Origin of the sequence: Veillonella agrestimuris (assembly GCF_943193065.1) — a bacterium.
Classification (GTDB): Bacteria; Bacillota; Negativicutes; order Veillonellales; family Veillonellaceae; genus Veillonella; species Veillonella agrestimuris.
This window is the reverse complement of the sequence record NZ_CALPCS010000005.1, coordinates 57,672-115,342: the sequence shown is the minus strand read 5'-3', so window position 1 is coordinate 115,342 and position 57,671 is coordinate 57,672. Positions and strand designations below refer to the sequence as shown.

General features: G+C 40.4%; 47 protein-coding genes and 1 other annotated feature (2 of these 48 cut by a window edge). Of the genes, 37 read left to right on the top strand and 10 right to left on the bottom strand.

Annotated elements, in window-relative coordinates; translation table 11 throughout:
- The 3 genes from NFR29_RS03805 to NFR29_RS03795 form a co-directional block, all read left to right on the top strand.
- On the top strand, positions 1-1,259 hold the 3' portion of the coding sequence (locus tag NFR29_RS03805) for a pyridoxal phosphate-dependent aminotransferase (protein ID WP_251423483.1). 58 nt of this gene lie to the left of the window's left edge; only the last 1,259 of its 1,317 coding nucleotides appear in the window; the start codon falls outside the window, past its left edge; the stop codon is at positions 1,257-1,259.
- A 249-nt stretch (positions 1,260-1,508) separates the two neighbouring features.
- The gene (locus NFR29_RS03800) at positions 1,509-4,994 is read left to right on the top strand and encodes an ESPR-type extended signal peptide-containing protein (RefSeq protein WP_251423480.1); all 3,486 of its coding nucleotides are present in this window, start codon (positions 1,509-1,511) and stop codon (positions 4,992-4,994) included.
- A 579-nt stretch (positions 4,995-5,573) separates the two neighbouring features.
- Positions 5,574-8,717, top strand: coding sequence for an S-layer homology domain-containing protein (locus NFR29_RS03795; RefSeq protein ID WP_251423477.1), 3,144 nt, complete (start codon positions 5,574-5,576; stop codon positions 8,715-8,717).
- Positions 8,718-9,027: 310 nt separating this feature from the next.
- Here the strand turns inward: NFR29_RS03795 and NFR29_RS03790 are convergent, their stop codons facing one another.
- Positions 9,028-9,414 (bottom strand): ArsR/SmtB family transcription factor, encoded by a 387-nt coding sequence (locus NFR29_RS03790; protein WP_251423474.1) that lies wholly within the window; start codon positions 9,412-9,414, stop codon positions 9,028-9,030.
- Between the two features lie 404 nt (positions 9,415-9,818).
- Here NFR29_RS03790 and NFR29_RS03785 point away from each other — a divergent pair, with 404 nt between their 5' ends.
- The 17 genes from NFR29_RS03785 to NFR29_RS03705 all read left to right on the top strand — a co-directional run bounded on the left by NFR29_RS03785 (position 9,819) and on the right by NFR29_RS03705 (position 34,562).
- Complete coding sequence (locus NFR29_RS03785) at positions 9,819-11,126, top strand: FAD-dependent oxidoreductase (protein WP_251423472.1); 1,308 nt, start codon at positions 9,819-9,821, stop codon at positions 11,124-11,126.
- Positions 11,123-11,404, top strand: a complete 282-nt coding sequence (locus tag NFR29_RS03780; protein ID WP_251423470.1) for a ferredoxin family protein — start codon at positions 11,123-11,125, stop codon at positions 11,402-11,404. Before NFR29_RS03785 ends, NFR29_RS03780 begins: the two co-directional genes overlap by 4 nt.
- A gap of 4 nt (positions 11,405-11,408) precedes the next feature.
- Positions 11,409-12,284 carry an electron transfer flavoprotein subunit beta/FixA family protein gene (locus NFR29_RS03775; protein ID WP_251423468.1) on the top strand — a complete coding sequence of 292 codons (876 nt, stop codon included), beginning with the start codon at positions 11,409-11,411 and terminating at the stop codon, positions 12,282-12,284.
- Positions 12,284-13,285 carry an electron transfer flavoprotein subunit alpha/FixB family protein gene (locus NFR29_RS03770; RefSeq protein ID WP_251423465.1) on the top strand — a complete coding sequence of 334 codons (1,002 nt, stop codon included), beginning with the start codon at positions 12,284-12,286 and terminating at the stop codon, positions 13,283-13,285. Before NFR29_RS03775 ends, NFR29_RS03770 begins: the two co-directional genes overlap by 1 nt.
- Before the next feature lie 17 nt (positions 13,286-13,302).
- Complete coding sequence (locus NFR29_RS03765) at positions 13,303-13,476, top strand: hypothetical protein (RefSeq protein WP_251423462.1); 174 nt, start codon at positions 13,303-13,305, stop codon at positions 13,474-13,476.
- 744 nt (positions 13,477-14,220) lie between these two features.
- Positions 14,221-14,403, top strand: a complete 183-nt coding sequence (locus NFR29_RS03760) for an ESPR domain-containing protein (protein WP_251423458.1) — start codon at positions 14,221-14,223, stop codon at positions 14,401-14,403.
- Entirely contained in the window at positions 14,400-24,686 is a 10,287-nt protein-coding gene (locus NFR29_RS03755; RefSeq protein WP_251423456.1) for a YadA-like family protein, read from the top strand. Before NFR29_RS03760 ends, NFR29_RS03755 begins: the two co-directional genes overlap by 4 nt.
- Positions 24,687-24,819: 133 nt before the next feature.
- Entirely contained in the window at positions 24,820-25,575 is a 756-nt protein-coding gene (locus NFR29_RS03750; RefSeq protein ID WP_251423453.1) for a hypothetical protein, read from the top strand.
- Between the two features lie 350 nt (positions 25,576-25,925).
- The gene (locus NFR29_RS03745) at positions 25,926-26,171 is read left to right on the top strand and encodes a hypothetical protein (protein ID WP_251423451.1); all 246 of its coding nucleotides are present in this window, start codon (positions 25,926-25,928) and stop codon (positions 26,169-26,171) included.
- 205 nt (positions 26,172-26,376) lie between these two features.
- A complete protein-coding gene (locus NFR29_RS03740; protein ID WP_251423448.1) occupies positions 26,377-27,393 on the top strand; it encodes a RodZ family helix-turn-helix domain-containing protein in 1,017 nt (338 codons plus the stop codon).
- Between the two features lie 193 nt (positions 27,394-27,586).
- The gene (locus tag NFR29_RS03735; protein WP_251423445.1) at positions 27,587-27,790 is read left to right on the top strand and encodes a hypothetical protein; all 204 of its coding nucleotides are present in this window, start codon (positions 27,587-27,589) and stop codon (positions 27,788-27,790) included.
- 430 nt (positions 27,791-28,220) lie between these two features.
- Positions 28,221-28,422: a binding site (T-box leader), on the top strand.
- 80 nt (positions 28,423-28,502) lie between these two features.
- The gene (locus tag NFR29_RS03730) at positions 28,503-30,038 is read left to right on the top strand and encodes a 2-isopropylmalate synthase (RefSeq protein ID WP_251423442.1); all 1,536 of its coding nucleotides are present in this window, start codon (positions 28,503-28,505) and stop codon (positions 30,036-30,038) included.
- Positions 30,038-31,297 (top strand): 3-isopropylmalate dehydratase large subunit, encoded by a 1,260-nt coding sequence (gene leuC, locus NFR29_RS03725; protein ID WP_251423439.1) that lies wholly within the window; start codon positions 30,038-30,040, stop codon positions 31,295-31,297. The genes NFR29_RS03730 and leuC overlap by 1 nt, the downstream gene beginning before the upstream one ends.
- Position 31,298: 1 nt before the next feature.
- Positions 31,299-31,790, top strand: a complete 492-nt coding sequence (locus tag NFR29_RS03720) for a 3-isopropylmalate dehydratase small subunit (protein ID WP_251423436.1) — start codon at positions 31,299-31,301, stop codon at positions 31,788-31,790.
- Between the two features lie 513 nt (positions 31,791-32,303).
- Entirely contained in the window at positions 32,304-33,374 is a 1,071-nt protein-coding gene (leuB, locus tag NFR29_RS03715) for a 3-isopropylmalate dehydrogenase (protein WP_251423434.1), read from the top strand.
- Between the two features lie 163 nt (positions 33,375-33,537).
- A complete protein-coding gene (locus tag NFR29_RS03710) occupies positions 33,538-33,867 on the top strand; it encodes a DMT family transporter (protein ID WP_251423430.1) in 330 nt (109 codons plus the stop codon).
- 212 nt (positions 33,868-34,079) lie between these two features.
- Complete coding sequence (locus NFR29_RS03705) at positions 34,080-34,562, top strand: GNAT family N-acetyltransferase (protein ID WP_251423429.1); 483 nt, start codon at positions 34,080-34,082, stop codon at positions 34,560-34,562.
- An 81-nt stretch (positions 34,563-34,643) separates the two neighbouring features.
- Here the strand turns inward: NFR29_RS03705 and rbsB are convergent, their stop codons facing one another.
- The 7 genes from rbsB to NFR29_RS03670 form a co-directional block, all read right to left on the bottom strand.
- Positions 34,644-35,543: a ribose ABC transporter substrate-binding protein RbsB gene (gene rbsB / locus NFR29_RS03700; protein ID WP_251423426.1), complete on the bottom strand. Its 900-nt coding sequence runs from the start codon at positions 35,541-35,543 to the stop codon at positions 34,644-34,646.
- Between the two features lie 9 nt (positions 35,544-35,552).
- On the bottom strand, positions 35,553-36,488 hold the full coding sequence (locus NFR29_RS03695; RefSeq protein WP_251423423.1) for an ABC transporter permease: 936 nt from the start codon (positions 36,486-36,488) through the stop codon (positions 35,553-35,555).
- Positions 36,488-37,969, bottom strand: a complete 1,482-nt coding sequence (locus tag NFR29_RS03690) for a sugar ABC transporter ATP-binding protein (protein WP_251423420.1) — start codon at positions 37,967-37,969, stop codon at positions 36,488-36,490. Before NFR29_RS03690 ends, NFR29_RS03695 begins: the two co-directional genes overlap by 1 nt.
- Positions 37,970-37,981: 12 nt before the next feature.
- A complete protein-coding gene (gene rbsD / locus NFR29_RS03685; protein ID WP_251423417.1) occupies positions 37,982-38,395 on the bottom strand; it encodes a D-ribose pyranase in 414 nt (137 codons plus the stop codon).
- Between the two features lie 91 nt (positions 38,396-38,486).
- Positions 38,487-39,377: a ribokinase gene (gene rbsK / locus NFR29_RS03680; protein ID WP_251423415.1), complete on the bottom strand. Its 891-nt coding sequence runs from the start codon at positions 39,375-39,377 to the stop codon at positions 38,487-38,489.
- A gap of 197 nt (positions 39,378-39,574) precedes the next feature.
- Positions 39,575-39,895 carry a type II toxin-antitoxin system RelE/ParE family toxin gene (locus NFR29_RS03675; RefSeq protein WP_251423412.1) on the bottom strand — a complete coding sequence of 107 codons (321 nt, stop codon included), beginning with the start codon at positions 39,893-39,895 and terminating at the stop codon, positions 39,575-39,577.
- Positions 39,896-39,899: 4 nt separating this feature from the next.
- Positions 39,900-40,175, bottom strand: coding sequence for a type II toxin-antitoxin system Phd/YefM family antitoxin (locus NFR29_RS03670; RefSeq protein ID WP_251423410.1), 276 nt, complete (start codon positions 40,173-40,175; stop codon positions 39,900-39,902).
- Positions 40,176-40,329: 154 nt separating this feature from the next.
- Between NFR29_RS03670 and NFR29_RS03665 the strand changes: the two genes are divergently transcribed.
- Positions 40,330-40,872, top strand: coding sequence for a TetR/AcrR family transcriptional regulator (locus NFR29_RS03665; RefSeq protein WP_251423407.1), 543 nt, complete (start codon positions 40,330-40,332; stop codon positions 40,870-40,872).
- 43 nt (positions 40,873-40,915) lie between these two features.
- Here NFR29_RS03665 and NFR29_RS03660 read toward each other — a convergent pair whose 3' ends face one another.
- The gene (locus tag NFR29_RS03660) at positions 40,916-41,809 is read right to left on the bottom strand and encodes a radical SAM protein (protein WP_251423404.1); all 894 of its coding nucleotides are present in this window, start codon (positions 41,807-41,809) and stop codon (positions 40,916-40,918) included.
- A 263-nt stretch (positions 41,810-42,072) separates the two neighbouring features.
- On the opposite strand from NFR29_RS03660, the gene hchA reads away from it, so the two are divergent.
- The 15 genes from hchA to hisH all read left to right on the top strand — a co-directional run bounded on the left by hchA (position 42,073) and on the right by hisH (position 55,761).
- On the top strand, positions 42,073-42,921 hold the full coding sequence (gene hchA / locus NFR29_RS03655) for a glyoxalase III HchA (RefSeq protein ID WP_251423401.1): 849 nt from the start codon (positions 42,073-42,075) through the stop codon (positions 42,919-42,921).
- A 395-nt stretch (positions 42,922-43,316) separates the two neighbouring features.
- Complete coding sequence (locus NFR29_RS03650) at positions 43,317-44,924, top strand: energy-coupling factor ABC transporter ATP-binding protein (protein ID WP_251423398.1); 1,608 nt, start codon at positions 43,317-43,319, stop codon at positions 44,922-44,924.
- Positions 44,917-45,726, top strand: a complete 810-nt coding sequence (locus NFR29_RS03645) for an energy-coupling factor ABC transporter ATP-binding protein (RefSeq protein ID WP_251423395.1) — start codon at positions 44,917-44,919, stop codon at positions 45,724-45,726. The genes NFR29_RS03650 and NFR29_RS03645 overlap by 8 nt, the downstream gene beginning before the upstream one ends.
- Before the next feature lie 9 nt (positions 45,727-45,735).
- On the top strand, positions 45,736-46,398 hold the full coding sequence (locus NFR29_RS03640; protein WP_251423392.1) for an energy-coupling factor transporter transmembrane component T family protein: 663 nt from the start codon (positions 45,736-45,738) through the stop codon (positions 46,396-46,398).
- A 61-nt stretch (positions 46,399-46,459) separates the two neighbouring features.
- On the top strand, positions 46,460-46,960 hold the full coding sequence (locus NFR29_RS03635; RefSeq protein WP_251423389.1) for a GNAT family N-acetyltransferase: 501 nt from the start codon (positions 46,460-46,462) through the stop codon (positions 46,958-46,960).
- Positions 46,961-47,044: 84 nt separating this feature from the next.
- Positions 47,045-47,911 carry a histidinol-phosphatase HisJ gene (gene hisJ, locus NFR29_RS03630; protein WP_251423386.1) on the top strand — a complete coding sequence of 289 codons (867 nt, stop codon included), beginning with the start codon at positions 47,045-47,047 and terminating at the stop codon, positions 47,909-47,911.
- Positions 47,912-48,157: 246 nt separating this feature from the next.
- A complete protein-coding gene (gene hisG / locus NFR29_RS03625; protein ID WP_251423384.1) occupies positions 48,158-49,756 on the top strand; it encodes an ATP phosphoribosyltransferase in 1,599 nt (532 codons plus the stop codon).
- A 25-nt stretch (positions 49,757-49,781) separates the two neighbouring features.
- Entirely contained in the window at positions 49,782-51,056 is a 1,275-nt protein-coding gene (gene hisD, locus NFR29_RS03620) for a histidinol dehydrogenase (protein WP_251423381.1), read from the top strand.
- A 24-nt stretch (positions 51,057-51,080) separates the two neighbouring features.
- The gene (gene hisB / locus NFR29_RS03615; RefSeq protein ID WP_251423378.1) at positions 51,081-51,677 is read left to right on the top strand and encodes an imidazoleglycerol-phosphate dehydratase HisB; all 597 of its coding nucleotides are present in this window, start codon (positions 51,081-51,083) and stop codon (positions 51,675-51,677) included.
- A 9-nt stretch (positions 51,678-51,686) separates the two neighbouring features.
- Positions 51,687-52,412, top strand: coding sequence for a 1-(5-phosphoribosyl)-5-[(5-phosphoribosylamino)methylideneamino]imidazole-4-carboxamide isomerase (gene hisA / locus NFR29_RS03610; RefSeq protein ID WP_251423375.1), 726 nt, complete (start codon positions 51,687-51,689; stop codon positions 52,410-52,412).
- A gap of 56 nt (positions 52,413-52,468) precedes the next feature.
- Complete coding sequence (gene hisF, locus NFR29_RS03605) at positions 52,469-53,227, top strand: imidazole glycerol phosphate synthase subunit HisF (RefSeq protein ID WP_251423372.1); 759 nt, start codon at positions 52,469-52,471, stop codon at positions 53,225-53,227.
- Between the two features lie 69 nt (positions 53,228-53,296).
- Positions 53,297-53,608 carry a phosphoribosyl-AMP cyclohydrolase gene (hisI, locus tag NFR29_RS03600; RefSeq protein WP_251423369.1) on the top strand — a complete coding sequence of 104 codons (312 nt, stop codon included), beginning with the start codon at positions 53,297-53,299 and terminating at the stop codon, positions 53,606-53,608.
- Between the two features lie 11 nt (positions 53,609-53,619).
- Positions 53,620-53,946, top strand: coding sequence for a phosphoribosyl-ATP diphosphatase (gene hisE, locus NFR29_RS03595; protein WP_251423366.1), 327 nt, complete (start codon positions 53,620-53,622; stop codon positions 53,944-53,946).
- A 12-nt stretch (positions 53,947-53,958) separates the two neighbouring features.
- Positions 53,959-55,041 (top strand): histidinol-phosphate transaminase, encoded by a 1,083-nt coding sequence (gene hisC / locus NFR29_RS03590; protein WP_251423363.1) that lies wholly within the window; start codon positions 53,959-53,961, stop codon positions 55,039-55,041.
- Positions 55,042-55,140: 99 nt separating this feature from the next.
- The gene (gene hisH / locus NFR29_RS03585) at positions 55,141-55,761 is read left to right on the top strand and encodes an imidazole glycerol phosphate synthase subunit HisH (protein WP_251423525.1); all 621 of its coding nucleotides are present in this window, start codon (positions 55,141-55,143) and stop codon (positions 55,759-55,761) included.
- Positions 55,762-55,947: 186 nt separating this feature from the next.
- Here the strand turns inward: hisH and NFR29_RS03580 are convergent, their stop codons facing one another.
- Positions 55,948-56,586, bottom strand: a complete 639-nt coding sequence (locus tag NFR29_RS03580) for a DUF3298 and DUF4163 domain-containing protein (RefSeq protein ID WP_251423360.1) — start codon at positions 56,584-56,586, stop codon at positions 55,948-55,950.
- 179 nt (positions 56,587-56,765) lie between these two features.
- Between NFR29_RS03580 and NFR29_RS03575 the strand changes: the two genes are divergently transcribed.
- Positions 56,766-57,671 carry the 5' portion of a translocation/assembly module TamB domain-containing protein gene (locus tag NFR29_RS03575; RefSeq protein ID WP_251423357.1) on the top strand. 717 nt of this gene lie beyond the right edge of the window, so only the first 906 of its 1,623 coding nucleotides appear in the window; the start codon lies at positions 56,766-56,768; the stop codon falls past the right edge of the window.

Sequence of the window (57,671 nt, the reverse complement as noted above, 5' to 3'; positions counted from 1 at the left end):
TGGGACAAATTAAATTTTTAGAACGAGAGAACCCACCTATTTTGGTGAATGGTTCTATTGGTAATGTAATGCGTCCTATGCATCCGGCCATGCAGAGACGACTCTTCAATTTGGGCAGTGCCAATAGTCCTTTCCATAACGGCATTGTGCCTTATGTACCGACTACGGGGACAGACGAGTGCCAAGAGGCATTCCTACATATTTTGCGGAGCCAAGGGTTTGATACAACAAATTTGAACGTCCTCGTTACAGATGGTGCGTCTATGGCCATGGAAATTATCATGCTCGGCGTATGTGGCGGTGCTGGTGAAGAGGAACGTCCTTTATTGATGTTCAACCCGTCTTATACGAATTACGATGCGGTAGGTCAACGCATTGGCCGTAAAACAGTAGCTGTTGAGCGACGCCTTAATGAACATGGTGAATTTGAGTTGCCATCCGTAGAAGCGGTAGAAAAACGCATTATAGAAACAAAACCAGGAGCTTTGTTAATCATCCCTTATGATAATCCTACGGGCCAATTATTTAGTAAAGAAACGTTAATTGAGTATGCTACATTGTGTGTGAAACATAATTTGTGGATTATTTCCGATGAAGCGTACCGCGAATTGGCTTACGAAAAAGGAAAAGAAACATCCAGTATTTGGGGATTAACAAATCAAGATGTACCAGGTATTGAAGGTCGTCGCATCAGCCTAGAAACTGCTTCTAAAGTATGGAATGCTTGTGGTTTGCGCATTGGTGCTATCATTACAGATAATACATTATGCTATGAAAAATCTGTTGCTGAATATACGGCGAATTTGAGTGCCAATACATTGGGACAATATATTTTTGGTGCCCTCGCACATGAGTCCTATGCGGAGCTACATTCTTGGTACGAACAACAGCGGGATTACTACCGACAAATGATCTTTGATTTACATCAAGATTTTAAAACATTAGAACCAGAATTTATCGTATCGAAACCAGAAGCGTCCATTTATTTTGTTATTGACGTGCGCAACGTAGCAAAACCGGGATTTGATGGTGTAGACTTTGCCATGTGGTGTGCAGAACATGGTAGAGTAACCTTGGATGATGGCAATGATTATACCCTTCTTATGGCTCCGTTAAATGGATTCTATAGCGGTGCTTCTAAAGAAGACAACCCAGGGAAAACGCAATTGCGCATTTCCTTCTGTGAAAGCCCAGAATTATTAAAGTTGGCGCCTGTACTCCTGTCTAAGTTATTCAGAGCTTATGAGGCACAGCGGTAAACAGAATATTACAATTATAGAGAACACATAGACTAGTCAATACCGATAACAGTAGATTTTATCTATTGGTATCGGTATTTTATTTTGTTTAATTATGAACATGTGATGATTGGACTATTTTAGGTTGTGAATAAAAAATGAAAGAAATGCATAAATTTTGTTGACTGGGGGGGGCATTTGATATTATTTTGTATATAATGTGTGTACATGTGTGTACATAATCCTGTGTAGTGTGATAGGAGGTATAACATGGGGTTAAATCATATATACAAAGTCATTTGGTCTAAAACGAAAAGCGCTTGGGTGGTTGTATCAGAACTAGCTAAACGAGAAGGAAAATCTAGTGTGAAATCGATGATTAGTGCTAATGGTATGCGCAGTGCCGTGGCGTGCATGGTTGTTATGGCATTGGGTTGCGGTACGGCCATGGGGGCTACAGAATATGGTACAGGGGCTAAAGCTTCAGGGACTAATTCTATAGCAATAGGTGTAGATGCAGAAGCAAAGAAAGATGGTGCTGTTGCTATTGGTGCAGATGCTAAAGCTACAGAAGATGGTTCTGTTGCTTTAGGTACATCGGCTAAAGCAGGTTTAGGTGGTATTTCTATTGGCGAAAACGCTAATGGAGAGGGTATATCAATAGGAACTAATGCAAATGCAACTAGTAATACAATAGTTATAGGTGATGACGCCTATTCAAATAGACAAAATGGTGCTATTATTCTAGGACATAATTCATACACTATGGGGGGTGAAGGTGTTATCGCTATAGGAGATACCGTAATTATGCGAGGAGATAAGGCATCTATAGCTATAGGACAGAACTCAATGGTTCACGGAGATCGGATTACACAGATTGGTGGTAATGGTGTAGCTAATGGTGCGGATATTATATCTATAGGACAATCAGCTGTTAGAGGCCAATATGGTGTTTCGAATACGAGTGAGCGAGTTATAAGTATAGGTAATGACAATGCTATAATTGGAAAAGATATTATTGCTATTGGTCAGGATATAGTGCTTAATGAAGAGAATCAGAAGATAATAGCGATAGGATCAGCTTTAGATATTACAATGACTGGGAGAGATGGTAGTGTTGTTTTAGGTTATGGGAGTAACAATGATGATGGGGCAATAGCACCTATGAATGTGAATATTGCTGGAGTTATGTTGGATGCCACGAAGTATGCAGGTAATCCTAATGGGACTCAATTTGGTACAGGTGGTATCGTATCAATAGGTAAGGTTGGCAATGAGCGACAAATTAAACATGTAGCTGCAGGTGTTATTTCTCCTACTTCTACTGATGCTGTGAATGGCTCTCAGCTGTATCATGTGACAGAGTCTATACTCAATAATATTGCAACGGGTACTGCTTCTACGGAGAAAGTAATCGCTGCTACGCCAACAACAGGTGATACAAATCTTGTTACAGTAATACCTCAGAATGGTACCGCACCAGGTGAAACGTATCAAGTAGCTGTATCTGGTAATGCCGTAAAACAAGTAGCTCAAACAGCAGCAAAAGATGCTATTGATATTATTGGTAATGGGGATATATTAGTTACTAATAATACAGATACAACTGGCAAGAAAACATATACTGTAAGCTCTAATACTGGAACTCTTGTTGTTGATGGTACAACTGGTAAAGTAGGAGCTACTGGTGCTACAGGAGCTGCTGGTACTGTAGGTAAAGATGGTCTTGCTACAACACAGAATGTAGCTGATGTAATTAATGATACTATTTCTAAGGTATCTGCTAATGCTACACACGACTTCGGTGGCGATACAGGCACAAAAGTAACTCGTAAACATGGGGAACAACTCGACATTAAAGGCGGTGTAACGAATACAGCTGATTTAACAACTGGTAACATCGGTGTTGTTACAGATCCGATTAATGGTGCTCTTAATGTTCGTTTGGCTAAAGTGTTAAACGGCTTAACATCTGCTAACTTTGTAGATACTACTGGTAATACTACCGTTGTTAATGGTAGCGGTATTACCGTTACTCCAATTGGCGGGGGCAATGCCATTTCCGTAACAACTGGCGGTATTAATGCAGGTGGTAAAGAAATTAAAGGTATTGCCACTGGTACAACAACTGATGCTGCTGTTAATAAAGGTCAATTAGATGCTGCTATTACTACTGCTCTTAGCAATATTAGTGGGGGTGCTATTTCCACTGAATCCGTAGTAGCTGCTGCACCAACCGCAGGGGATACTAATTTAGTGACTGTAACGCCGCAAACGGGCACGAAAATTGGTGAAACCTATGCCGTATCTGTATCTGGTAATGCTGTGAAAGCGCTTGCTACACAAGCAGCAAATCAAGCTATTAATGCTACAAACCTAAATATTGCAGGTGATAATACTACCGGTAGTGTGAATGTAGGCATAGGTGTATTGAAAGTAGCTGGTTCCAACGGTGTGGAAACGGTAGCCAATGGTAGTACTATTACCGTAGGTCTTGATGCAGCTACACGTAATAAAATTGATAATGCTGCTACTAATGCTGCCAATGGAGCCAATAAAGATTTAAGTAATATCAGTCCAGCAGGTCAACAAGTCATTAAAGATACGGCTGCATGGAATATGAAAGTAAATGGCAATGCAGCAGAAACGATTAAAGGTGGCGATACTGTTACTTTCAATAATGGCAGTAATATTGAAATCACTCAGGTAGGTAAAGATATTACGGTAGCCACTAAACAAGATGTAACCTTTAATACGATTACTGGCGTTTCCACGATTACTGGTGCTGGTGCAGGTGCACCGAGCATTTCTTTCAATAATCCATCTGGTGGTACTCCTAGTATCAGTGTCAATGCACCTATTGATATGAATGGCAAAACAATTACGAATCTTGCTGATGGTGTGAATCCAACTGATGCAGTTAATAAACAACAATTAGATAATGCCATTATGTCTGTTGGTGGTAACCCAGGATTAAATGACCGAGTAAATAAATTGTCTAATCGAGTAGACAAAGTAGGTGCTGGTGCAGCTGCTTTGGCGGCATTGCATCCATTGGATTTTGACCCAGATGACAAATGGAATTTCGCAGCTGGTTATGGCAATTATGCAGGTCAAAATGCTATGGCATTAGGTGCTTTCTACCGTCCTAATGAAGATACTCTGTTTAGTGTGTCTGGTACTATGGGAACTGGTGAAGACATGGTTAATGCTGGTGTATCCTTTAAACTGGGTCAATCTAGTGGTGTAACTAATAGTCGTGTTGCGATGGCACAAGAAATTAAAAATCTTAAAAATGCAGTGGATATTGTTCTGCAACAAAACCAAACACTTATGAAACAAAATCAAGTGTTAGCGCAGACCGTTAGCGAATTGAGTGGCAAACCAATTGTTTCTGATGGTAATTTCAATGATGTACCAGCCAATCATTGGGCCTATGGTTATGTGAAAGCATTAGCACAACAAGGCATTATCGTAGGTTACGAAGATGGTGAATTCAAAGGCGATCGCACAATGACTCGATATGAGTTAGCTGCTGTTATTTACCGTGCTTTACAATCTGGTGCGAATATTGACGCAGATATGAAACGAGCGATGGATGAATTCGGACCTGAATTAGAAGCACTTCGTTTAGCCGATACGTTCCGTATTGATCGTGTGTCTGGTGATAACAACGACCGTCATAAAATTGATCGTGTTCGTGTAAACAATCAAACAGGCCGTGATGTGTATGGTAACCACGTACAAAGTAAATAATAGTTTATAATCGTTATAGCATATGTATAAAAAAGCCCTTGCGACATAAGTCGCAAGGGCTTTTTATGTTCTATTTTTCTTAAGTTGATTCTCAATAAGATGCGAATTTTATGAAGAAAACGAAATAAAAAAAGATGTTGGATTCATGAAGAGAACTTAGTGAATTGCTGGATTTTCTCACGGTTTTATCATGACCGAGTAGTGAAAGATTTTTTTTCATTTAGATGTCATGAGAACATGGTTAAGTATATATTGATAATGGGCTCATCATAACGACAGAGATTTTGCTTTCACAATTGAGTTTTATAAAATCCATATATGCACAATAAGGAATAGTATCTTCGTATATCCTATGTGTCTTAACATGTATATCGTTTATGATGAGCCATTATCCGATACTTACTATATACAACATAGTATAGTAATCGCCCCTTGGTATTGATACTTTCGCTCATACTATGTTTGTAGCTGTAGTAAGTATCTGCAACTAGTTAATTGTTTATAGTATATGTTTATAGTTTTGTTTACAGTGTAATTATTTATGATTTGGGTGTGTAATGTAAAGGAGAATGTCATTAAATGAAGATGTTAAACAAGGGGTCTTTATCGATTGCTGTAGCGTTGGCTATATCGTTATCTAGTAGCGTATATATGGCAGGCGCTGCTGGGCCGGTTTTTCTCAATGCGTCATCGGATCCAACGTATCGCAACGAGGTTTCTAATTCCTCTGTTAATGGACCTGGGAACGTAGCAGTAGGGCAGCAAAATATGGTAACTAGCCAATATGGTAGTTCCAGTGCCTTTGGTAACCAGAATTATGTGAATGGCAAAGATTCCATCGCCTTTGGCGAGGGAAATGATGTATATGGATCATTAAGCTCTATTGATACATCTGGCCAGAATCCAGCAGTTACCAAGGATGGTGATGGCATGGCAACGGCTTTTGGTGATAACAATGCTGTATATGGTGCTCAGACGAGCGGATATGGTAGTTCTAATAGGGTAGGCGAATTTAGCCGACATCCTATTAATGGACAGTATGATGTAGAAGATAAGCTACCAGTAAAGCCAGCAGATTATTCTAGCGCTTTTGGTACTAATAATACCATAACTAGTGACCGCAGTTTGGCCGCAGGCTTTAATAATACAGTGTCTGGTTCTAACTCTGCAGCCATTGGTAGCAACTCTAAGGCTAGCGCTAGCAATAGCATTGCTGTAGGCAATAATGCAAAATCTAGTGCTGAATATGGCATCGCCATGGGTTATGATACTATAACCTCTGGCACATCTGGAACGGCTGTAGGTACACAAGCACAGTCTACAGGAATTCAGTCTAGTGCTTATGGCTGGGGCGCTAATGCATCAGGGGAACAATCTAGTGCATTAGGGACATCAGCGCGGGCTAGTGCTACTAATACTACGGCTATAGGTAATTCGGCAAATGCGAGTGCAGAATCGAGTACCGCGGTAGGGGGGAACTCCATTGCTAGTGGTAGATATTCTGTCGCAACAGGTAATGGTGCAGGAGCTCTTGGGGATCGCTCCATTGCATCCGGTTATTCTGCTCGTGCTCGTGAAGGTAGTGCTATTGCTATAGGTAATAATGCTAATGCTACCAGAAGTAATGCTATCGCTATAGGTACAGAGGCTACTGCTAGTCATCGTGATACTATTGCGGTAGGTCGTTCTGCTATAGCAAGTGGCGAAAACTCTACAGCTATTGGGCATGAGACGAAAGCGACTGGTGAACGTTCTGTGGCACTTGGTAACTATGCGGAATCTTCTGGTTATTCTAGCGCTGCTATTGGCGGTAGTGCCAATGCAAGTGGAGATTATTCAATTGCTACTGGTAATCGAGCTAATGCATCAGGGATTAGATCCATTGCAACAGGTTTTTCTGCAACAGCTGCAGGTGATAGTAGTATTGCTAATGGTCATAATGCCAATGCTTCTGAAAGAAATGCTATCGCTACAGGAACGGATGCTATTGCAAGTGATGAAAATACAATTGCTATGGGGCGTTCTGCTGAGGCTAGTAATGAGAGTGCAGTAGCTATTGGTCATAATACGAAAGCCGCTGGCGAAAACAGTACAGCCTTGGGCAATAATTCTCAAGCCAGTGCTTTCAGTAGCGTTGCTCTTGGGAATACTAATAATGTATCTGGTGAAAGTTCTGGCGCATTAGGTTCTAACAATACGGTGTCTACTAATAATTCTTTTGCTATAGGCAATCAAATTACCATGAGTCAAGAAAATAGCGTTGTCCTTGGTAATGCATCTACCGATCGTGCAGCCACCGCTGAAAGCACAGCCACTGTGAATGGGTTAACTTACTCTGGTTTTGCCGGAGCAGGTAAAGTAGAAAATGGCGTACTTTCTATTGGCGCTACAGGGGCAGAAAGACAACTTATCAACGTAGCTGCTGGCAAAGTAGCGGCTGATAGTACAGATGCGATTAATGGCAGTCAATTATATGCTGTTGCTAATACGGTAGGCAATGTAGCGAATTCTACAGTCCATGTGTTAGGTGGCAATACCAGTGTTGACAAAAACGGCAATATTACGATGAATAATATTGGTGGTACTGGAAAAAATACGATAGATGATGCTATTAGGGCCTCTCAAACAGAAGTGCAAGCTGGTAAAAATGTAGATGTCACTAAGTCTACTGGTACTAATGGTCAACCGGTATACACAGTCGGTATTAAAGACGATTTGTCGTTGAATAGCGTTACAACTGGTAATACGGTGATGAACAATAATGGCATTACTACAGGAAATACTACCATTAATAATAATGGTGTTTCCGTAGGTGGTAATACTTATGTATCTAGTGAGGGCTTGAATGCGAATGGTCAAAAAATTACGAATGTTGCTAATGGCGATGTATCGGCTACGTCTACAGATGCTGTTAATGGAAGCCAATTATACCAAGCTACCAACCAAGTAGGGGGAAGAATTAACAGTTTAGATAATCGGATGAATAAGGTCGGTGCTGGTGCTGCTGCGTTAGCTGCATTACATCCATTGGATTTTGACCCTGATGATAAATGGAACGTTGCCCTTGGTTATGGTAACTACCGTAATGCCAATGCTATGGCGATAGGTGCTTTCTATAGACCAAACGAAGATACTATGTTCAGTGTAGCTGGTTCTATGGGGAATGGTGAAAATATGATCAATGCTGGTGTTTCTTTGAAACTAGGACAACGCAGCAATGTGACTAACTCTAAAGTAGCTATGGCAAAAGAGATTCAAGAACTAAAATTGCAATTAGCGGCACAAGATGAAAAAATCAACCAGCTTATGAGCGGTAGAACAGCAGCCAGTCTCAATTTAGATGTGAATTTCCCAGATATTGATGAAAATCATTGGGCTTATGGCTATGTGAAATCATTAGCAGATAGGGGATTATTAGTCGGTTATCCAGATGGCAATTTCCATGGCGACCGGACGATGACGCGTTATGAGTTTGCTGCCATTATTTACCGAGCTTTAGAAAATGGCGCGACTATGGATGCTAATATGACGCGCGCCATCGATGAGTTTGGACCTGAGTTAGAACGAATTCAAAAAGCCTCTCGCTTTAGAGTGGATCGCGTGTCTGGTGGCGACAATGATCGCCATAAAATTGAACGGGTTCGCGTTAATAATGACAATGATAAAGCCAATGATGAGTATCGTGACGTCTATGGCGGACTCATTGCTCCAAATAACAAGTAATTGTAGTTCGCTAGTACCACCTATAGGGGATTTGTTATATTCTGACAATAGGTGATGTATAGTTTATTACATTGTGTATGCACAAATTATGAGATTCAATATGTATTATTTTGCAACATCCTATACATTAGCTCATACGGATATAATTAATTACAATACCGATGGTCGGAGATAGGCTATGCATATGTTGTATAGCTAATAATTCCTCCAGCTATATAGTATGGCTTATCTCCATATATAAGAAAACCCCGCGGTTCATACCGTGGGGTTTTCTTATGGATCATGCATATGTAATTGTTGAATTACATTCTTACTTCGGCTCATCTTTAATAACTGAATCGATTGTAACCGTTTCCAATAATTGTTCGATTTTGTCATTTTGGATTGCCACTTCCTTGTTATACCAATCACCAAATTCACGAATCACTTCTTCATTGCGTCGATAATACGTGTATTGGTCAATTTTTCTGGATTTAACAAGTTCTGCGTTTTCTAAAATGCTCATAAATGTAGATACGGAGGATTGAGATACGCCGCAACGTTTCTGAATGCTCTTTACATTTACGCTGTGTGGGAAGTCGATGAGAGCTTTAGTATGCTCTTGTACACCGAACTCCCTTTCAGGATGCTTTAACCACAATATAATAGATAACCGATGGGGATTTGATAATGCTTTCAAGATTCTTAGCGGGTCCATAGGGCCTCCTATTGATAAATACCAAAATAATGAGTGCCTTGCTTTGACCGTAGACTTGCATTTGAGCGGTCGTATTATACGCGTCTTGCTCCGTATATAAGGTTTTATATCTTTATCATACGCTTATTTTTGCATAAAATCTAGACTTGTCTGTTATATTTTCTCATTTATGTGATATTTATATAACATTATATGCAGGTATTTTGATGGTGGAAGGTGAATATATATATTGTGAACGCTTATATAATGGCGTTTGTAGATGATTGCTATCTAGTTATACATAAATGCCGATGAACGCATTTGTGGTATAAAAATTTTTTAAATACCTGCCTATATGTAATAGAAAGTTCTAAATTTTCTTTATCATGATGGACATAAGTATATTTTATGAAAAGGAGTAGCATATGGAACAAGGTGTAAGAGAACGGTTTGATGTTATTGTTGTTGGTGCTGGTCCAGCTGGCACAGCAGCAGCGTATCGACTAGCGCAACAGAGGGTAAAAGTTCTCGTTATTGAACGAGGCATGGCTCCAGGAGCCAAAAATATGATGGGCGGTCGTATATATACGCATTCCCTAGAAACATTGATTCCTGATTTCAGAGAACGAGCGCCATTGGAACGGCAAGTTAGGAAAGAACGTATTTCTATCGGTGCAGGCGGGGATATGACGACCATCGAATATGCTACTAACAACGTAGCTCCTGATGAAGAGTCTTACGTTGTATTGCGCGCTAAATTCGATAAATGGCTGGCTGAAGAAGCGGAGAAACAAGGGGCGCTTATTATTTCTAATGTACAAGTGACAGAACTCATTACTGAAGGTTCTGGTAAGGAACGTCGTGTTATTGGCGTTCGCTGTCACGATGATGAAGTATATGCCAATATGGTTATTATCGCTGAAGGAGCCAACACAGTACTATTAGAAGAAGCAGGCCTTACTGGTCCTACACCACCGCACAGTATGGCAGTTGGTGTGAAAGAGGTGTATACATTAAAACCAGAGGTCATTAATGATCGATTAGGCCTTAATGATAAGGAAGGTATGGCGTGGCTCACATTAGGCGATATGACAGATGGCATATTAGGGGGCGGATTTATTTATACTAATGAAGGCAGCTTGTCTGTTGGTATGGTAGTGGGCCTTGAAGATATTGGTAAAGCGAATCGTAGTATTGATGATATGTTGGGGGCTTTCACCAGTCATCCTAGTATTGCACCGTTATTGAAGAATGCACAATTAAAAGAACACAGTGCTCACCTCGTTCCTGAAGGCGGTTATATGAGTATGCCGAAATTAGGTGGCAAAGGGTATCTCGTTGTAGGTGATGCGGCGCGTATGTGTATGAATTTAGGATATACCATTCGCGGCATGGATTTAGCTATCCAATCCGGGATTTGTGCAGCAGAAGCTATCAATGTTGGCCTGCGAGATAGCAATATGGACGCTGTATCGAAATTATATGAAAAAGAAATCAAAAACAGTTGGTTGGGCAAAGATTTGAAATTATATAAACATATGCCTCAATTCCTTGCTGATACACCAGGGATTTTCCAAACCTATCCAGCATTTGTAAACGATTTGATGCGTGATGTATTTATGGTAAATGGTAAAGGTGCGGAACCGTTGATGAAGAAAATGATGCGTCGAGCAAAATCGGTCGGCTTATCTACATTGATTCGCGATGCTTGGAAAGGGGTTCGTTCTCTATGAAAAAATTAGAAGAGCGTTTAGGCGCTAATAAATATTACGTTGATGAAACATCACCTCATATCATTATTGATGGACAACATGTGAGTAAAGAAGAAGCGATGAAACTCGTCAACGGCTGTCCTGCTGGTTTATATACGCTTCAAGACGATGGCACATTGGCTTTTGATTTTGCCGGTTGCCTTGAGTGCGGTACATGTCGCGTATTGTGTGGCAATAGTATTGTAAAAACATGGAAATATCCGAAAAACGCTAAAGGTGTTGAGTTTAGACAGGGGTGAGGTTATGGAATTATTAGTATGTATTAAACAAGTGCCGGATACATCAGAAATCAAATTGGATCCGGAAACAAATAATTTAATCCGCACAGGCCTGCCTAGTATTGTCAATCCTTTTGATATGCATGCCTTAGAGGCTGCACTCACTGTGAAAGACCAACATCCTGGCAGCCGTGTAACGGTTATTACGATGGGACCGCCGCAGGCAGAAGAGGCATTGCGCCATTGTTTGTCCCTCGGTGCAGATCAAGCGTGGCTCATTACGGATCGAGCTTTTGGTGGTGCTGATACATTGGCAACGAGTTATACTATTGCTGAAGCGATTCGTCATGTAGAACGATTAATTAATAAGCCTTTTGATATGATTTTCTGTGGAAAGCAGGCTATTGATGGTGATACGGCACAAGTAGGTCCACAAATTGCAGAAGAACTCGGTATGGCACAAGCTACCTATGTATGTGAATTGTCTGTACATAAAGATACTGGTAAAGTCATCGTAAAACGAGAACATGAACATGGTTATGAAGTGATGGAAGCGCCATTGCCGTTGTTGGTAACGGCTACGACAGACTTAAATGAACCGCGCATGCCTGGCTTGTGGCATTCTATTGAAGCGAAACGATACGAGATTGGGCATATTACATTACAAGACATACCTACTATTGACCAAAGTCGCATCGGCCTTGGGGGATCGCCTACGAGAGTGCGAAAAGTGTATCAACCACCACTTCGTAGTAAGGTAGAAATGCTTTCATCTGTTGAAGAGGGCATCCAAAAAATACTCGAATTAGCGAATATTGATAATGGGCAAGATTACGCTGGTATAGAACAAGGTAGTGCACCAAATGCTAGCACAGTAGAGCAAGAAGGAGGTAACAACTAATGGCGAACACACAATTTGCTGATTATAAGGACGTTTTCGTCGTAGCTGATACCATTGATGATGTGGTGCATCCTGTTACGATTGAGCTTATTGGTCAAGCGAGAAACATTGCTAAAGAACTAGGGCAATTGGTTCAGGTTATGTTACTAGGAGAACATGTGCAGGCTCAAGCGGAAGAGCTGGTAGCTTACGGGGCCGACATTGTACACGTTTTTGAAAGCCCTTTATTAAAACATTATAGTACTGATGGTTATACTAAGGTATTAGCAGACTTCTTTAGTCATAATAAACCGAATGTTATCCTCATTGGTGCTACCAATAATGGCCGCGATTTAGCGCCGCGCATGTCTGGACGCATGCAAAATGGCGTTGTTGCAGACTGTACGATTTTGACCGTAGATACAGAAGAAGGCCTAGTAGAATGGACACGACCTGCTTTAGGGGGCAATATCTTGGCAGAAATTATTTCTCCTAATCATCGCCCACAAATGGGATCGGTTCGGCCTAATGTATTTAAGAAACCAGAGCGTAATGATGCTACATGGGGGCGTGTGCAAGTAGAACCAGTAAACCTTACAGAAGCAGATATTCGTACGAAACGCCTCGATTTTATTCCTTTCAGTTCTGAAGGTTATAATATTGAAGAAGCGCAAATCATCGTAGCTGGCGGCCGTGGTATTGGCTCTAAAGAAAATTTTGATAAACTCTATGAGCTAGCCGAAGCCCTAGGCGGTGTAGTAGGTGCTACTAGACCGCTCGTTGAAAAAGGTTGGATTGAACTACCATATCAAGTAGGGCAAACAGGAAAGACCGTAAGTCCTAAACTATATTTGGCCTTTGGTATTTCTGGTGCGATCCAACACGTTAGTGGTATTTCTGGATCAGATACGATTATCGCTATTAACAATGACCCAAATGCGGAAATTTTCCAACATGCTAACTATGGCATTGTAGGCGATTGTATGGATGTAGTGAATGCTATGTTAGAGCGGTTGCGGTAAAGTAAGGAGACTCTACTATGAATCAAAATGTTTTAATTACCGATGCTACATTTGGCATTGGATTGTGCGGTGCTTGTTTATTCGCAGAGTGTGGCAGCTATGTTTTCTTAGTGGGGCGGCGTCCCGATCGGTTAATAGAGATACAAAAAGAATTAACAGAAACACAAATCATGAAATGCAAGCGCTGGTGAATTGCTAAATTCACAGGTTGTAGTCACATCACTATGGGATATCGCTCTTTTTTTTATACAGAAAATATATATTGAAATATATAAAAGTAAAATGAAGAAAATGAATATAATCTGTTTAAATCTATAAAAATAGATTATAAATTATAGAGTTGTAATTGACATATAGTATATGGACTATTTTATTTATAAAAATAAACATAAGGAAGAATAGTGAATTCGCTTATTAATAAATTTTACATAGCGGATTCACTATTTTAGTTGTGACATAACTAAATTTTTATAGTTTTTAGATTGATATGTGAGGTAGTTATATAGAGAAATTCAGATTTGTTGATAATAGGATTTGGTTAGGAGTGGTTCGATAAATATCGAATTATAGCTAATTTTATCGATTTGTCCGCTGGAAGATAGTCGCGTTAATGAGAATAAATTATTCGAATTTTGCAACCATAAAATGCTTTTTGAGAATGATGGGGGGGGGTAAAGACGATTTAGAAATAGTTAGTAGCCACCTTGTATATAGCGGATTTATCAATAAGCTAATAATTAATTTTTTAACTCACTATAGTTTGTATAGAATTCGTTTTTGAAAATAAAGTGAAATTAGTGTTGTGATGAAAAATTTTTTATAGTATAGTTATACATATATTAAAGTGGATAAGTTTGGTGCACTTTGATAAGTAATCTATAATAACTATAAAGATGTACTTATTTTGTGTATAGTTTTTTAAGGAGAGAAGAAAAGTGAACAAGATCTTTAAAGTTGTTTGGAGTCGTGTAAAGCATTGTTATGTTGTTACATCTGAAATTGCACGTTCTAATGGTCGTAGTAAATCTAGTAGGGTTGGTACAACTGCTAAAGCCGCAGTGATATGTGTATTTGTTTTGAGTTTACAAGGCGGTTATGCATCGGCGATAGTACGTTGAATGGGCAACAATTAATTATTGATGAACTACAAGTGACAACTGGTGGAGAGAAGAATATTTTGATTGATGGGGATAGAAACAATAATCCTAGTGTTATCAATCATTTTGTTGGTGCTGATGGCAAAAACCTAAATGTCGATAATATTGTCATCGGAAATCACAATACTATTGAAAGAAATAATCCGAAATCAACTGGTTCACCTGTTTTTAGTAGCGTTGTTATTGGGTCTGATAATACGATGTCTGGACAACATAGTCTTGTTATTGGTGAAGAAAGTAGTGCTACAGATGCAGCGACTATCGCACTTGGTTATAAAGCTAATGCAACAGGATCTAACGCATTAGCTTTTGGACAAAATGCTAAATCTCAGAGCACAATGACTGTTGCTTTAGGTGCGGGCTCTAATGTAGAGGGACCTATGGGACTCGGCATTGGCGCTGACTCAAAAGTAGGTGCCAATACCGAAGGAGGCACTGCTATTGGTTATAATGCTGAGGTTGATGCGAATGTAACAGGTGGTGTTGCCATCGGTTATAATGCAAAATCTCGTGTTAATAATTCTACTGCTATTGGGCATAACGCAATTACTCGCTCTGAACAAGGTGTCGCTATTGGTTATAATTCTTGGGCTAATCGTGATGCTGGCGTGGTAGGTTATGATCCACTTACTAATGCTACATATACAACTACTGATGGTAGTGCTGTTACCAGTACTTGGAGTGGTAGTTATGGTGCAGCCTCTATTGGTAGAACTTATGGAACAACGACTCAAACTCGTCAACTTGTGAATGTAGCCGCTGGTAGTCAAGATACAGATGCTGTTAATGTGGCACAGTTAAAATCGTTACGAAACTATGTAGATACAAAAACAAACATAGAAGAACCGAATACATATTTTCACGTAAATGATGGTACGAACACCGGTACTGGCAATGCTACAACAAACTACGGTAAAGTTACTAATGCTGCTGGTGCTACTGCTACAGGAGCTGTTACAGGCGGTGTTAATGCAAAAGGGCAAGGTTTGACGAGTGTTGCTATCGGTCAAGATTCTCATGCCGTTACAAATGAATCCATTGCGATTGGTCATAATGCAGTAGCAGGTCGTGAAGATATGCCTGGTATTACAGACCCTAATGACCGTACTAAAGTTGGTAAAAATTCCAATATTGCTATCGGTAATGGCGCACAAGCGACTGGGGGCCGTAATATTTCTATCGGTGAATTTGCTGGTCAAGATGTACCAGATAACTGGAATATTCACAATGTCAATATCGGTAGTGAAGCCGGAACAGCCTCTAAAAAAGATTACAGCGTAGCTATTGGTTACCAAGCAGGCGCGTTAACAGATGCTACTGTACAAGCAGCACAAGCTGGTGTGGTAGATGGTAACCGTGCGCCAAGCGTTCTTCTTGGTAAAGAAGCCGGTAAAAATACAGCATCCTATGGCAATATCGCTTTCGGTACTGGTGCAGCATCTAACATTATTGATACACGTGCTAGTCAAACTATTGCTATTGGTAATGGTGCTGGTTCTGGTATTACTAGCGATAATGGTCGAAATAACACTTTCTCGACTTTTGATAGCGGTGCTAATATTGCCATAGGTGCGGCAGCAGGTCAAAAATTATCTGGCGACGGTACTGTAGCTATCGGGAATTTGGCTGGTCGCAACAGTAAAGGTGACAACAATATTTTAATGGGGCACTTAGCTGGTGAAAGCGCTACCAGCGATCGTTCCATTATCATGGGGCCGCAATCTGGTATTGGTGCGAATGTAACGAATGATAGAGCGGTTTTAATTGGTAACTTTGCTAATGGCGCTGTAGGTACCGAAACATTAAGTACTCGTAATGTAATTGGTATTGGCTCTTCTGTTATTGCCACTGGCAATGAATCGATTGCAGTGGGTCGACTAGCTCGTGCTAGAGCGACCAATGCGGTTGCTATCGGTACAAAGGCTAATGTAAGCGGCACAAATTCTGTAGCTGTGGGGAATGATATCAGTGTTACTACTGATAATTCTGTAGTCTTAGGGGCTAGTTCTAGCGGTTCTGAAACAGCTACAAAAGAAACGACAGGTACTATTACAGGTAAAGGGGCTGTTATTACATATGGTGACTATGTAGGTGCTCCTCCGACAGATGTTAATGGAAACCTTCAAACTGGTTACTATGTAAGCGTAGGTAAATCTGGCGCTGAACGCCAAATTAAACATGTAGCTGCAGGTAAAGTATCTCAGGATTCCACAGATGCGATTAATGGTTCTCAATTATATGCTACTAATCAAGTGGTTGGCAATGTAGCCGGTTCTGTTACGAATATTCTTGGTGGAAATGCTACGTTAGGTAAAGATGGCAATATCACTATGACTAATATTGGTGATACTGGTGAAAATACAATTCATGATGCTATAAAAAAAGTATCGAAAGAACCTAATATATACTTCCACGTAAATGATGGTACGAATACAGGTACTGGCAATGCCGCAACAAATTACGGCAAAATTTCTGATGCTGCTGGTGCAACGCATGCTAATAGTATTGCTGCCGGTGTTAATGCACAAGCGCATTCTGCTGGTTCTATTGCTGTTGGTGCCAATACAGTGGCTACCAATGCCTTATCCAATGACGCCAATCGCGGTTCTGTTGTTATCGGTAATAACGCTGTTGTTGCTGGTGGTATGGTTAATGGAGAACAATATGGTAATTCTTCTGTAGCTATCGGTGCCAATGCATTAGCTGGTCGCGTTATTGAAAATGGTGTTGTAAGTGAAACCTCTGCTAAATATACTACTAATACTGGTGGGTTAACTGCCACTAATGCTAATAAGAATGGTAATGTCATGTATTTGTCAGGTCTTTCTGGAGACCTACAAAAAACAAATGATGCTACAGCGGTCGGAAAAGATTCTCGTGCTGTAGGCGATCAAGCTGTTGCTATTGGTGCACAAGTCGTAGCAGGTCATGCATCCGTTGCTATTGGTGGCAATGATTTAGAAACTATTGCTAGCGATATTGCTAATGTAACTGCTTATAAAACTATTACTGGTGTGGATTTAGCGACTAATATACAAGCTGATGGTGTTTATCCTACTACATCGGCTATGAAAGGCTCTGTAGCGATTGGTCAAAAAGCAACATCTCGTACATTAATGGGGACAGCTCTTGGTACGACGGCTTCTGTTTTTGAAGGGGGAACGTTAGGTACAGCGATTGGTACAGGTGCTCGTGTTGGTGCTACAGATGGTTCTGGCTCCGCTCAAGGTGGTCTTGCCGCTGGTGCTGGTGCTGTTGTAGAAGGAGACTACTCTACAGCGTTAGGTAATCGATCTTCTGCAACAGGTACTGAGTCTGCTTCGGTAGGTTACAAAAATACTGTAGCAGGCAATAGTTCCGTGGCTTTAGGTAGCAATATCAATGTGACAACAGATAATTCTGTAGTTCTCGGTGCTAATTCTGATGGCAGCGCTAATGCAACAACTGAAACAGAAGGTAAAATTACAACGACTAATGGCAATGAAGTTGTATTTGGTACGTATGTAGGTGCACCTGTTGATGGTGGTCACTATGTAAGCGTAGGTGCTAAGGACGCAGAACGTCAAATTAAACACGTAGCAGCAGGTAAAGTATCTGCTGATTCTACAGATGCTATTAACGGATCTCAATTATATGCTACCAATAAAGTAGTAGCAGAGCTTGTTGATAACTCCATGTCTTCTTTCAATGTGAAGTCTACAGCTACAGATGGTAACGTTGCTACTGGATCTGCTACAGATGCGCAAGCTATTAAAAACGGCAAAACTGTAGAAATGCAAGCTGGTAAAAATTTGACTATTAAGCAAACCAACACAACTGACGGCAATGCACAAGTAGAATACTCCTTGGCAGATAACATCCAAGTTGGTCAAAAAGGTGAACCTGGTAAAGATGGTGTTGATGGCAAAATCGGCGTAAATGGCCAAGACGGTTCCGCTGTTGTTATTAACGGTAAAGATGGTTCTATCGGCCTCAATGGTAAAGACGGTACAAATGGTCTCACTATTAAAGGCGGACAAGGTCCTGCAGGTGTAGATGGTAAAGATGGAGAAATAAAAACTCGTATCGTATACGAACGTCCAGATCCAAATGATACGACTAAAACGATTACAGAAGAAGTAGCCACATTAAATGACGGTCTGAAATTCGGCGGTGACATGGGTAATGTTCAAGCCGTGAAATTGAATAAACAAGTAGACGTTAAAGGTGGTATTACTGATGCCACTAAATTAGCAACAGGCGATAACATTGGTGTAACAGCTGTTGCTGGTACAAATGGTAACGCAGTTTTGAATGTTCAATTAGCAAAAGACATCACTGGTCTTAATAGCGTTACTACAAACGAAGTTCGCTTAGGCGATACCAACAATTACACAACCGTTAAAAAAGATGGCGATCGTATTACCTATACGACTCCAGATGGTAACGGTGGCACAACAGTTAATAAAATTGCTAACTTAAGTGATGAGATTCATATTACAGATACGACATACACAGTTGGCGACAAAACTAAGCGTGCTAATGCTAAAGATGATGAAATTACATTGACATACACAGATGGCAATGGTAAGGAAGTAGCTAATAAATTTGCTATTATCCAAGGCGTGGCTAAGTCCGATTTGTCTAACATCACAGATGAAGGTAAGAAAAACATCACTAAGCTAGGTACCATCGTAAAAGCTGGTGACAATGTAACAGTTACATCTTCTAGTGATAAGACAACAGGTCAAACAACATACACAGTAAATGCCATTACTCCAGCTATCTATACAGATAAAAATGGGAATAAAGTATATCCTATTACAGATGCTACTGGTAATACGACTTGGAATACACAACCAAATGGTAGTGGTACAACTATTGATGCTGGCGATGTGATTACATCTTTCACAACACCTACTGGTGATACTAAAGGCGGTACAATGATTGTAAAAAACGTTGGTTCCGCGATTAATACACCAGGTTCTACCGGTGATTTCTTGACTAAATTAGATACGGCTAACACGGCAACACCAAATGCAGTGGTTAACGTATCTGATTTGAAAAATACATCTGACGCATTACGTGCTAATGAGTTACATATTGCACCAACAGTAACAAATCGTACTGGTGAAACAGTAGGAGGTACTGCAAGCGGTAATACTGCTACAGGTGCGGCAGCACAAGCCTATAAATATGACCCAACTACTAAACAAGTAGTTATGACGTACAATGATGGTACTGGTAAAACAGTATCTGATACTAAAGCAGTTATCGACTTGTCCAACTTGCCAACAGGCGGTAGCATGGATTCCTTCAATGTGAAATCCTCTGCAACTGACGGTACAGTAGCTGCAGGCTCTCAAGGCGCGCAAGCTATTACAGATGGTAAAACTGTAGAAATGCAAGCTGGCAAAAACTTGACCATCAAGCAAACGAATGAAAATGGCAATGCTAAAGTAGAATACTCTTTAGCAGATGACATTGTTATCGGTAAAGATGGTAAAGACGGCGTTGATGGCAAAATTGGCGTAAACGGTAAAGACGGTGCATCCGTAGTCGTTAACGGTAAAGATGGTTCCATCGGTCTTACTGGTCCTAAAGGGGCTGACGGCAAAGATGGCGCATCTGCTACTATTAAAGCTGAAAAAGGTAAAGATGGCTTAGATGGTACAAACGGTGTAAATGGTATTACTCGTATCGTATACGAACGTCAACAACCAGATCCAACAGATCCATCTAAAACTATTACTGTAAAAGAAGAAGTAGCCACATTAAATGACGGTTTAAAATTTACTGGTAACAATGATAAAGTTAATAAAAACAAATTAAATACAATTGTTACTGTTCAAGGTGAACGTACTGATACTAAGAAAGAGTATGCAGCTAGCGAAAGTGCAGCTAACAACATCATTGTAGAAGCTAATGGTAAAGACGGTGATGAAAGCACATTAACTGTTAAGTTGAATAAAGACCTTCAAAACATTAGCTCCATTAATAATGGCAATTCTTCCATTACAATTAATGAAAACCCTGGTACAAACAACGGAATTACAACTCCAGCTGTGAAAATTGATGGTGGCAGCCTCGATATGAGCAATAACCAAATCATCAACCAAGGTAGCGGTGCTACAGGTAAAGATGCCAATAACAACCCTATTTATAACAATGACACAAATGGCGCTAACATTGGTGACGTGAAAAATATTGTTAATGAATCTGGTTGGATGATAAAATCCTCTGCTGATACAGTCAACGGCGGTGTGCATGCAGGTGATAAATCTCAAGACATCAAAAACGGTAAATCCGTAGATTTCCAAGCAGGTAAAAATATTACTGTTACCCAAACAAATGATGGTAATGGTAATGCAACTATCAACGTAGCGGTGAACAAAAATCTTACTGGTTTAGATTCTGTCGGCATTAATGGTAAAGACGGAAAAGATGGTCTTACTATTAAAGGTGGCGATGGTAAAAATGGTGTAGATGGCACGTCCATTACTCGCATTGTATACGAACGTCCAGATCCAAATGATACGACTAAAACGATTACAGAAGAAGTAGCCACATTAAATGACGGCCTTAAATTCGGCGGTGACATGGGTAATGTCCAAGCCGTGAAATTGAACAAACAAGTAGACGTTAAAGGTGGTATTACTGATGCCACTAAATTAGCAACAGGTGATAACATTGGTGTAACAGCTGTTGCTGGTACAAATGGTAACGCAGTTTTGAATGTTCAATTAGCAAAAGACATCACTGGTCTTAATAGCGTTACTACAAACGAAGTTCGCTTAGGCGATACCAACAATTACACAACCGTTAAAAAAGATGGCGATCGTATTACCTATACGACTCCAGATGGTAACGGTGGCACAATGGTTAATAAAATTGCTAACTTAAGTGATGAGATTCATATTACAGATACGACATACACAGTTGGCGACAAAACTAAGCGTGCTAATGCTAAAGATGATGAAATTACATTGACATACACAGATGGCAATGGTCAGGAAGTAGCTAATAAATTTGCTATTATCCAAGGCGTGGCTAAGTCTGACTTGTCCAATATCACAAATGAAGGTGCTAAAAATATTACTAAGCTAGGTACCATCGTAAAAGCTGGTGATAATGTAACAGTTGATGAATCTAAAGACCAAACAACAGGTCAAACAACATACACTGTTAATGCAAAAGCTCAAGATTTGGGTAAAGCACTATTAACATATAAAGCAAATGGTAGCAATAGCCAAACAGTAACATTAAACAAAGGCTTGAATTTTACAGATGGTAATTACACAATAGCTTCCGTTGGTGCTGATGGTGTAGTAAAATACGACGTAATATTAGGTGATACGCCAACAATCAAAGATGGTAAAGCCGGCGTTCCGGGTAAAGATGGTAACCCAGGTAAAGATGGTATCGCTACAATCGGCGAAGTCGTTAACATTGTTAACAACACTGGTTGGAAAGCGAATGCTAAAGGTAATATAACAGGTACAACTCCTATAGCAACCGTAGTAAAACCTGGTGATACTGTAAACTACGCAGCGGGTAGTAATTTAGTAGTATCTCAAACATTAGGTACTAATGAACAAACATATACTTTCAGACTCTCTGATAACATTACAGCTGGTAGAAATGGTAAAGACGGTAAAGATGGATCCATCGGTGCTACTGGTAAAGACGGTAATTCCGTTGTATTGAATGGTAAAGATGGTTCTATCGGTTTAACTGGTAAAGATGGCCGAGATGGTGTAAATGGTCGAGATGGTGCTAGCATCGACATTACAACAGCCAAAGGGGAACAAGTTCTTGTGAATCGTGATCCTAATCATGCTGGTGATACTGATCAAGCAGAACGCATCGTATATATGCCAAAAGATAAAGACGGTAATTATATTAAAGGTGAAGATGGTAAAAATATTGTTCGTGAAGTAGCCACTATGGATGACGGTCTAATCTTTACTGGTAATAATAAAACATTAAATAAACATGAGTTAAATTCCACTGTAAAAATAATCGGGGAACGTACAGATAATAAAACATCTTATACAGCAGCAGAAAGTGCAGCTAATAACTTAATCGTAGAAGCTGATGGTGGTTCTACATTAACTGTAAAAATGGCTAAAGATTTGATTAATCTTAATTCTGTAACTGCTGGTACTGCTAAATTGGGTAATCAGACAACTACAACTGTTGGTGGTAACGCTGGAGGAACAGGTAGCTATGTAACAGGTTTAGACAACAAAACTTGGAACATTGATAATCCTGATATCGTTTCCGGCCGTGCAGCAACAGAAGACCAATTAAAAGTTGTATCTGACAAAATCAAAACAACAGAAACAGATATTATCAACAAAGGCTTTGGCTTAAAAGCAGATGATGGTAATAGTGCTAAAGAAATTTTAGGCAATACGATTTCCGTAGTTGGCAAAGAAACAACTGGTAGCGATGGTACAGGACATAAAAACATCACCACTTCTGTGGAAAACAATGAAGTAAAAATTGCCTTGAATAAAGAGCTTGATCTTGGTAAAGATGGCTCTGTAACAACAGGTGATACAACTATCAACAATGATGGTGTAACTATCAATGATGGTAAAGGTAATGTAACAACTGTTAATAAAGGTGGTTTAACTATTACTAATAAAGATGGTAATCGTGTAACTGTAGATGGTTCTGGTTTAACAATTGAGAATGGTCCATCTGTTACAAAAGATGGTATCGATGCTGGTAATAAACAAATCACTAACCAAGCTAGCGGTGCAAGTGGTAAGGATGCTAATGGCAACTCTATTTACAATGTTGATACAAATGGTGCTAATATCGGTGACGTGAAACAGATTGCCAAAAATACAGCTGAAGATGTTGTTAATAAATCTGGGTGGACAGCAAATGCTACAGGTAATGTAGTTGGTAGTGCTACAGCAACAAAAGTAACACCAAATACGACTGTTAACTTTGATGCTGGTGATAACTTAGAAATTACGCAAACTGTGAATGGAAATACTCAAACATACAGCTACCGCTTGAAAGATGACCTCGTATTAGGTGGTAAAGATGGTGTGGATGGTAAAGCAGGTAAAGACGGTTCTATCGGTATCAACGGTAAAGATGGTTCTGCAGTTGTTATCAATGGTAAAGATGGTTCTATCGGCTTAAATGGTAAAGACGGTGCAAACGGCTTGACTATTAAAGGCGACCAAGGCCCTGCTGGTGTAAACGGTAAAGATGGAGAAACGATTACTCGTATTGAGTACGAACGTACAAATCCAGATGGTTCCAAAACAACAGAACAAGTAGCTACGTTGAACGACGGCTTGAAATTCACTGGTAACAATACAGATACTGTAAACAAACATCAGTTGAATACCCTTGTAAAAGTACAAGGTGAAGGTGTAAGCCCAGCACAATCTGCTAACTTCCAATCTGCTGCAGGTAACATCAACGTAGTGGCTAATGGCTCTGATACATTAGAAGTACGCTTGAACAAAGACCTTACAAATATTAGCTCCATTTCTAATACAACGAATGGTCCTAAAATTAGCTTTGGTGATAATTCTGTTAATATTACTAATGGTGATCTCAACATGGGTGGTAATAAAATCACAAATGTTGCGCCTGGTAAAGATAAAACAGACGTAGCTACAGTGGGTCAAATGACACAAGTTACATCCAAAGATGAAAGCGTTCTTGTTAGCGAATCCACTAATGCAGATGGTGCTAAAGTATACGATTTATCTGTACAATCTGTAGATGGTCGTGTGGCTAGAGAATTGTCCGCTGAAATTGGTCGCGTTGGTGCACAAGGTGCCGCTTTGGCTGCATTGAAACCAATTCAATACGATCCATTAGAGCCAACACAAATCATGGCTGGTTATGGTAACTACCGTGGTAACTCCGCTCTTGCATTGGGTGTGGCACACTACAAAAACGAATCCACTATGATTCACGGTGGTGTATCCTGGGCTGCTGGTGACGGCAACCACATGATGGCTAATGCTGGTATTACTTGGAAAGTAGGTAGCCGCGATTCCGAAGCTGCTATTGCAGATCGTTACCGCAAAGGTCCTATCAGTTCTGCTTACGCATTACAAAATGAAATGGCTGCTATGAAAGCTGAAAACACTGGCCTCAAAGGTGAAGTGGCAGGCTTAAAAGCTCAAAATGACCAAATTATTGCAGAAAATGCAGAAATGAAAGCTGAAAACCAAGAAATGAAAGCTCAAATTGCAATGTTAATGCAACGTTTAGGTCTATAATTACAAATTACTATAGTAGATTCTAATAGGTAGAGGGACTCGTTGGAGTCCCTCATACCTTAAAGATATACTTTAAAGAATTTATTTCTGTAACATTGTAATAGAACTAGCAATAATAGAAAGAGGATTACCTATGAAAAAATCTACATGGTTTGCTTTCGCTGCTGCTGTTGTATTGTCTGGTTTGACTGTATCCGGCTATGCAGCAAGTGCACCTACTTATGATGATGTATTGATTACTAAAAACCCTAAAGTAACACCTACATTAGGTTCCGTTGTTCTTGTACCAGTAGCAAGCCCACAAACTGTGGCAGCGGTACATGACTATGTTATGGCTTGGCAACATGCTAATGAGCGTATTGCGGAAGCAAAAGCAAAAATGGAAGCTAATGAAAAATTGACGAAAGCCGATAAACAATGGCTTAACTCCATGAAAAAACACAACTATGCAGATTACTTCCGCACACATTCCTTAGGTCGTGTTCACGGTTACGAAGTAGCGATGAATTGGAACGGTGAAAACCGCAACAAAAATGAGTATAACTACTTTGATATGCCTAAATACAACGAAAAAGATGGCTTTGTAAATAGCTATGGTTTCAACGTATTGCGCGGCATGGTTGATGAAATCAACGAAGTGATCCAACACCAAAAAGAAATTGGTGGTCCTATGACTGTGGAAGAAGCACAAGCCTTGGAAGACCAAATCCTAGCGATTATGGCAAAAGACCAAGAGCATGTAGCAGTGGAAGAATTGCGCCACTACATGAACGAAACAGTATGGTTCGCATCTAAACAAACAGTGAAAAATAAAGCCACTGATGAACCAAATCCAATGGTAGATCATGTAGTAGACTTGAAAAAAGCAATTAATGAGCCACAACAATAATTCATAGTTGTAAATACTTATTAGTTGTGTATATTACAAAAAAAGAAGAGCTATCCCGAGTGGGGTAGCTCTTCTTTTTGTAGATTGTTAACTTGGTAGAGTGAAGTATAGGAATGGATTTTTATAACAAGTTAGCATTATGAATAACACATCTAAATATACGGAAAATGTGATGCTTATTGAATAAATAGAAAGGCTTTTGTTATAATTATTTTGTAATAATAATAATTATTATTTCGTATATTTTATTGTTTTGTATATTATTTCGTAGTGGTAGTTGTTACTTATAAAGATTTTGTATAGATAGGTTAACAATTGCTGACGAAGACAAATTTTATAAGGAGACGCATATGAAAAAGCAATTTTCTTTATTAGCAGCACTTGCTATTGGCCTTGTATGTTGCGGTCAAGTACAAGCGGAACAAATGATGACATCTGCAGCAAAAATGCCGGCGAAGCCTATGATGATGCAAGAACCCATGATGGATACAGCGATGATGGATCAATCAATGGCTGACAAAGATATGATGATGGATGATTCTAAAAAAGAAGAGCCCATGATGATGGATCCTATGATGAAGAATCAAAAAATGTAATATGTATATAGAGCAATCCTGACAGGGGTTGCTCTTTTCGTTTGTAACGTTGGATAGATTAGTTTGGTTATAGTTAAATGTATTTTAGTGAGATATAATAGTTATATATTAGCTACATATATTGAAATTCACAAATATTTCATATATAATTAGTGTATTATGACAAATTATATTTTGTGAAATTAAATATAAAGGATGTATGAATATGAAACAACAACGATCTATATTAGTTGCATTAGCAGTATTAGGAACTATAGGTATTGGAACGGCTCATGCAGAGCGTATTACACCGATGGCAGCACAAGCACCAGTTGTGCAATCTGCACCACAAGCTGTACAACCGATGCCAGCGGCTATAGTGCAACCAACAGCTGCAGTAGTACCAACGAGTGCAGCAGCTCCTACAAATGTAGTTGCAACACAAAGTTCTCAAAAAACATTAGTAGCGCCAGCACCAGTAGGTGCTGATACACCTAAATACGGTCATCGCTTTATGTCTTTTGACGAAGCTCATTTACGTCACAATGGTAAACTACCAGATGGTACACCAGCTCAAACAGTAGATGCTCAAGCTGCTAGCCAAAGTGACTACCATGGTCCTCGTATTATGCCTGCGCCAGCAAATCCGCCAGTGTATATGGGTGGACAGCATATGAATGATCATCGCCATATGAATGGTAATCAGCATATGAACAATCATGAACGTATGCATAACGAACGTCATCAACGGACTGTGAACAATGAGGCTATGGTAGGTATGCCTAGCCCAATCCATGAGTTCAACACCATCGAAGAAGCTGTACGTTTCCTTGGATTTAATCCTCACATTCCAAAACTATTGCCTGCTGATTATACAATGGAAAGTGTTACGACTATTAATAAAGACATTTTACAAATCATGTATGTTGCTAATGATGGTAAAAATAAATTCTATCGATCAGAACATATTGGTGAAGACGCTAATCGCATTGTTTACCGTGTTTCTGCTACAGAAAAAGGTGATATTAGTGGCGATTATAACTCTTATAGTGTAGTACGCAGCACATATGTAGGTAACACGAAAGTGACTTTCAAAGGTGGCGAACATATGGTACGCCTCGCTACTTGGGAACAAGATGGCCAAAATCACTCTATTTCTTTTGACCGGGCTGTTACACGGGATGTGGCGAAATCCATTATTCAAAATGTGAAAGCTGTAGAAAAACACGGTAGCAAAAAATAATAAAACTCCAGAAAAATTAATACAATTGAAGAATTCCTATCAGTATGCGAGTGTATAATATACAGTTATTCATGCCTATTTTGCATAGATAGTTTTTAGTATAGAAATATATTGAAATATATTATATATTTTTATATAATAAATATATAAATAGTAATTATAATATCTTGTATGATTGTGGGCGGAAAAAGCTATGAAAAAAATAGGATTATTAGCTATATTAACATTAATTGGATTTGCGAGTTTTTCAAGTCCTGTAACAGCAGAGACTGTTCGTATTACACCGACAGCAGTAGATATGCCTCGATATGAACGATCTGGTTATATGATGCATCCTTATATGCACGAGCGTCACATGATGAATGACGAGTATGGTTATGGATATTGCTGTAGATAAATATCATTGCGAATACTATCTTTTTAGTGATAAGTATCGTATAATGAAAATATAAAGAGAGCCAATTAACGTAATTAGGGCGTTAGGATCATCTAGAAATGTACAAAATATGATAATGCCTAACGTGTAAGAGGATGGCAGTCCTCTATGCGTTAGGCGTTTTTCATTGCATTAGTGTATTAATGCGATAATAGTGACTACTGATAACAATACAATGATAATCATATAAGTAATTTCATGATTTGTCATAGTATCACCTCCTTGAGGAGATGAACCTAACTTACGTCAATAGCTCTCTTCTTTTTAAGTATAACAAAATATGTTTGACACAAATAGCGATATATAAGTTGAAGGGGATTTTTAATCTTTTATGGACTACTAATTGACACAACTCTATAGAATGCTGTAATATATTCCTATATTTATATTTAAGTCAGCGATGAATGGGTATAAAGGCTTACAGATCCTGCTTTCAGAGAGTTGCCGGTTGGTGCGAGGTAATAGAGGTTGTATGTTGACACTCTCCCATGAGCTTTGGTGGCGAATATTAGTAGTCATCAACGGTGGTTCCGTTATAACTGCAATGAGTCCCAATTAGGGTGGTACCGTGTTATGTAAATAACGCCCCTTTGAGCATATTTGCTCTAAGGGGCTTTTTTTATACCATTGTAAAAGAGTAACGAATATTAGTGGAATAGGTAAGGTGAAAGATATGGATCAAAATCGCATTTATTTCTTTGACACAACGCTTCGCGATGGGGAACAAACTCCTGGCGTAGCACTACAAACAGCAGAAAAAGTAGAAATTGCAAAAGGTCTTGCACGCATTGGTGTAGATGTTATTGAAGCAGGCTTCCCTGCTGCATCTCCTGGTGACTTTGAAGCAGTACAAACCATTGCTCGTGAAGTAAAAGGTGCAACCATTTGTGGTTTAGCACGAGCTAATGAAAAAGACGTACAAAAGGTATCTGAAGCATTGGCTGACGCAGAGCGTAGCCGCTTGCATGTATTTATCGCTACTTCTGATATTCATTTGGAATACAAATTAAAAATGACTCGCGCGGAAGTGCTAGAAAAAGTAAAATCTATTTTAGCATTTGCTAAAGGCAAGTTCGATGAAATCGAGTTCTCTGGTGAAGATGCAGCTCGTACGGATTTGGATTTCTTGTGCGAAGTATTTGGCGTAGCTATCGAAGGTGGCGCTACCATCCTCAATGTACCTGATACAGTGGGCTACATGATTCCTGCTGAGTTTGGCGATAAAATCCGTTACATTAGAGAACACACACCAGGCATTGAAAAAGCAATCATTTCCGTTCATTGCCACGATGACTTAGGCCTTGCTACGGCGAACTCCTTAGCTGCTGTGAAAGCTGGCGCTCGCCAAATCGAATGTACTGTTAACGGCCTTGGCGAACGTGCTGGTAATGCAGGTGTTGAAGAAGTAGTAATGGCATTGAAAACACGGCATGATTACTTTGGCGATTTAGAAGTGAATATCGACACGAAACAGTTTACTAAGCTATCTAAACTGGTAAGTCGTTTAACAGGCGTTATGGTGCCGCCAAACAAAGCAGTTGTTGGTTCTAATGCATTTGCTCATGAATCTGGTATTCATCAACATGGTATGCTAAATAATCCACAAACGTATGAAATTATGACACCTGAATCGGTGGGGGCAGAAAAAACAAGTATCGTTCTTGGTAAGCATTCTGGTCGTCACGCCTTTGAAGATCATTTGAAAAATCTTGGTTTCCAAGCTTTCACAGAAGAGAAAATCAACGATCTCTTTGCTAAATTTAAAGCTTTGGCAGACCGTAAAAAAGAAGTTTATGACGATGATATTATCGCCCTTGTAGCAGATAATTTGAATCATAAAAACGCCTTCGCATTAGTGCATCAACATTATGAATTAGGCGATCAAGGCTATGCGTATGCTCATGTTCGTTTAACTACACCAGATGGTGAAAAATCTGATGCCGCTGTTGGCGATGGTCCAGTGGATGCGTCCTTAAAAGCAGTAGAACGTGTGGTAGGGTTGCCAATTAGTTTGAAAGATTACCAAATTCGCGCTATTACAGCGGGTAAAGACGCCCTTGGGGAGGCAGTTCTTAAAGTAGAATATAATGGCCGTATGTATCGTGGTCGCGGTATTAGTACGGATATTGTTAAATCAAGTGTACATGCATATATTAATGCAGTAAATTCTGTATACCTAGCTAAAGAGCTAGAAGAGGAGGCACAATAATGGGTATGACCATTACGGAAAAAAATATGGCTCGCCATGCCGGGCTTGATGTGGTAAAACCAGGTCAAATTATTGAATGTAAATTAGATGCTGTGTTGATGAATGACATTACATTCCCACCAGCACGTAAAGAGTTTTTAAAAATCGGTAAACCTGTATTTGATAAAGACCGTATCTATTTGGTACCGGACCATTTTACGCCAAATAAAGATATTCAGTCTGCTACACAAGCGAAAGTGATGCGTGATTTCGTGCGTGAGCATAGCATTACGAATTACTTTGAAGTAGGTCGCATGGGGATTGAGCACGTTATCCTTCCTGAAAAAGGACTTATCGGTCCAGGGGAAATGATCATCGGTGCGGACTCTCATACGTGTACATATGGTGCTGTTAATGCTTTTGCTACTGGCGTTGGATCTACTGACGCAGGTGTAGCGATGGCGGAAGGTAAAACTTGGTTCAAAGTGCCAGAAACAATTAAAGTAGAATTAATCGGTAAACCGAATAAATGGGTAACTGGTAAAGATATTATTCTTGAGCTCATCGGTCGTATTGGCGTTGATGGTGCTCGTTACATGGCCCTCGAATTTGCTGGCGAAGGCGTAAAACATATGACTATGGCAGATCGCTTGACTATTTGTAACATGGCTATAGAAGCAGGCGGCAAATGCGGCGTATTCCCGTATGATGAAGTAACAGAAGCGTATATCCAAGGCCGTGTAAACCGTCCTGTAGAGCCAATCAATGCTGATGAAGACGCTGTATACCCTCAAACAATCGTTATCGATTTAGATAAATTGCAACCAGTTGTGGCGTTCCCACACTTGCCATCTAACAAACATTACATCGACGAAATCGACAAAGATATTCGCATCGATCAAGTGATTATCGGTTCTTGTACAAATGGTCGTTACGAAGACTTGGCGGCTGCTGCTGAAATCTTTAAAGGTCGTAAAGTAGCTGATTTCGTTCGTTGTATCGTTATCCCTGGTTCCCAAGATGTGTATGACCAAGCGTTGCGTGATGGCTTACTTGATATTTTCATTCAAGCTGACTGTGCTGTATCTACACCAACATGTGGTCCATGCTTAGGCGGTTACATGGGTATCATGGCAGAAGGGGAACGCACTGTTTCCACTACAAACCGCAATTTCCGTGGCCGCATGGGTCACGTTGATTCTGAAGTATACTTGGCTAGCCCTTATGTGGCTGCTGCTAGTGCTGTATTAGGCCGTATTGCAGGCCCAGAGGAGGTTTAATATGGATTTTGAAAGTAAAAAAATCTGGCGTTACGGCGATGACGTAGATACAGACGTAATCATTCCCGCTCGTTACTTGGCGATTGCCGATTGGGCAGAACTTGCTGAACATGCTATGGAAGACATCGATACCACTTTTGCACCTAATGTGAAAGTTGGGGACATCATGGTAGCAGGTAAAAATTTTGGCTGCGGCTCTTCCCGTGAACACGCACCAGGCGTTATTAAAGAAAAAGGCGTACCTGTTATCGTAGCGAACTCCTTTGCTCGCATTTTCTTCCGTAATGCCATTAATATTGGCTTACCGGTAATTGAAATTGGCGATCAAGTCGATCGCATCGATGCAAACGATGAAATTGGTGTAGACCTCTCTAAAGGTATTGTGTATAACTTGACGAAAAATGAACAATACCAAGGTACTGAATTACCGCAGTTTATCCAAGACATTGCGGCAGCTGGCGGCTTAGTGGATTTCGCTAAGAACCGTAAATAAGAAGTAACAGACCTTTCTAATGTGCTTTTACGGATAGATAGGCACACTACATACTCATAACTGTTATAGCAGACAGACACCCTGCTCAAACTCCAACGAACCAGGTCTTCGCCTACGGCGAAGGGTCGAAGTCGTTTTCGCCAGGGTGTCTGCCTGTTTCTGAGCTATGCTCTACTTTGTAGCGTGCCTATCTTATCTATAGACACTATGGAAGAAGGTCTGTTACACTCTGATATATAACGCTAACCTAGCGAAATCCGCTAAGCCCACCCGCTGCTGGCGGGGAGGGGAGCAATGGTTTTGTAGGATGATTGTAAAACTTATAGTAGAGAGTTAGCAGATTTTGCTAAGGGGGATGTATGAGTAGAGCCGATGATGCCCCGAAAAGGCCGACTTTAGCCCTTCGCCAGAATGGCGAAGACCTGGCTATTGGAGGCCGATTGGGGTGTCATCTGCGATAGTGGAATAAATGACGATTAGCTAAACGCTAATCGCCTTGTAGAGGTGCATAATATGAGTACAAAAAACATTGTGTTGATTCCTGGCGATGGTATCGGCACGGAGATTATTGCAGCTGCAAAGGCTGTGTGTGATGTGGCTTTCACAAAGGCTGGTGTCACAGTTAATTGGATCGATAAAAAAGCAGGCGGTGCATCTATTGATGCGTATGGTGTGCCATTGACAGATGATACGATTGAAGCGTGTAAGGCTGCTGATGCGGTGTTATTGGGCGCTGTAGGCGGTCCTAAATGGGATGATGTAGATCCGTCTATTCGTCCCGAGAAGGCGATCTTAGGGCTTCGTAAGGAGCTTGGTTTGTTCTGCAATTTGCGTCCTGTTAAGATTTATCCGTCGTTGCAAGAGTATTCTCCGCTTAAAAAGGAATTGGTACAAAACGTTGATTTTGTAATCGTTCGTGAATTGACTGGTGGTATTTACTTCGGCGAGCGCGAAGAGGCACATGGTGAAGGGCCTAATGAGTCTGCTTGGGATAAAGAAACGTACAGCCGTTATGAAGTGGAACGCATTATGGATATTGCTATGGAAACGGCTCGTAAACGCCGTAAACAAGTGGTGTCTGTCGATAAAGCCAATGTATTGGCATCGTCTCGTTTGTGGCGATCTATTGCGAAAGAAAAAGCTGACGCCAATCCAGATATTACGACAGATTATTTCTATGTAGATAATGCAGCTATGCAGCTCGTTGTGAATCCAGCACAATTTGACGTGCTTGTAACAACAAACTTGTTCGGTGATATCTTGTCTGATGAAGGTGCCGTTATTTCCGGCTCTATCGGTTTGTTGCCATCTGCATCTATGGGTACTGGTACGGCATTGTATGAACCAATCCACGGTTCTGCACCAGATATTATGGGACAAAATTTGGCAAACCCATTGGGCACTATTTTGTCAGCTGCTATGATGTGTCGCCACTCCTTGGATCTTCCAGAAGTGGCAGATGCTATTGAAAAAGCAGTAGAACAAGTCTTAATTGACGGTTACCGTACCGGTGATATTTACCGTGAAGGTATGAAGCGGGTAGGCACTACGGAAATGGCCCAGGCTGTTATTGAGCGTTTATAATAGACACATGTAATTGTTAATATAATAGTAATTATTATTAACTATTATTAACTATTATTTAGTTATTACCTAATAAAATAATTGTTGATAGAGTAAATAACTTTCACCAATGGTCTTAGGCTGTTGGTGAAAGTTATTTTATGTTTGAAATGGAGAGGTTTGCATGTTTCCTTATTTTTTATTAACTCTTTCTATCGTATTGGAACTCTTTGCTACGTCTATGTTAAAGTATTCTGATAGTTTTACGAAAGTATGGCCTACTATCGGCTGCTTGTTAGGCTATGCCATTGCTTTTTACACGCTCACACATGTGCTTAAATATATTCCTCTTAGCATTACTTATGCTACGTGGTCTGGCGTGGGGCTGGTAGCAACGGCACTCATTTCCGTATTTATTTTTCAAGAAGGATATAATATATACACTATTCTTGGCATAGCATTAACCGTTATAGGCATTGTGATCCTTAATTTGTTTGGTAATGCTGGGCATTAATGAATAGGATATATCGGTTATTGATTTAGTGGAAATAGATATATTCTAGATGATAATCAGTCTTGACATATAGTCCTTATAGATATATAATTTTCAATCTATAGGGTGTTATGAACGGCTTATGTATGTGACCGTTTATGTATATGATAAGACCTATTTATATATAATATGTGTGACAGTATAATAGTGATAATATAGACGTGAGGAGTAGAATGAAAGAATTTCGTCAATTAACAGTACAAGACACGCCAGAATATCATAAAGTATTAATTGCTGGTTATGCAGCGATCAAAGACTATCCTATTACTTTTGATGCTATTGATTTCACTGAAGAAGAATCAAAAGAATGGATTGAAACATACCCAGTGTATGGCTTATATGTAAATGGTGAATTAGTAAGCTCTATTACGCTTTGTATGCCTTGGGTTAAATACTCTACACCTGATAAATACCCGCATATTGCTCACTTTGTGACGGCACCAGAACATAAAGGTAAAGGGTATGCTCGTATGATGCTAGAATATGCAGAAGACATTTTAACCCATCAGCTAAAGACACCATTTGTTACACTTGGTACGGCACAAGAACATCCATGGCTACCTAAAATGTATGAATCCTTTGGCTTTAAAGCTTATGATAAAGTCCATTTTAGAGGTAAACAACATACAACTGTATTATTTAAAAAAGAATTATAAGAAAACCCCTACCGTCATTTCTATGCTACGAAACGCCTATAAATGACAGTAGGGGTTTTTATTTACCCAGTTTCTATGTAATTATTTAGTTACTACTTTAAGATCTACAGGAATATTCGCTTCTACAGTTTCACCGCCTATAACTTTTTTAGCTGTGTCCATAGCGATTTTACCCATAAGTTCTGGTTGTTGTGCAATGGTTGCTGCTAGTGTACCATCTTGTACTGCTTTTTCAGCGTCAGCTGTGCCGTCAAAGCCTACGATGAAGATGTCTTTGCCAGCAGATTTAGCCGCTTGGATAGCGCCTAACGCCATTTCGTCGTTATGAGCGAAGATAGCTTGCATATCAGGGTTAGCTTGTAACATGTTGGTTGCTACGTTAAGACCTTTTGTGCGGTCGAAGTCAGCGCTTTGTTTAGAAACAACTGTTAATGCTTGGTCAGCCACATTGTGGAAGCCTTGGCCGCGTTCACGTGTCGCGGAAGCACCAGGGATGCCTTCTAATTCGCCAACTTTAGCAGCGTTGCCTACTTTGTCGACGATCAATTGAGCTGCCATTTCGCCGCCTTTCACATTGTCGGAAGCGATGTGAGCTACTACTGTACCTTTGTCAGCAGAGCGGTCTACAGTAATAACAGGGATGTTTTTGCCGTTTGCCATTTCTACAGATGTAGAGATAGCTGCAGAATCAACAGGGTTGATGATCAATACAGAAACGCCGCTTTCCAATAAGTCGGAAATGTCGTTCGCTTGTTTAGCTGGGTCGTTTTGAGCGTCTACGATTTTAACTTTTAAGCCCAATGCTTTTGCTTGCTCTTCAATACCATTTTTCAAAGATACGAAGAACGGATTGTTTTGAGTGGATACGGAGAAGCCGATTGTGCCAGATTTTTGGTCGCCGCTGTCGGCGCTTTTACCACAACCAGCAACGAGGCCGATTACTAAGATGGCCATAGCTAAGAATGACAATAGTTTTTTCATGAAAACCTCCTAAGCTTTCTTGCGGTCTGCAAGGACAGCTAATAAAATAACGATACCTTTAACGACTTGTTGGTAGAAACTGGATACGTCGAGAATATTTAACCCATTGTTGAGGGTACCAATGATAAGGGCGCCAATTAAGGTGCCTACAATATGACCGCGGCCACCAGCAAGGCTAGTACCGCCAAGAACAACGGCTGCAATGGCATCAAGTTCATAACCTGTGCCAGCCGTCGGTTGTGCTGAATTGAGTCGAGACGTAATGATAGCCCCTGCGATGGCAGCGAGCATACCAGTGAGGGCGTAAGCGAAGACTTTCACCCGGTCGATTTTAATACCTGCAATGTAACTTACCTTTTCACTACCACCTACGGCATAGGTTTTGCGACCTAAGGAGGTGCGGCTCAAGATGAACCATAAAATGATGAAAGCTAAGAACATTGTAATAGCAGGGATAGGAATATTGGCAATGTCCCCTTGACCAAAAGCGTGGAACAATGGGTCTTGGGTGAGGCCGGAAATAGGATTACCGTCAGTGAATACCAATGTAGCACCGCGGTAAATCGTCATCGTCGCCAAGGTGGCAATGAAAGGCGCCACGCGGCCATAAGTAATAACAAGGCCGTTAATGGCACCTAATACAAGGCCTGCACCAGCAGCAATGAGGATGGCTAATTCGGGATTTGTACCTGTTACGATGAGCTGCGCCATAAACGCACTAGATAGGGCAAGGATAGAACCGACAGATAAGTCGATGCCCCCTGTGAGGATGACGAAGGTCATACCAAAGGCGATGATGGCGTTAATGGAAACTTGACGCAATAAATTGCGCAAATTAGAGAATTCTAGAAAACTGTCGTTCATGACAGAAATAATAATAAATAAAATGATTAGGCCAATGAGAGGTCCTAATTTTCGTACATATTGCATGGCTTTGCTGTCCATTACACTCCTCCTGTTGCTAATGTCATAATCGATTCTGGCGATGCTTCTTGGCGATCTAAGATGCCCGCTACACGGCCTTCTTGGATGACCATGACGCGGTCACTCATGCCGATGACTTCCGGTAATTCGGAGGACACCATAATGATAGATACGCCTTCGTTCGTTAATTCGTTCATTAAATCGTAAATATCGCGTTTGGCGCCGATGTCGATACCACGCGTCGGTTCATCCATGATGATAATGGATGGTTTTTTGCCAACCCATTTAGCGATAACGACTTTTTGTTGGTTACCGCCAGAGAGGGATGACGCCGGTTCGTCAATGGATTGCGTTTTAACGCCTAATTTCGTAGATAATGTTTCAGCAAAAGTGCGGAGTTTGCTTGTTTTCAAGATGTGGGATGGACATACATCGCTCAAATTTGGCAATGTAATGTTAGAACCAATGGAAAAATCGAGAATGAGGCCTTCGCTTTTTCTGTTCTCCGTAATGAAAGCAATGCCTGCTTTGATAGCAGCTTCCGGTTTCTTCGTTTTTAACGTTTTACCATGGATAGTAATAGTGCCGCCGTGGTGATCGTCGACGCCAAAGATGGCCCGCATAATCTCTGTGCGACCAGCTCCCATAAGGCCTGCTACGCCGAGGATTTCCCCTTTGCGCAAGTCAAAAGAAATATCGTGTTTAAAGCCTTTTGGTTGTAAATTTTGTACCGATAAGACTACGTCGCCTGGCGTTGTAGTCCGTTCTGGGTAGAACTCGTCAATGGAGCGACCTACCATGTGGCGCACCACTTCGTCCATCGTAATCTCCTCGATAGGCTTCGTTGTAATGGTATGACCGTCTCGCATAACCGTGACCGTATCACATTCGTTGAAGACTTCTTCCATGCGGTGAGAAATATACACGATAGCTACGCCACGGGCTTTCATTTTGCGCATCATGCTAAATAATGTCGCTGTTTCCCGTTCTGTAAGGGCTGCCGACGGCTCATCCATGATGACCACTTTTGCGTCTAACATGAGAACCCGCAAGATTTCTGTCATTTGTTGTTGGCCTACGGAGCAAGTGCTCGCTTCGGCTGTGAGAGGTAATTCGATGCCCAACTCTTCACAGAAAGCCTCAGCTTCTTTGAGCATAGCCGCTTTGTCGATTAAGCCAAAGCGATTTTTCTTTGGTCTCATTAAATAGAGATTTTCTAATAATGTAAGGTTTGGCCAAATATTCAATTCTTGGTGAATAAAGGCAATGCCGTTTAATTCTGCTTCCCGTGGGTTAGGGAAGGTCCGTGGGGTACCGTTGATAGTAATCGTTCCGGCATCGGCTTTGTGAATCCCTGTGAGGATGTTCATCAGCGTGGACTTGCCGGCTCCGTTTTCACCCATTAAGGCGTGGACTTCGCCTTTCTTAAAGGTAATGTTTACATCCCGCAGCACTTGGTTGGATCCAAATGCTTTGGCAATGCCTGACATAGTAATTTCCATAATAACTCCTGCCTATGGGCGATCGCTAAAAATACAATCAGCCCGTAATATTACATTCGCATACGGCGTTGCTTCGCCAGTACGAATGATGCACTTGCATTGTTTAGTGGCTTCTTTGAAAGCCTCATGATTTGTTTCAATCCATTGGAATGCGTCCTTTGGATAGGTTTCTTCCATATATTGGTATAATGCTGGATTATGGTCTTTCATTTCGACAGCTATATGGATAGCTTCCGTTTTCATATGTGTGGATACGATATCTAAGACTTGTTGAAAGCTAGGTACACCTAAGTCGAGGGCTACGTCGATTTTAAAGACCCCCTCAGGCACGGGTAAACCGCAATCTGCAATGCAGATTGTGTCAGTATGCCCCAAATCGGCTAGGACTTTCGCGATGTGGCTATTTAATATGCCTTGGCGTTGCATAGTAGATCTCCTATATATATTATATCTTTGAATGGTATATGTAATACATCATATCTCTAAATGGCTAATATGAATGGATTTCATTCGATGATTACGCATGTTCTGCTAGGAATGCTGTTACTGCTGCATGCGTAGGCATACCTTCTTGGGCACCTAACGCTTGTATAGACAGCGCTGCTGCCGCATTGCCGTAACGAAGTGCATTGTCGAGGCTTTCACCATTGACAATAGCCTTGGCAAAGGCACCATTGAAGGTGTCACCGGCACCCGTTGTATCTACTGGTGTTACAGAAAAACCAGGAATGATGCGGAACGCTCCATTTTCACCGATGCCGACGCCTTGTTTGCCGAGGGTAACGATGATTTTACCGCTGTGGGCGAGTACCGTTTCTGTTGTATCTTGGCCAGGATAGAGGGCAGAAAGCTCATGTTCATTAGGCGTAATATAAGTGGCCAGTTCCATCCATTGTGGATCGAGGTTAGCTGCAGGAGCTGGATTGAGGAGAACCTTGATATTAGCCGCAGCACAGCGCCTTACAATATATTCGATAGTGGAAATAGGAATCTCGTTTTGTACCATTACAAGGTCGGCTTGTTCGATAGCAGACCATGCATTGTCTACGATGCTTTCATCAACGCGAGCGTTGGCGCCAGGAATAACGATGATACTATTATCGCCTTCGGCTAATGTAATGTGGGCCGTTCCTGTCGTCACATCGTCTAAAGTAACGAGATAGTCTACATTAATGTGGTTATTGATTAAATTAGTGCGTATCATTTCACCATACGCATCATTACCAATGCAACCGACCATAGTTACATTAGCACCTACACGAGCGGCTGCTACTGCTTGGTTAGCACCTTTACCGCCGTGAGCAATATGTAATTCGTTGCCTAATATGGTTTCGCCTGCTACAGGACGCTTGTCTGCGAGCACGACAATATCCATATTACAACTACCTATGACAACAATGTGGTTCATAGTGACTCCTTATAGTATCTGTGATTATACGTTGCCTATTGTATTAGCATTAGTGCAACTTTTTCAGTTATTAGTATATACTATTTGGTCGCTATCTGCCTAGACTGTTTTCTCTATTTATGTAGGTTATTATTGAAAGAATGTATAGTATACAATTATTGTGTGTAAGGGGTAAGATTAAAAGTAAAATTTTGTTATTATAGGCCGATGAGAACGTACTCGTAATCTTGTCTCTGATCTAATAGGGAGATGAGATTAATTGTTTTAGTTTCTTCTGTAACTGTATAGAAGAGTATGAGTTTCTCTAAAATGAGTACCCGAATATTTCGTGTTTTTATTTCTTTTATATTTAATTTTCTACCCATAAAAGGATGGTGTTTTAAGTTTCCGATAGATTGCTCAATTCTTTCTAATACTTGATAGGCTGTTTCCCGAGAAAATTGAGTCGCCACGTAGAGAATATGTCTCTGAAGTTCGTCATTAAATGTATCGGAACGATTGAGTGTATAGGCATTCATTATATTACTCCATATTGTCTAACATGGCGCGAATGTCAGCAAACGTTTCTTCAACAGGTTTAATACGTCCTTCGATAATATCTTCTTGGCCATCTACAATGGAGGCTAGAATAGTAATTTTTGCTTTTAATGCATTATACGTGTTATAGCCTAAACTTACAGTATCACCACGACCGTTAACGGTAATAATAGCAGCTTCATCTCGTAATTGGAGTGATTTGGATACTTCAGGATATTTATTGCGTAAATCAGATGATGGTCGGATTGTTTCACGTAGCATAAGAATCTCCTTGTTGAAATTATGTCATAGCTTATTTGAATAGTTCTTACATTGTGTATTGCACACTATGCTGTACTGTCCCTATGATGTAATAGATGATACTACTATTATATCATTTATATGATATAATAGTAGTATCTATAGGGAGGCAGGAATGAAAGAATCAGACAACAAAGTAGCGCAACGATATAGGCAAATGATTGTAGATGCCTTTTTGCTGCTTACAGAGTCGATGCCGTATCAGGAAATTACGGTACTTCGCATTGTACAGGAAGCGGATGTATCAAGGCAAACCTTTTATCGCCATTTTAAAACAAAGGAAGATATATTAGCTTCTATTATGGATCGGCTTATTAGAGAAGTGAATCATCGTTTGCATACATCTTCTATTATTACACTACAATCTGCATTAGTGGAGTATTTCACATTTTGGCAGCATAATAGAAACTATCTTCGCATTATTTATGAAGGTCAGATTGAAGCATGGTTACTTGTTAAATATAATGAAGCTATGCGAGACCAGTTTTGTATGTTAAGTCATCAGTTTATAGACTTGGATAAGCGAGAATTTCACCTTATGATGTCCTTTCTTATTGGTGGGTTATATCAACTCAAAAGGGATTGGTATGAACGAGGTTTTAAAGAGGCACCTGAAGAATTGGCGGCGTTAGTAGCTAACATGATACGGACTAAATAAAGAAAAGGCATGTAGTGGACATAAACACTACATGCCTTTTAATTTAATCTACATAACGTCCTTCCGTGGAGCGTTTATGCGTTTTGTTAAGAAAATTTTCGTCTAAATTGGCAATACCTGTACGTAAATCAGATAACATCTTATTTTTATCTTGTGGCAAGATACCTGCAATTGGTACAGCATTTGATGTATGCATGCCTAGTATATAGGTATTGTCGAGATGGAGTGAATTAATGAGTCGCTCTTCTTCCATGAGTACGTCCCCTGCAGTGCCTTCGGTGAGTTCGCCTCGCTGCACCATATCGTGTAATGGACTGCCAGGAGTAACAAAAAGCGTCATAAGAAATACCATCCATGGGTTTATCCGGTTAATGATGGCTGCTGTATCATCGATATGTTCTTTAGAGTATTCAAGGCCGCCACCGCCCATAATAACGTTCATACAAAAATCATAGCCAAATGTTTTGAGGCGCATCAATTGTTCTTCCGATTCTGCTGCCGTATTGCCTTTAGTGAAAAGGGAGAGAACCTTGTCGTTACCACTTTCAAAACCAACATTCATACCGTTGAACCGAAGGTCGCGAAGTGCCTTGAGCTCATCGTCAGTTTTACGTGCAATGCTTTGAATGGTGGCGTATGATGCGATATCTTCTACTTCAGGAAAAATATCAATAATCATTTCGCCAATTTCTTTTAATTTGTCGAACCCTAATGTAAAAGCGTCACCATTGAGCAGAAAAATGCGACGTACGGAACGATACATTTGGCGAGCTTCCAATAAATCACTTTTGATTTGCTCTATAGACTCCATCATAAATGGCACGTCTCGATACATAGTGCAGAAACTACAATTATTGTGACTACAACCTTGTGTTACTTGGATTAAAAGTGAATTAGCTTCGTATGGTGGGCGATACGTCGTACCTGTATATTTCATAAAAACCTCCTTGTTATTAATAAGGCTATTGTAATGTAGAAATCGGAGAAGCTCAATGTATGTAGATACAAGTGATACACTTTGGATGTGTTGTCACAGTATGGGTGTGACAACTGAAGAGAAGTGTCTAACTTGATCTTGGTATATTGAAATTTGTGAATATGGGTGTTATACTAGGGAACAGTTAGAGAGTGTGTATCCTAACTTAGCTAACATACACGATGAATTAGCTAGCATTATAGTATGAATATGTGAGGTAAATTATGGCTGAATTATCTAAAAAACCAACGCCTGATGTGGCGGAACATAATGCATTTTTCCCATCTGAATATTCTTTGTCCCAATTCACAGCTCCTGTTAGTGATTTGTCGGACTTTGAATATGCTACAAAATACAAAGGGGATAAAAAGATTCTTATCATCGCATCCGATGAACGTTATGTATTGATGGATAATGGTACATTTTTCTCCACTGGTAATCATCCAGTAGAAACATTGGTTCCAATGTATCATTTAGCAGAAGCCGGTTGGGATTTTGAAATTGTTACCTTGTCTGGCAACCCTGTGAAATTCGAATTCTGGGCGATGCCTAAAGAAGACACTCGTTTGAAAGAATTCTTTGAACGCTATGCAGAACAATTTAAACAACCTAAAAAATTATCTGATGTAATTGCAGATGGTTTAGATAAATATTTTGCTTTATACATTCCTGGTGGTCATGGTGCTTTAGTGGGCCTTGATGAAAGCCGTGATGTAAAAGCAGCATTGAAACATTTCCAAGATCGCAATGAATTTATCATTACTATTTGCCATGGTCCAGCAGGCTTATTGGCTGGCGCTATTGATGAAAACCCAGAAGACTTCATGTTCCGTGGCTATGACATCTGCTTACTACCAGATATCGTAGACCGTACATCTCCAGATATGGGTTACATGCCTGGTCACCTTCGTTGGTACATGGGTACACGTTTGGCAGAATTAGGTATGAACATTTTAAATGAAAATATCGACGGTTCTGTACATCGTGACCGTAATTTGTTGTCCGGCGATAGCCCATTGGCAGCTAACAACCTTGGTAAATTAGCGGCAAAAACTTTATTAGAATCTTTATAAGAAATGAATAAGGCACCCCTCAAAGCTCCAATAGCCAGGTCTACCTTCGGTAGGGCTAAAGTCGCTTAGAGGGATACCTTATTCATTAGAACAATGGCCTAGGGAATACTACTCCCTAGGCCATTTATGTGTGTAATAAGGTCAGTGCAGTGAATATGTACATATCCTAGAGGTAGGTAATCCCCTAAAAGTGACTTCGACCCTGAGCCGTAGGCGAAGACCTGGTTCGTTGGAGCTTTTAGGGGTTGCCTACCTTACTTTTGTATATTAGATTAGCGCTGACCTATGAAGTAGGTGTTAGTCTATCCATAGTAACTAACTTTTATAAACTAGCGCTAATATGATACAATAAAGATTATATATTTATCCGAATGAATAAGGAAATGAGGCAAATTATGGAGCGGATTCAGGATCTTGTATATACCCATAAGCAAGGAGGCAAGTTTCGTTGGGTTACAGTGAGTACACTATTATTGGCGTTAGGTGCTATTTTGCATTTAGTAAGTCCTAGTATTGCTGGTGTAACGCCTAATTGGATGATTGCTACTTACTGTGTAGCCATATTGTTGACGAAACCGAGTTATGCGCAGACACTAGGCATCGGGTTTGTGGCAGCGTTCTTGACGATTTTGACGTCTAAATCGGCATTTCCTTACGGCAATTTATTGTCTGAACCGGGTGGTGCGTTGACAGCAGCTCTCGTAACGCGAGCTATGATGAACCTATCTTGGAAACGCATAGGTGGTATGGATATAACGCCTATCGTGTCTGGGTTTCTCGCCACTGTCGTATCTGGTGGTATTTTCGTTACTCTTTTGTGGCAAGTGCTAGAATTACCAAGCACCGTATATGTGAAAGCTATGTGGCCATTAGTTCTCATGGTAGCAGGCCTCAATGCGGTAATTACGCCTGTATTATATATTCCAGCTCAAAAATTGTTTGCTAAACGAGGTATGTTACCAAGTGATCATGAAGGCATGAGCAATCATAGTGGATTGACAATTCTTCCAGAGCGACAAGCAAAGATTTCTATGGAACACCTCACCTATTTCTATCCTAAGGCGAGTACGCCGTCTATAGAAAATGTTAATTTAGATGTTCATGACGGGGACTTTCTTGTCATTACGGGGCCTGCTGGTTCTGGTAAAAGTACGATTTGTATGGCTATGGTAGGGGCAGTACCAAAATTCTACGGTGGCCGGTTAGAAGGTATGGTATTTGTGGACGGAAAAGCAACGACACAAATGGATATTCCTGAACTTGCTAATCACATTGGTGTAGTATTGGCTGATTATGATACGCAGTTGGTAACTCTTACAGTGAGAGAAGAAGTGGCTTTCGCTATGGAAAATCGTGGATATAGCCGAGATGTTATTGAAAAACGTAGCCGAGACGTATTCCGTCAAGTTGGCCTCGAGGGATTAGAAGATCGTAAGGTAACAAGTCTATCTGGCGGTCAGCGACAACGATTGGCCATTGCTTCTGTTTTGGCTACGAATCCGTCTGTACTTGTTTTAGATGAACCAACGAGTTCCCTTGATCCTGATGGGACTGCTGAGTTATATCGTCTTGTAGGTGCTTTAAACAAAGAACACGGCATTACGGTTGTTGTTATTGATCACGATTTACATGCTGTATTACCGTATGCTAATCGCATGGCCTTGATGAACGATGGCAAGGTGGTATGTGATAGTGATGTAGCTACAACATTACGCTACATGTATGAACACAATATTTATGTAGATGCACTACCATCGGTATTTACTACTTATTTAGAACTAGAATCGGCTGGTTATGGTAGTGCAGAACCATGGCTTAGTATTGAATCGGCTATTAAAGGCCTTCATTATATTGAAATGGCAAAGGCTATCGATCGTTCCGTTCATGCTAGGACTAGCTATTCAACTCATAGCGTTATAGATTCGGAACGTACAGAACTAGGTTCTAATATTACAGCTGAAGATTCTGAGAATACAGTAACAGGAGGTGGCACACGTGCTTAAGGTTGAAAACTTACGCTTTGGCTATGTGCCATCGGTAGATATTTTTAAAGATGTAAATTTCACTATTCACGGTGGTGAGTTTATCGCTATTGGCGGTAAAAATGGATGTGGCAAAACCACCATTACTCGTCTCTTGATGGGCCTTGAAAAGCCAACAGAAGGACGTATGTATTATAATGGCGCTGATATTACGACGATGCCACCATCTAAACGGGGGCAATTTATCGGATATGTGTTCCAACAGCCAGATCGACAAATGTTCCGATCTACTGTAGCGGAAGAAGTTGCTTTTGGCCCTGAATCGTTAGGTCGTTCCAAAGAAGACGTAGAGCGTATCGTCAACGATGTACTTCATAAAGTAGGTATCAGTCATTTGCGCGAAGCCTATCCGCCTACATTGCGTCGCGGCGAAAAGCAACGTGTTGCTATTGCTTCTGCATTAGCTATGGAGTCGAGCATTCTCATCCTTGATGAACCGACGAGCGGTCAAGATGGGAAAGAGACGAAGGAGCTGTTAGCTTTACTTCGTCAATTGCATGCAGAAGGGCTGACGATTTTGCTCATTACCCACGATATGGAAATAATGGCTGCTGAATGTACCCGTGCTATCATCATGGGAAATCGTACAGTCGCCTTTGATGGTACACCAGAAGCGTTATTTACAAAAACTGCTGATGAATTGCACGATTTAGGTCTTACGAGACCGCCAAGTGTAGAACTTTCATTAGCAGTGCCTGGATTAGGGTATTGCAAATCGATGGATGAATTGCGCCGTAAATTATTGGCTCAGTTAGAAGGATAGGAGGGCATTATGGAACGATTAGTACCACTTACAAAAATTCTCATGACCCTCGCCGTATCCGTATGGGCTATTTTGCTTAGAGATTGGCAATCCTTGTTAGTCTTGGTTTTAGCGGAACTCTTGGTGTTACTCTTCTTTGGCATTTTTCGACAACAATATAAGGCTATCGCTGCTTTAGTCGTTTTTGCCGTATTCTTAGGACTTGTCCAATATGTAGGGAGTGGTGATATTCCGTCGGCTATCGTTGCAGGTTTACGAATGCTCTCTATGACAACGGTCTTTATAGCTTTGTTGGGAACGACGAAGCTTCAAGATTTGACGGCAGCTCTTGTAACGCAATGTAAAATTCCTTACGAATATGCCTTTATGTTTACAGCGGCACTCCGTTTTGTGCCAGATTTCATTGGTGAAAGCAAGGCTGTTCAAGAAGCACAAGCCTGCCGAGGGCTTTCACTAGAAGGAAATATTTTAAAACGGATGAAATCCTACGCATCGGTGATTCAACCATTACTATTGAAATCACTAGGGCGCTCCGAGACAATGGCGTTGTCATTGGAATTGCGCGGATTTGGTGGTAAGAACCATAGCTTTGCTGCATCGGTGGGGCTAAAAGCCATTGATTACGCAGTTATTGCGGGCTTGGTGGTGATTACAGTATTATTATTTGTATAAGTAGTGCATAAAGTGCAACGCTAGAGCCTCTAGTGTTGCACTTTTTGTTGAAGGTGATAGTATGAGCAATGTAACGATTCGTCCCATTGAAGAAGGAGATATAGAGGCTTGTTTGGCGATTTATAATTACGAAGTGCTAAACGGTGTAGCAACCCTTGATTTAGAGCCGCGCACTTTGGAGGAATGGAAACAGTGGTACTGTGACCATGACGATGCCCATCACCCCATTGTTGTAGGTATCATAAATGATATGGTAGTAGGCTATGCATCACTTTCACCATATCGTATGAAAGAAGCCTATAAAAGCACGGTAGAATTGTCTATTTATATTCATCCGGAGTATCGCGGACAAGGGGTAGCAACACAATTGATGGGCTACATATTGGACATTGCTAAAGCCAATCCAAATTTGCATAATGTAGTATCTGTTATTACAGCTGGCAATGAAGGAAGTCGCATATTACATGAGCGATTTGGTTTCACCTACTGCGGATTATTGCCAGAGGTAGGCTTTAAACATGGTGCTTATCAAGATACAGAAACTTATGCATTATTGGTGTAACAAAATTTTTACAATTTGATATAATAGGAACAGAGTATAAGTCGAGTATATAACAGGGATAGAGTAAGCGGGGTATTAGGCAGCATGATAAATATGAAAGCAGAACGGCAGTTTGTCGGTTTTGGGACGTACCGGAACCGATTGGTGGACGGCCATGTACATACTGAATTATGTCCCCATGGTAGCGGTGATAGAACGGCGTTGATGATAGAAAAAGCTATTGAGTTGCGCATCGAAAAGATTTGCTTAACGGAACATGCACCATTGCCAGCGGGATTTTTGTCTGAATATGGGGGAAATAGAAAAGCCTATGAAATGGCATCTTTGAAAATGAATCAAGTAGATGCTTATTTAGAGTTAGGCCGCCAGTTACAGCGTGCGTATGGTACGCACATAGATATATCACTCGGTTTTGAAGTGGATTATATTCCAGGATTTGAAACCGAAATTCAAGATTTTTTAGACCGTTATGGTCCTTTAACAGAAGATAATATCTTATCGGTTCATTTTATGGACGGTGTAGAAGGGCAGTTTTACTGCGTTGACTATAGTCCAGAAGAATTACAAAAAGGTTTTGCGCCTTGGATTCATAATCAAAGTGAATTGTATTATAAATACTTTACCATTATGCGCCAAGCTGTACGGGCAGATTTAGGCGAATATACACCGAAGCGCATCGGTCATTTTGATTTAATTAAAAAGTTCCAACATTATTTTGGCTATGACCGTCATTTGGATCGCCGTAATGCCCAAGTGGTGAGCGATATTCTACATATTATGCACGTGCAAGGACGAGAACTAGATTACAATATGAGTGGTTTCTTCAAACCGCATTGTAAAGAAATGTATCCAAGTCGTTTCATTCAAGGTATGGCAGCGGTCATTGGAGTTCCTTTTGTGCTCGGATCAGATGCCCATAGCGTGGCAGATATTGTTAATGTGTGGGAGTAAATCGTTTCTCATTATATGAGGTTCACGCTATACGGTGGGACAGAATAAAAATATAGTTTATAGCATACGCTTCTATTGACAATTCTATAGAAGCGTATTATTATGATTTTATCACTTTACTACGTTAAAGCGATAAAATTGGAAGGAAGATTGATAGAAAAATCTGAAGGTAAGTATGTGTAAAGAAATGAATCAGTAGTATTTGTTTGATTTATGTATAGAATTGTAGTGGGAAGGGTGCTTAGAATGGTACAAAAGCAGTTATTAACGGGGTTTCGAGATGATATAGGCGTGATGGCAGAGCGAAAAGATGATATTAGCCAATATTGGCTAGGGCTTTGTCGTAATCGGGGATATACTAAAATTTCAACACCTCTTGTAGAATATAAAGAGGCATTTAAGGGCTATGCCTTAGGACGTAGTCAGCAAATGTATGAGTGTATTGATAGCGCGGATAGTGCTGTCGTGATTCGACCTGATTTGACGATGCCTATCGGTCGATTTTTAGCAACTACCAATATTGAATTACCTAGAACTTTATATTATCTTGGTGACGTTTTAGTAAAACATAAACAGCATCAAGGCCATATTAATCAAGTTACACAAGGTGGCATTGAAATGGTAGGTTATGAAGGTTTAGATGCAGAATTAGAATGCATTTCCATTATACAAGAGGTCAATCAGAGTGAACTGAATAATCAATTATATCTTGAACTAGGTGATGCCCAATTTGCTCGTGCTATTACAGATGCGTTAGGACTTATGGAGGCGGAACGAGAGGAATTATTAGAGGCATTATTTACGAAATATTTGCCACGCTATAATGAATTGATTGCTGCCTATCGAAATAGTGCATTATATCCTTTTCTTATCCTATGGCCTCGTTTGTTCGGCACTATAGAGGAGATTAGAACTGCTTTAGCAGAGGTTATTTTACCAACAACGGCTCAACGAATCGTGGATCATTTGCTAGATGTAGGTATGTCTATTGATAATACAGGTCAAGCGGTGCGCATTGATATTTCTAATGAACCACCTCAATCATATTACACGGGGATTACCTTCCGTGGTTATGTAGATGGTATTTCTCAATATATCGTTAGCGGTGGTCGTTATGATCATGTGCTATCCAATTTTGACGGTGAGCCTATGCCTGCTGTGGGGATGGCTTTCAATATTGATGTACTGACCGCAGTCTCTAGTATTGGTGAAAGAGTACCCCAACGAAAAGGCGGATTACGTATCGCCCTTACGAAAGGTCGGGTAGAAAAAGATTTTATTCCCCTATTAGAGGCTTGTGGTATCGATTGTGAACCATTGCGAAATAAAGCACGTAAATTGATTATTGCTTTAGGCGATGACTTAGAAGTGATTTTAGCGAAAGGCCCTGATGTAACAACGTATTTACATAATGGTGTGGTAGATCTCGGCATTGTTGGCAGTGATGTACTTGATGAGCAAGATAATACGAGCTATGAATTGCTGGACTTAAAAACGGGGCAGTGTCAATTCGTATTAGCCTCGCTGGCAGGGTATAATCCAAGAGAGGGCCGACGTCAGAGAATTGGTACGAAATATCCGACCATTACAAAACAATATTTTGGATCTCAAGATGTAGAAATCATTAAAATTGAAGGATCCGTAGAGTTGGCGCCTCTTGTGGGACTTGCTGATGCTATCGTAGATATTACTGAAACAGGAACGACATTGCGAGAGAATAATTTAGAAATTTTTGATTATTTAAGACCTATTTCGACTCGGCTTGTAGCCAATCCATTGGCATTAAAACAAAAACGAAATATTATTTTTGATTTAGTGGATCGGTTAGCAACAGCGATTAATTGATGACAGTAAGAATAGAGGGATATATATGAAAATCTATAAAGAATCGCTAACGACTATGTTAGATATTGTAAAGAATTATACACAACAAACAACAGATATGGATATTGAACGACGTGTATATGATATTATCGAAGCAGTACGCACTGATGGGGATAAGGCGTTGCGTGAATATTCTAGTACTTTTGATGGCGTTGCTGTAGACTGTTTTAAAATTGACCAAGCTGTTATTGACCAAGCCTATGATGCTTTGTCTGATGATTTAAAAGCGGCTTTACTAAAAGCAAAAGCTAATATTATAGAATTTCATAGTCGCGAAATTGAACAAGGTTTCGTAGATATGGATACACCAGGTATTATTCGAGGACAAAAAGTGACTCCTTTAGAGCGGGTGGGTATTTATGTACCTGGAGGGACAGCTGCATACCCATCGACGATCATGATGACTGCGTTGCCAGCAAAAATTGCAGGGGTTAAAGAAGTTGTTATGGTTACGCCGCCTCAAAAGGATGGCATTAATCTCGCTGTGTTAGGGGCTGCAAAACTAGCTGGTGTTGATGCAGTCTATCAGGTAGGTGGTGCGCAAGCGATCGCTGCATTGGCATATGGAACAGAACAGATTCCAAAGGTTCATAAAATTGTAGGACCTGGCAATATTTATGTGGCTACGGCAAAGCGACAAGTGTTTGGTCAAGTCGACATCGATATGATTGCTGGTCCTAGTGAAATTGGTATTATTGCTGATGACAGTGCAAATTCAGTGTATGTAGCGGCTGATTTATTATCGCAAGCGGAACATGATCCTCGGGCACGGGCTATTTTAGTAACCAATAGTGACAGTTTCGCTCGCACTGTAGCGGATGAAGTAGAGCGACAGCTTTCACAATTACCACGAGAAGATATAGCTAGACAGGCGATAGAAAATAATAGTTATATTGTAGTAATGGATACTATTGAAGAAATGTTTAATGTTATGAATGAAGTGGCACCAGAACATTTGGAAATTCAATTGCCAGACCCTATGACGTATATGAGTATGGTACAACATGCTGGTTCTGTATTCCTTGGTAATTATGCATCAGAGCCGTTGGGCGATTATTTAGGCGGTACTAATCACGTATTGCCGACGAGTGGGACAGCGAAGTTTTCATCTCCTTTAGGGGGTTATGATTTTGTAAAACGCATTTCCTTTACGCAATTTACAAAAGAGCGGTTAGCAGAAGTGGCAAAAGATATTACTACCTTGGCACGAACGGAAGGTTTGGAAGCTCATGCGCGAGCAGTGGAAGTCCGTTTTGAATAGGGTTGCAACAATGGAGGGACAATAATGGAGCAACACCGAGTGGCTACGGCAACGCGTGAAACGAGTGAAACGAATATTACTGTTACGTTGAGTTTAGATGGGAATCAAGATATCCATATTAATACGGGCATTGGTTTTTTAGATCACATGCTCCATTTATTGGCTAAACATGGACGGTTTGGGCTCTGTGTACATGCTGTAGGCGATACGCACATTGATGCACATCATACCGTTGAAGATATTGGACTTACTCTAGGGGAAGCGTTGAAACAGGCCCTTGGCAATAAGGCGGGTATCGAGCGATATGGTGACGCTTGGGTGCCTATGGATGAAGCGTTAACGCAGGTGGTTATTGATCTTAGCGGTCGCCCTTATCTCGTGTTTGATGGTGCATTCACTACACCTGTATTAGGCGGTAATTTTGAAACTGAACTTGTAGAAGATTTCTTTCAGGCGCTATCTGTTAGTGGAGCTATGAATTTACATGTGCGAAATATATATGGACGTAATACGCACCATATTATTGAAAGTATGTTTAAGGCTACAGGACGAGCATTGCGTAAAGCAGTGACGATTCATGCAGAGATTATTGGTGTGAATTCTACGAAAGGTGTTATATAAGGGGGCTATATGATTTTTCCTGCTATAGATTTGCAAGAGGGGCGTAGTGTACGTTTATATAAAGGCGATTTTAAACAAGAAACGGTAATCAATCCAGATCCTGTAGCACAAGCGAGAGATTATGAAGCGGCTGGTGTAGGATCGTTGCATCTCGTTGATTTAGATGGCGCCAAAGCTGGTAAGCCTATTAATGTAGATATTGTACGTCAGGTACGGAGTGTATTTTCGGGTATTTTGGAAGTCGGTGGGGGCATTCGTGATCAAGAAGCGGTTGATTTATATTTAGGTCTTGGCGTGGATCGAGTAATTCTCGGTTCAGTAGCACTGAAACATCCAGTACTTACCAAGAAAGTCATTGCTACCTATGGAGCAGAGCGCATTGTTATTGGCGTAGATGGTAAAGACGGGAAGGTAGCTGCCGAAGGTTGGATTGATCAATCCGATGTTCCTATGACTGAATTGATTGCTGCTATGGTTGATGGCGGGGCGAAATATTTTATTGTTACCGATGTGGATAGAGATGGAACGATGCAAGGCGCTAATGAATCATTATTAGTACAATTGCAAGAAACATTTCCTCAAGCCCGCATTATTGCCTCTGGTGGGGTGCGTCATATGGAGGATATTAAGAGTCTTGCTAACAGCGGTGTTAAGGATAGCATTGTAGGTAAAGCATTGTACGAAGGAACCATTACATTGGAAGAAATCGCTCGTTTTAATCGGGAACATCCGTAAGATAGCACTTTTGGTGATGATGTTCAGTATAAGAGCGATACTACTAGGAGGTTTATATGTTAGCGAAGCGAATTATTCCGTGCCTTGATGTAGACGGAGGTCGCGTAAAAAAAGGGATTAACTTTGTTAATCTCGTCGATGTGGGGAATCCTGTAGACATAGCTTCTACCTATGAAGAGCAAGGAGCTGATGAATTAGTCTTTTTGGATATTACGGCTACTGTCGATGCTCGCACTACGATGCGGGATGTTGTGCGAGACGTATCAAACCGCGTATTTATGCCTTTAACAGTAGGTGGAGGGATACGTACTGTAGATGATATGAGTGCTTTATTGAAAGCTGGCGCTGATAAGATTTCATTAAATTCTGCAGCATTAGCTCGACCAGAACTTATTAGTGAAGGGGCACAAAAATTTGGCAATCAATGTATGGTCGTTGCCATTGATGTGAAAACGGATCCTACGACAGGTACTTGGTATGCCTACACTCATGGCGGTCGTAAGAAAATGGAATGGGAAGCCCTTGCGTGGGCTACTGAAGCAGTCCGTCGGGGTGCAGGGGAATTATTAGTTACTAGTATGGACAAAGATGGTACAAAATCAGGCTTTGATATAGAGTTATATAAGGCGCTAGAATCTGTCGTAGATGTTCCTATTATTGCTTCTGGCGGAGCTGGTAGTGTACAAGACTTTATAGAACTATTTGCACATACTGGTGTGACAGGGGCTTTAGCAGCATCGATATTTCATTTTGGAGACATTACCATTCCTTATTTAAAATCTGCATTACGAGCAGAAGGGATTATGGTACGTTAAACGGTTAAGAGATGTTGGTAATATAGAAGTAGATAGTTTAGATCGTTATAATGAGTGCAGGTAATTTATATGAAACCAGATTTTGCAAAAGGTAGTAGTTTACTGCCGACAGTAGTACAAGATGAGGCTACGAAAGAGGTCCTCATGGTGGCTTGGATGAATGAAGAAAGTTTCTATAAAACTGTGGAAACAGGTGAGACGTGGTTTTGGTCGCGTTCTCGTCAAGAGTTGTGGCATAAAGGCGGAACGAGTGGGCATGTGCAACGCGTTGTTCGTATGAAACTTGATTGTGATGGCGATACCTTGTTAGTCTTGGTAAAACCAGAAGGGCCTGCTTGTCATACAGGGGCTAATAGTTGCTTTTTTAACGATATAGAATGAAGGAGAGATCGATGTTACGACAGGGACTAGTCGCTTTATATGACATCATTAAAGCGCGAAAATCAATACCTAAAGAAGGGTCCTATACGAATTACTTATTTGAAAAAGGCTTAGATAAAATTTTGAAAAAGGTTGGCGAAGAGGCTACGGAGGTAGTCATTGCCGCTAAGAATGAAGAGCCGCAAGAATTAGTCTATGAAACGGCAGATATTTTATATCATTTACTCGTTTTATTGGTGGAAAAGGACATTCCGTACGAAGCTGTATTAGAAGAGTTAGCTCGTCGCGAAGGTTTAGCTAGTAAAATAGTAGATCGGAAGGCGATTACGAACTTATAAAAGGAGCATAATATGAAGGCTATCATTGGTACACTGAAATCGTATGTACCTGAAGAATCAGAAGAATCTGTAAAAGAACGACTCGGTATAAAGAGACTGGTACGGTTATCTGCAAATGAAAATCCCTATGGTACATCGCCAAAGGTTCGCGAGGCAGTTCTGAACTATATTGAGCATTATGATGCTAATTTATATCCTGATGGCAATGCATCTTCTTTACGTAGCGTATTGGCAAAATATTGGGATGTAGCAGAGAATCAGCTTATTATCGGTGTCGGTTTAGATGAAGTCATTTCTATGGTTAATACAACTTATATTACACCTGGCGACTCCATCGTTATTAGTGTGCCCACGTTTTCTGAATATGCTTTGAATGGGCTTATCGAGGGGGCTGTGATTCGGGAAGTTCCTTGTATATATGAAACAGGGCATTATGATTTTGAAGCTATGCGTGCAGCTGTTGACGATACGACGCGTATCGTGTGGATTTGCAATCCTAATAATCCTACTGGCATATATGAAACGATAGAAGACATCCGCACTTTCATCACTTCTTTGCCAGCAACAACGTTAGTTATCATCGATGAAGCATATATTGATTTTGTAACCTCTTGCAAAGAACCAACAGCGCGTAAACTCCTTGATGAATTCCCTAATGTATGTATTATGCGCACGTTCTCAAAAGCCTATGGATTGGCGAACTATCGCGTTGGCTATATGATGAGTAGCGAGAGCGTGACGAAATATATACAAACGATACGATTGCCATATAATGTGAGTACTATAGCGCAAGTCGCAGCAGAGGCAGCCTTCAAGGACGAGTTATTTTTAAAAGATACAATTCATAAAAATGATATAGAACGGGCTTTGTGGGAAGAGTTATTACAGAAGCTAGAGATTACGTATTATACAAGTGAGGCTAACTTTGTCTTTTTCTCTGTTCCTAATGCAGATGCTTTAGCTGATATGTGGCTCGAACAGGGCTATCAAGTGCGTCGCGGGCAGAGACCAGATTGGTTGCGGCTTACGTTCCCTGCTACTGAAGATGGTATTGTGATGCGATCTATTCTGAGAGACTATATGGCATCTCTTTAGTAAATGTATTGATTTTTATAAACGTAAATCAATTTATATATGGGAGATAAGCGTATATCAATTTATACATGGGAGCAAGAAGAAAGGATCGATTTATCTATGATTGCCATAATCGATTATGATGCAGGGAATACCTTTAATGTACAAAAAGCGTTCAATTATATTGGAATTGAAACTGTACTTACTGCGGACCCTGCTGTTTTGTTGCGTGCCGATGGCGTTGTATTACCAGGGGTGGGAGCTTATGCATCGGCTATGGCGACGCTGAAGGAACGCAATTTGATGGATACTATTTACGCAGTAGTAGATCGTACCATTCCTTTATTAGGTATTTGTTTAGGTATGCAGTTATTGTTTGATGAATCGGAAGAGTATGGTCCTACAGCGGGATTAGGTCTCATTCCTGGTGTTGTGAAAGCGATTCCCAACGATGGAAATCTTCGTGTACCGCACATGGGATGGAATCAAAACAGAGTCCATAATGATAAGAGTGTATTTAGAGATATACATGAAGAATATACATATTTTGTTCATTCTTATTATGTAGATACAGACCAGCAATTTATTACGACGACGGCTGATTATGGTATCTCTATTCCTGGTATAGTGGAGAAAGAATTTGTGTATGGTATGCAATTTCATCCAGAAAAAAGTGGTGTAGTAGGACTTAATTTATTGCGCACTTTTGGTGATATTGTAAAATCTGTGAAAATCACTTGAAATAGATGTATAAAACGTCTTTAGATCAATCGTGTTTTATCACCATGGTGTGTATAATCAACCGGTCTTTACACATACAAAACCCCCTTTAATGCTATGTTTTAGGGATAGCATTAAAGGGGGTTCTTTATGTTGTTCTATAGAGATTTATTTATATAAGGTTTCGTCATCATTTATATGAGATGCTTATTTCATATTAAGTGCCGCAGTTGCTTCTGGGGTTATGCGGATACGCATAGCTCCGTATGCATAAGGTCCCATTTCATATGGTTGGTAAATCAAGTCGATATTACCATTGCCGCGAAGAGCGTAGTTGTCGCTTATATAAGGCACTTCGTTCCAAGTGTCGTTTTGCATCGTTTCGATGCTACCTGTTTGAGATTCAAGTGTCAATGTATTGTTGCGAAGACCATTAGTCAATTCCATAGGAGAATCGATGCGAACGAAGTAAGATAACGGTACTACATCGCCAGTATGTTTGTTATAAACGCGGCCGATGCGATTGTACATACCATGAGCGCCACCCGTATAGTGGTACGGCGTTAAAATGATGGATAAGTAGTCTGCGTCTTCGTACGCCACTTCATAGGTTAAGTCGACGCTTTGTGCGGCACCGCTTTCATAGTAGGCTTTTTCAGCTACTACATAGCGGGCAATATCGGTATTGATTTTGTGTTGCACATCTTGGTTACTTTCATACACGAGGGGGTATGACAATTTCATATTGCCATCCACTTGTGTTTGATCTACTACGTACGCGTGAGAAGTAGTGATGCCGATACATGTAGCGAGAAGGGCTGGAAGCATTAATTTTTTTAACATCATAAGAACTCCTTTCATAGAATTGGTTTCTACCATGGACAGAAGTGTAGAAACATGGCACAAATACATAAGAAACAAAAAGAAATTATACAATCTAATTGTATAGCTATATTATAATTCATTTTATTGTAAGTTACAATACGCCTTATTAGAAACTGTACTAAAAATGGTATAATACAGATATGATACGGAAACTTCGCTCCTTTTGGAGCAAATATAAAGAATTTCATACGATAGGGCTTAAAAGTATCGCTACACTATTGGTAGTTGGTGTAGTGGTTATTTTTCTGCTCTTTACGATGGCTAGTCGTGGTATGGGCTTCATTTTTAATGAAGTGATGGCTCGTCAATCCATGATGAATGGAGTTATTACAGTAAGCAGTTTGAGCGCTACGCCGTGGGGAACATTGTCCTTTGAAGAGTTGCAGTGGCGTGATACAGAAGGCAATGAATTGCTCAATGTGCCTAGCGGGACGATTAAGGTCAACATGTGGGATATTATTACGAAGAACTTTAAGGCCTCCGCTGTGCGTAGTATAGAGCTCAATGATGCGGTAGTGGTAGTCGACTTAGACGATAATAATCGCATTGATTTTGCGCCGCCTTCGCCAGATATGCAGAAACCATTGGAAGAGGCTGAGAAGAAACCGAAAGCACCGAAAAAGACAACCCAAGATCGACAAGAAGAATTGGGCAATCGGGTGCGCAATTTTAATTGGCAAGGGCAACATTTAGATGTGAAGATATATCTCAATAATTGCCGCGTAGAATTGTTTCAACGAAATCGTCACTATGTGATGAACGATGTAAATGCCGAGTTCGATATCGATACGCATCGGGCTGTTCGCATTGACTTTACGACGGGTAAATTTGGTGGCACTTCCATCGGTGACCGTGTAGAAATGAAGGGGCGCATCGATATGAAAGATGTCCTCAAACATCGTATGCCTACCCTCGATATGGAGCTTAACATATTTGGCGTAGACCCATCGTCTCTAGGCTTTGGTGATTCCATTCACGATAAAATGACATTGTTGACGCACGTAACGGGCGATCTTAATCGGCCGTTGGCGATTGGCCGTGTAACG

Coding starts and splice junctions, on each gene's coding strand:
- NFR29_RS03675 (WP_251423412.1), bottom strand. CDS start 39,895: ATGAATGCCTATACACTCAATCGTTCCGATACATTTAATGACGAACTT.
- NFR29_RS03710 (WP_251423430.1), top strand. CDS start 33,538: ATGTTTCCTTATTTTTTATTAACTCTTTCTATCGTATTGGAACTCTTT.
- NFR29_RS03750 (WP_251423453.1), top strand. CDS start 24,820: ATGAAAAAATCTACATGGTTTGCTTTCGCTGCTGCTGTTGTATTGTCT.
- hisI (WP_251423369.1), top strand. CDS start 53,297: ATGAAACCAGATTTTGCAAAAGGTAGTAGTTTACTGCCGACAGTAGTA.
- rbsK (WP_251423415.1), bottom strand. CDS start 39,377: ATGAACCACATTGTTGTCATAGGTAGTTGTAATATGGATATTGTCGTG.
- NFR29_RS03660 (WP_251423404.1), bottom strand. CDS start 41,809: ATGAAATATACAGGTACGACGTATCGCCCACCATACGAAGCTAATTCA.
- NFR29_RS03720 (WP_251423436.1), top strand. CDS start 31,299: ATGGATTTTGAAAGTAAAAAAATCTGGCGTTACGGCGATGACGTAGAT.
- NFR29_RS03635 (WP_251423389.1), top strand. CDS start 46,460: ATGAGCAATGTAACGATTCGTCCCATTGAAGAAGGAGATATAGAGGCT.
- hisH (WP_251423525.1), top strand. CDS start 55,141: ATGATTGCCATAATCGATTATGATGCAGGGAATACCTTTAATGTACAA.
- hisF (WP_251423372.1), top strand. CDS start 52,469: ATGTTAGCGAAGCGAATTATTCCGTGCCTTGATGTAGACGGAGGTCGC.
- leuB (WP_251423434.1), top strand. CDS start 32,304: ATGAGTACAAAAAACATTGTGTTGATTCCTGGCGATGGTATCGGCACG.
- NFR29_RS03640 (WP_251423392.1), top strand. CDS start 45,736: ATGGAACGATTAGTACCACTTACAAAAATTCTCATGACCCTCGCCGTA.
- NFR29_RS03765 (WP_251423462.1), top strand. CDS start 13,303: ATGAATCAAAATGTTTTAATTACCGATGCTACATTTGGCATTGGATTG.
- hisB (WP_251423378.1), top strand. CDS start 51,081: ATGGAGCAACACCGAGTGGCTACGGCAACGCGTGAAACGAGTGAAACG.
- NFR29_RS03740 (WP_251423448.1), top strand. CDS start 26,377: ATGAAACAACAACGATCTATATTAGTTGCATTAGCAGTATTAGGAACT.
- hisE (WP_251423366.1), top strand. CDS start 53,620: ATGTTACGACAGGGACTAGTCGCTTTATATGACATCATTAAAGCGCGA.
- hchA (WP_251423401.1), top strand. CDS start 42,073: ATGGCTGAATTATCTAAAAAACCAACGCCTGATGTGGCGGAACATAAT.
- NFR29_RS03695 (WP_251423423.1), bottom strand. CDS start 36,488: ATGGACAGCAAAGCCATGCAATATGTACGAAAATTAGGACCTCTCATT.
- NFR29_RS03705 (WP_251423429.1), top strand. CDS start 34,080: ATGAAAGAATTTCGTCAATTAACAGTACAAGACACGCCAGAATATCAT.
- hisG (WP_251423384.1), top strand. CDS start 48,158: ATGGTACAAAAGCAGTTATTAACGGGGTTTCGAGATGATATAGGCGTG.
- NFR29_RS03690 (WP_251423420.1), bottom strand. CDS start 37,969: ATGGAAATTACTATGTCAGGCATTGCCAAAGCATTTGGATCCAACCAA.
- NFR29_RS03745 (WP_251423451.1), top strand. CDS start 25,926: ATGAAAAAGCAATTTTCTTTATTAGCAGCACTTGCTATTGGCCTTGTA.
- hisC (WP_251423363.1), top strand. CDS start 53,959: ATGAAGGCTATCATTGGTACACTGAAATCGTATGTACCTGAAGAATCA.
- NFR29_RS03790 (WP_251423474.1), bottom strand. CDS start 9,414: ATGGACCCGCTAAGAATCTTGAAAGCATTATCAAATCCCCATCGGTTA.
- NFR29_RS03780 (WP_251423470.1), top strand. CDS start 11,123: ATGAAAAAATTAGAAGAGCGTTTAGGCGCTAATAAATATTACGTTGAT.
- NFR29_RS03735 (WP_251423445.1), top strand. CDS start 27,587: ATGAAAAAAATAGGATTATTAGCTATATTAACATTAATTGGATTTGCG.
- NFR29_RS03770 (WP_251423465.1), top strand. CDS start 12,284: ATGGCGAACACACAATTTGCTGATTATAAGGACGTTTTCGTCGTAGCT.
- NFR29_RS03670 (WP_251423410.1), bottom strand. CDS start 40,175: ATGCTACGTGAAACAATCCGACCATCATCTGATTTACGCAATAAATAT.
- rbsD (WP_251423417.1), bottom strand. CDS start 38,395: ATGCAACGCCAAGGCATATTAAATAGCCACATCGCGAAAGTCCTAGCC.
- leuC (WP_251423439.1), top strand. CDS start 30,038: ATGGGTATGACCATTACGGAAAAAAATATGGCTCGCCATGCCGGGCTT.
- NFR29_RS03580 (WP_251423360.1), bottom strand. CDS start 56,586: ATGATGTTAAAAAAATTAATGCTTCCAGCCCTTCTCGCTACATGTATC.
- hisA (WP_251423375.1), top strand. CDS start 51,687: ATGATTTTTCCTGCTATAGATTTGCAAGAGGGGCGTAGTGTACGTTTA.
- NFR29_RS03800 (WP_251423480.1), top strand. CDS start 1,509: ATGGGGTTAAATCATATATACAAAGTCATTTGGTCTAAAACGAAAAGC.
- NFR29_RS03665 (WP_251423407.1), top strand. CDS start 40,330: ATGAAAGAATCAGACAACAAAGTAGCGCAACGATATAGGCAAATGATT.
- rbsB (WP_251423426.1), bottom strand. CDS start 35,543: ATGAAAAAACTATTGTCATTCTTAGCTATGGCCATCTTAGTAATCGGC.
- NFR29_RS03775 (WP_251423468.1), top strand. CDS start 11,409: ATGGAATTATTAGTATGTATTAAACAAGTGCCGGATACATCAGAAATC.
- NFR29_RS03650 (WP_251423398.1), top strand. CDS start 43,317: ATGGAGCGGATTCAGGATCTTGTATATACCCATAAGCAAGGAGGCAAG.
- NFR29_RS03795 (WP_251423477.1), top strand. CDS start 5,574: ATGAAGATGTTAAACAAGGGGTCTTTATCGATTGCTGTAGCGTTGGCT.
- hisJ (WP_251423386.1), top strand. CDS start 47,045: ATGATAAATATGAAAGCAGAACGGCAGTTTGTCGGTTTTGGGACGTAC.
- NFR29_RS03730 (WP_251423442.1), top strand. CDS start 28,503: ATGGATCAAAATCGCATTTATTTCTTTGACACAACGCTTCGCGATGGG.
- hisD (WP_251423381.1), top strand. CDS start 49,782: ATGAAAATCTATAAAGAATCGCTAACGACTATGTTAGATATTGTAAAG.
- NFR29_RS03785 (WP_251423472.1), top strand. CDS start 9,819: ATGGAACAAGGTGTAAGAGAACGGTTTGATGTTATTGTTGTTGGTGCT.